Genomic DNA, 57,671 nt, shown 5'->3' with positions numbered 1-57,671 from the left:
CGTACGGCACTGATCGAAGGGCCGCTCACGGGGGTGTGCCGGGCAAACCCGGTGGCCGGGCGGTGTCCGGCCTCGCCATGATGGAGTGATGCCGCAGCTGACCTCGCCCGACGTCCGGTTCCACGCCTCCCTTCTCGACGCGGTGCAGGAGTGCGTCGAGGAGGGCCGGGACCCGGCGGTGCTGCTGGGCCATGAGATCGGGCGGCACGCGACGACGTGGCGCGAGCCGGCGGGATTCGCGGCCTACGTGGACATGCTGCTCGCGGAGACGGAACGGCCCCGCCGGCCGGACTGGGTGCCGATGACGAACCTCTGGTACGTCCAGGACGACACCTTCCTCGGCAGCCTCTCGGTACGGCACCGGCTCGACCCGTACCTGCTCGACTTCGGCGGCCACATCGGATACGCGGTCCGCCCCGGTGCCCGGCGGCGGGGGCACGCCACGGCCATGCTCGGGGCCGCCCTGCCGGTCTGCCGTCAACTGGGCATCGACCGCGCCCTGGTCACGTGCGACACCACCAACACGGCTTCTCGTAAGGTGATCGAGGCCAATGGCGGAGTATTCGAGGACCGGCGCGGCGGAAAGCTGCGGTACTGGATCCGTACGGGGAACTGAGGCGTCTACGTCGTTATGGACCTGGAGAAGCAGTCCGCGCAGCAGGCGCCCTCGCCGGAGGGGTGCCTGACCGTCGCGATTCGCATCCCCGTGCGCATCGTCGTGCTCGTACTGGTCGTGCCCGTGCGGCTGATGTGGGACGCGCTCATGGTGGTCGGGCGGTTCCTGCGGGACAGCGTGCTGCGGCCGCTGTGGCGGGCCCTGGTCGTCTGGCCGTGCGTGGCCCTGTGGCGGTACGCCGTCGTGCCCCTCGCCAAGGCGCTGGGATGGCTCGGCAAGGTACTCCTCGTGATCCCCCTGGTGTGGCTGTACCGCTATGTGCTGACGCCGGTCGGACATGGCACCGTCTGGGTCGCGCGGGGCTTCGCAGCCGGGGTGGGGTGGCTGTACCGCCACGTGCTGACGCCGGTCGGGCACGGCATCGCCTGGGTCGCGCGGGGTATCGGGGCCATGTTGGCGTGGTCCGCGGGGAGCTTCGCAGCCGGGGTGGGGTGGCTGTACGCGCGTGTGCTCGCTCCGGTCGGACACGGCGTCGGCTGGCTCCTCAAGGGTGTCGGCGCCGTGCTCCTCTGGATCTTCACGCCCGTCGGGCGGGCGATCGCCTGGTGCGTCGGAGGGCTCGTGTGGTTGGCGGGCGCGATCGTCAACGGGTTCGGCGTCGCCCTGTACTGGACCGCCCGGATCCTGCTCGTGCTGCCCGCCGTCGCCCTGTGGCGCTGGGTCCTGGCGCCCACCGGACGCGTGCTCGCCGTCATCGGCCGGGAGGTCTGGGACGCGCTCGGGCACGCCTGGCGTATCGCCGGGCACATCTCGCTCGCCGTCGGCCGGTTCCTCGGGACACTCTTCCGGTGGATCTTCGTCGAGCCGGTGCGCTGGGTGTACCTCACGGTGCTGACGCCGGTCGGCCACATGGTCCGTGACCTGGTGCTGCGCCCCGTCGCCGAGGCCGCCCGCAGTGTGGGCCGGATCACCAGGGCCGCGCTCGCCTTCGCCCGCGAGTCCGTCCGCCAGACCCGGGCCGACATCCGGCGGATCCTCTTCGGCGAGACCCGTGAGCGTGAGGCCGTGGCCCGACGGGAACCGTCGGGCGTCGACACACGTACTCTTGGTAGTAGTACGACCGCACTCACGAAGGACTGAGCGACACTGGGCAAGCGACAGCCCGAAGGCCCGCCGCCCGCACCGGCGGTGCAGCGCATCCGACTGCGCTACACCAAGCGCGGCCGCCTCCGGTTCACCAGCCACCGTGACTTCCAGCGCGCCTTCGAGCGAGCACTGCGCCGAGCCGAGGTGCCCATGGCGTACTCGGCGGGGTTCACGCCGCATCCGAAGGTGTCGTACGCCAATGCCGCACCCACCGGCACGGGCAGTGAGGCGGAGTATCTGGAGATCGCGCTCACCAACGCGCGCGACCCGGAGAAGCTCCGGCTCCTCCTCGACGAGTCCATGCCCACCGGGCTCGACATCGTCGACGCGGTCGAGGTCCGGACCTCGGGACTCGCCGACCGGCTCACCGCTTCCGTGTGGGAGCTCAGGCTGGACGGCGTGGACCCGGCAGAGGCCGGGCGCGCGGTCGCCGCGTTCAACGCCGCCGAGGCGGTCGAGGTCCAGCGGACGACCAAGAACGGCCTTCGTACGTTCGATGCCCGACCCGCGGTCGTGCAACTTGAAACACACAGTGAATCTGCTGATAGGCCGAGCGACCAGCCCTGTGCGATACTGCGGCTGGTTGTTCGGCACGTGACGCCTGCCGTTCGACCCGACGACGTTCTGTCCGGTCTCCGCGCCGTGGCCGACCTGGCGCCGCCGGTCCCCGCAGCGGTGACCAGGCTGGCGCAGGGGCTGCTCGATGAAGAGACCGGCACGGTGACCGACCCGCTCGCGCCCGACCGCGAGGCAGTCGAGGCCCTTTCAACGGCCGAACCGACTGCCACCGCGAAGGTGTCGGCGTAAGGAAGGTCCCGCGAAGGACGGGCGTCGTAGCGCAGCCCTTGGACTCGGGAGCCACCTGGGTCGGGCAGCGAACCGACCACAAGACTTTCGCCAGGCCGTACCCAAGAGGGCGTACGGAACCGGCGAGACAGGACACTAGAGAGCTCCCGTGCGGCGCCCGCGCCCCGGACGGCGGCACCGCGCATCGCGCGAGCCGCGGACGTCACCGGCATTCCCGCCGGACCAGGTGCGGCGCCCGGGAGCCTGACGGGAGATATGCCCGCATGCTCGAACCGACCGAACCCATCGAGGGTTCCGAACAGAACAGCCCGAGCGACACCCTGCCGCCGCGTCGTCGGCGCCGGGCCGCGTCCAGGCCGGCGGGACCGCCGGTCGCCGCCGTCACTGACGGCGAGGAGATCGTCGCTCCGGCCATAGCGGCCGCGGAGGCCGAGGACCTCGTCCCGGACGAGGAGGAGAAGCTCGACGAGAACGTCGATAACACCGCCGTGGAGCCTGCCGGGCGTCCGCGTCGGCGTGCCACCCGTCGGTCGTCCGCGCCCGCCGCGTCCGAGACGGCCGAGACCGTGGTGCCGGTGGTTGCCGAGGCATCCGCCGAGACCCTGACGGAGGACAGCGCGTCCGCCGTCGAGGCCGCTGCTCCGCCTCGTGCCCGTCGTCGCGCCACCCGCCGGGTGACCACGCCCGCCGGGGCTCCCGAGGCCGAGGCGCCGGTGACCGCCGAGACGCCTGCCGCGCCCGCGTCCGTCGATGAGGCGCCCGCCGCCGAGACCGCCGTGGAGCCTGCCGCGCCCGCCGCGCGTACCCGTCGCCGTGCCTCCCGGCGTGCTTCGGCACCCGCGGGTGCTCCGGAGACCGCCGAGGTCACCGAGACCGTCGAGCCGGTGGTGGCGGAAGCGCCCGCCGAGACCGTGACCGAGGAGAGCGCGCCCGCCGCAGAGGCGGACGACGCGGCTCCGCGTCGTACCCGTCGGCGTGCCACACGCCGTGTCTCCGCGCCTGCCGACGCTCCCGAGGGCGAGGTCGTCGAGGCCGCGCCGTCCGAGCCGGCCGCCGAGACCGCCGCGCCCGCCGAGGCCCCCGTCGAGGAGGCGGCCCCCCGCCGTGGCCGTCGCCGGGCCGTTCGTCAGGCCGCCACCGGGTTCTCCGAGCCCGCGCGGCAGGCAGGCGGCGCCGAGGACGAGGACGATTCGCCGCGCAGGCCTGCCCGGCCCGCGGTCGCCGTTTTCCAGGCACCCGTCTTCACCGAACCGCAGTTCCAGACCGCACAGCGGGCCGCAGCCGAGGCCGCCGCGGAGGCGGAGGAGACCGAGGAGGACGAGCCCGTCGAGGCCGTCGAGCCGGTCGAGGAGATCGTCGAGGAGCAGACCGGGTCGCGGCGTCGCCGTCGTCGCCGCGGTGCCCCCGACGAGCCCGAGGTGCAGGAGGCCGCCGCCGAGCCCGTCGTCGAAGAGGACGAGACGGACGAGGCCGGCGAGGACTCCGTGGAGGATGACGAGACCGAGGACACCGGGTCGCGCCGTCGCCGCCGTCGCGGTGGCCGTCGCCGCCGCCGGGGCGAGTCCGCCGACGCGTCCGACGACGAGTCGGAGGACTCCGACGAACTCGCTGCCGAGCAGAGCGGGCGCTCCGCCCAGGATGACGACGGCGTCGAGCAGGACGACGAGGACGACGAGGACGCGCGTTCCGACGAGTCCGGCGGCTCCAGTTCCAGCAGCCGTCGCCGCCGTCGCCGCAGGCGTCGGGCCGGGGACTCCTCCTCCGAAGTCGAGACCGCCGACGGTGACCCCGAGCGGACCGTCGTCAAGGTGCGTGAACCGCGTCCCGTGCGCGAGAGGAGCACCGAGCCGTCCGACGAGGTCCAGTCCATCAAGGGCTCGACCCGTCTGGAGGCCAAGAAGCAGCGCCGCAGGGAAGGACGCGAGCAGGGACGCCGGCGCGTTCCGATCATCACCGAGGCCGAGTTCCTGGCCCGCCGTGAGGCCGTAGAGCGAGTGATGGTCGTCCGTCAGAGCGGTGAGCGCACGCAGATCGGCGTTCTCGAGGACGGCGTGCTCGTCGAGCACTACGTCAACAAGGAGCAGTCGACCTCGTACGTCGGCAACGTCTACCTGGGCAAGGTCCAGAACGTGCTGCCGTCGATGGAGGCCGCCTTCATCGACATCGGCAAGGGCCGCAACGCTGTCCTGTACGCCGGTGAGGTCAACTTCGAGGCGCTCGGCATGGCCAACGGGCCGCGCCGCATCGAGTCCGCGCTCAAGTCCGGCCAGCCCGTGCTCGTCCAGGTCACCAAGGACCCGATCGGGCACAAGGGCGCGCGTCTGACCAGCCAGGTCTCCCTGCCGGGCCGCTACCTCGTGTACGTCCCCGAGGGCTCGATGACCGGCATCAGCCGCAAGCTGCCCGACACCGAGCGCGCGCGTCTGAAGACCATCCTCAAGAAGATCGTCCCCGAGGACGCGGGCGTCATCGTGCGCACCGCCGCCGAGGGCGCGAGCGAGGACGAGCTGCGCCGTGACGTCGAGCGGCTCCAGGCGCAGTGGGAGGACATCCAGCGGAAGGCGAAGAGCGGCAACGCCCCGACGCTGCTCTACGGCGAGCCGGACATGACCGTCCGGGTCGTCCGCGACATCTTCAACGAGGACTTCACCAAGGTCATCGTCAGCGGCGACGAGGGCTGGGAGACCATCCACGGATACGTCGCGCACGTCGCGCCCGACCTGTCCGACCGGCTGTCGAAGTGGACCTCCGAGGTCGACGTCTTCGCCACCTACCGGATCGACGAGCAGCTCGCCAAGGCGCTGGACCGCAAGGTCTACCTGCCCAGCGGCGGTTCGCTGGTGATCGACCGGACCGAGGCGATGATCGTCGTCGACGTCAACACCGGCAAGTTCACCGGCCAGGGCGGCAACCTGGAGGAGACGGTCACCAGGAACAACCTGGAGGCGGCCGAGGAGATCGTGCGTCAGCTGCGGCTGCGCGACCTCGGCGGCATCATCGTCATCGACTTCATCGACATGGTCCTGGAGTCCAACCGGGACCTGGTGCTGCGGCGCCTCCTGGAGTGCCTGGGCCGGGACCGGACCAAGCACCAGGTCGCCGAGGTCACCTCGCTGGGCCTGGTGCAGATGACCCGTAAGCGGGTCGGCCAGGGCCTGTTGGAGTCCTTCTCCGAGACCTGCGTCCACTGCAACGGCCGCGGTGTCATCGTGCACATGGAGCAGCCGACCTCCGCCGGTGGCGGCGGCAAGCGCAAGAAGCGCGGGCGTGGCGGCGACGGACACGAGCACACGCACGAGGCCGTGGGCGTCGAGGAGGCGCTGGAGGAGGCCGAGGAGATCGAGTCCGAGGCCGAGGTCGCCGCGGAGGTGGCCGAGCCGATCGCGTACACCCCGCCCGACTTCGCCGCCGACGAGGAGCTGTACAGCAGCGTCGCCGAAGCGGAGGCCGCGGCCACCCGTGGGCGTGGCCGTCGCAGGTCGAGCCGCAGGGCGTCGGCTCCGGCCGGTGCGCCGAGGGGCGCCGGGTCCAGGAGGTCGGGCGGTTTCGAGACGCTGGACGTCCAGGAGAGCCTGGTTTCCGAGAGTGCCGAGGTGCCGACGGCTCAGGCCGTCACCGCCGAGGCGGAGGTCGTACGGTCCGTGCAGCCGGAGACGGCCGCCGAGGTGCAGGCCGAGCCGGTCGCCGCGGAGGATCCGATCGTCGAGGCCGCTGCCGCGAGCGAGCCCGCTGTCGACGAGGCCGCGCCCAAGGGCCGTACGCGTCGCCGGGCCACCCGCAGGGCGTCGGCTCCGGCCGGTTCCCCGACGGGTGCCGAGGCTGCCGTGCTGACCGTCGCCGAGGCGGCTCCCGCCGCGGCGGAGAGCGTCGAGGCGGCTCCGGTGGAGCAGCCGTCGGCCGAGGAGCCCGAGGCGGTCGCCGAGAGCGCCGCCCCGGCCCGTCCGCGTCGCCGTGCCGTCCGCAAGGCCACCGCGGCCACCGCGCCCGAGGAGACGGCCGTCGTGGTCGTGCCCTCGGCGGAGGTCCCGGCCGTCGCGGAGGAGCCCGCCGAGGAGGCGGCTCCGGCCAGGAAGACGGCCCGCAAGACGGCCAAGAAGGCCACGGCGAAGAAGGCCGCGACCACGAAGGCGGTCGCCAAGAAGACGGTCGCCAAGAAGACCGCGGCCAAGAAGACGACCGTGAAGAAGGCGGCGTCGAAGAAGACGGTGGCGGCCGAGCAGCAGCCGCCGCGGTCCGTCTCGACCCCGACAGACGAGGTCTGACAGACGGTCACCGAGTAGATTCGGCCATCCGAAGATCGAAATCCGCCCCCGGTTCGCCGGGGGCGGATTCCGTGATTCTGTGGGTAATACGCCCCTCGCACAGTTGTCGCCAGAGAAGCGGTCATGTGAATGGCCGGTGAATCCCGGTCCTGTCGCCAGGGTTATGATGTGAGCCGAGATTGACGCTTAATTTAGACAAATAGGGATTCCAGTGAAGGCTCTCGTGCTCTCCGGGGGAGCGGGCACCCGCCTCCGCCCGATCACCCACACCTCCGCCAAGCAGTTGGTGCCGGTCGCCAACAAGCCGGTGCTGTTCTACGGCCTCGAGGCGATCGCCGAGGCCGGGATCACCGAGGTCGGCATCGTCGTCGGCGACACCGCGGACGAGATCCGTGAGGCGGTGGGTGACGGCTCCCAGTTCGGGATCGAGGTCACCTACATCCCGCAGGACGCTCCGCTGGGCCTCGCCCACGCCGTCCTGATCTCCCAGGAGTTCCTCGGTGACGAGGACTTCGTCATGTACCTCGGTGACAACTTCATCGTCGGTGGCATCACCGGTCTGGTGGACGAGTTCCGCGCCGAGCGGCCCGAGGCGCAGATCCTGCTGACCCGGGTCCCCAACCCCACCTCCTTCGGTGTCGCCGAACTCGACGGAAACGGCCGGGTGGTGGGCCTGGAGGAGAAGCCGAAGGAGCCCAAGAGCGACCTGGCGCTCGTCGGCGTCTACCTGTTCACCCCGGCCATACACGAGGCGGTCCGCTCCATCGAGCCGTCCTGGCGCGGCGAGCTGGAGATCACCCACGCGATCCAGTGGCTGATCGACGAGAAGCGTGACGTGCGCTCCACGACCATCTCCGGGTACTGGAAGGACACCGGCAACGTCACCGACATGCTGGAGGTCAACCGGTCCGTCCTGGAGACCGTCGATCCGGTGAACGAGGGCACGGTCGACGAGACCAGCGAGATCATCGGCCGGGTCCGTGTCGAGGCCGGCGCCAGCGTCAGCGGCAGCCGTATCGTCGGGCCCGCCATCATCGGTGCCGGCACCGTCGTCAACGACGCGTACATCGGTCCTTTCACGTCCGTGTCCGAGAACTGCCGGATCGAGGACAGCGAAATCGAGTACTCCATCGTGCTGCGCGGCTCGTCCGTGACCGGCGTGCGCCGCGTGGAGGCCTCGCTCATCGGACGTGACGTCGAGGTCACGCCCGCGCCCCGCAACCCCAAGGCACACCGGCTCGTGCTCGGTGATCACAGCAAGGTGCAGATCTCTTCATGACGACTCGGATTCTGGTGACCGGCGGTGCCGGCTTCATCGGCTCGCACTACGTCCGTACCGTGCTCGGCCCCGAGGGCCCCGGTGACGTCGCCGTCACCGTCCTCGACAAGCTGACCTACGCGGGCAACCCGGCCAACCTCGACGAGGTGCGCGAGCACCCGGGGTTCGCCTTCGTGCAGGGCGACATCTGCGACCCCGAGCTGGTCGGCAAGCTGATGGCCGAGCACGACCAGGTCGTCCACTTCGCCGCCGAGTCGCACGTCGACCGTTCCATCGACGGCGGCGCGGAGTTCGTGCGCACCAACGTGGTCGGCACCCACACCCTCATCGACGCGGCCCACCGCGCGGGCATCAAGACCTTCGTGCACATCTCCACCGACGAGGTCTACGGCTCGATCGACGAGGGTTCCTGGCCCGAGACGCACCCGCTGGAGCCCAACTCGCCGTATTCCTCGGCGAAGGCGTCCAGCGACCTGATCGCGCTGTCGTACCACCGCACCCACGGCCTGGACGTCCGCGTCACCCGTTGCTCCAACAACTACGGGCACCACCACTTCCCCGAGAAGGTCATCCCGCTCTTCGTGACCAACCTTCTCGACGGCAAGAAGGTCCCGCTGTACGGCGACGGCGGCAACGTCCGCGACTGGCTGCACATCGACGACCACGTCCAGGGCATCGAGCTCGTGCGCACCAAGGGCCGTGCCGGTGAGGTCTACAACATCGGCGGCGGCACCGAGCTCTCCAACAAGGAGCTCACCGGGCTGCTGCTGACGGCGTGCGGCGCCGACTGGGAGACCAGTGTCGAATACGTCGAGGACCGCAAGGGCCACGACCGCCGGTACTCCGTCGACTGCACGAAGATCCGCGAGGAGCTCGGCTACGAGCCCCGCAAGACCTTCGAGCAGGGCCTCGCGGAGACCGTGCAGTGGTACCGCGACAACCGTGCCTGGTGGGAGCCCCTGAAGGAGCGGGCCGCGCTGTGACCGACAACCGCACCTGGCTGGTCACGGGCGCGGGCGGCATGCTGGGCCAGGACGTCCTGGCCCGGCTGTCCGAGGCGGGGGAGCGGTATGTCGCCCTCGACCGCGCCGCCCTCGACCTCACCGACGCCGACGCCGTGAGCGCGGCGCTTCAGGAGCACCGGCCCGCCGTGGTCGTCAACTGCGCGGCCTGGACCGCCGTCGACGACGCCGAGACCCGTGAGGACGAGGCGCTCGCCATCAACGGCGACGGGCCGCGCCACCTCGCCGAGGCCTGCGCCCGCACCGGCACCGTCCTGCTGCACGTCTCCACGGACTACGTCTTCGCCGGGGACGCCCAGGAGCCGTACGCGGAGGACGCCCCCACCGCGCCCCGCAGCGCCTACGGCCGCACCAAGCTGGCCGGCGAGAAGGCCGTCCTCGCCACCGAGCGCGGATACGTCGTCCGCACCGCCTGGCTCTACGGCGCCGGCGGCCCCAACTTCGTCCGCACGATGATCAAGCTGGAAGGCGTCAAGGACACCCTCGACGTCGTCGACGACCAGCGTGGCCAGCCCACCTGGAGCGCCGATCTCGCGGGCCTGCTGGTCGAGTTGGGCCGCGGCGCCCTGGCCGGCACCGCCCCGGCCGGCGTCTATCACGGCACCAGCTCCGGCGAGACCACCTGGCACGGCTTCACCCAGGAGATCTTCCGCCTGCTCGGCACCGACCCGGACCGGGTCCGCCCCACCACCAGCGAGGCGTTCGTGCGCCCCGCGCCCCGCCCCGCCTACAGCGTCCTCGGTCACGACCGGTTCGCCGAGGCCGGCATCGAGCCGCTGCGCGACTGGCGTACGGCCCTCACCGAGGCCTTCCCGGAGATCCACCGGGTCCATCTGAAGGAGAACACGGCGTGACGGTCAAGGTCAGCGTCGTCATCGCGGTCTACAACCCCGGCAAATACGTCGAGGACTGCATCACGGGCCTGCTGCGGCAGAGCCTGACCCCCGACGAGTTCGAGGTGTTCTTCGTCAACGACGGATCCACCGACGAGACCCCGGCGCGGCTGGACCAGCTCGCCGCCGAGCACCCGCACTTCCACGTCATCCACCAGGAGTCCTCCGGCTGGTCGGGCCGCCCCCGCAACACCGGACTCGCGGCCGCGCAGGGCGAGTACGTCATGTTCGCCGACCACGACGACTGGCTCGGCGACGAGGCCCTTGAGCGGATGTACGAGTACGGCAAGGCCAACGGGGCCGACGTGATCGTGGGCAAGATGGCGGGCATCGGACGCCCCGTCCCGCAGGAGCTGTTCCGCGTCAACCGGCCGCGTGCCACCGTGTCCAACGCGCCGCTGATCGACAGCCTCACCCCGCACAAGATGTTCCGCCGGGACTTCCTGAACGAGCACGAGATCCGCTTCAAGGAGGGTCGCCGCCGGCTCGAGGACCACGTCTTCGTCGTGGAGACCTATCTGCGGGCGAAGAACGTCTCCGTCCTCAGCGACTACCTGTGCTACTACCACATCACCCGTGACGACGGCTCCAACGCCGGCTTCCAGCGCTTCGACCCGGTCGGCTACTTCGGCAACCTCCGCGAGGCCCTCGACGTCGTCGAGTCGCTGACCGAGCCCGGAGCGCTGCGCGACAAGTTGTACAGCCGCTGGCTGCGCAACGAGATGGTCGAGCGGCTGCGCGGCAAGCGGCTGCTCAAGCTCCCCGAGGACTACGCCGAGGAGCTGTACACCGAGATCCGCAAGGTGGTCACCGAGCGCTTCGGACCGGGCGTCGTGGCCCGTCTCGGCCTCACCCAGAAGGTGGTCGCCGGGCTGATCTTCGCCGACCGCTACGACGAGATCCGCGACCTCGCCGAGTGGGAGGCCGGGATCACGCCCACCGGCGAGCTGACCTCACTGGAGTGGCAGGACGGCACCCTGCGCGTCGGATTCGATGCCGAACTCCGGATCGGCGACGAGCCCATGACCTTCCGCCGGGACGGCGAGCGCGCCCTGCTCGGGCTGCCGCTGTCCGGGGCGGCGCTCGACGCGCTGGCCACGCAGGGCATCAAGCTGGACGCCCCGCTGGACAAGAGCGACGTCGACCTGGTGGCCCGGCACCGCGAGGACGCCCGGCAGTTCTATCTGCCCGTCAGGAGCGAGCTGCACGAGGTGCCGGCCACGGACGGTGCCTTCCGTCAGCGGATCTCCGCCCACGCCGAGCTCGACCCGCAGACCGCGGCCTCCGGGGCCCCGCTCGACAAGGGCATCTGGGACCTGCACCTCAGGATCAAGTCCTGCGGCTGGAGCAAGGAGACCCGGCTCGGCGCGGTGCGCGGCGAGGACGTCGAGGCCGGCCGGACCGCCGCGCTCGTCGGCGACGTGCCCCGCCTCGTCCTGCCGTACTGGACCGACGGCCCGGGCAACCTCTCGCTCGACGTCGACCAGCACACCGGCAAGCTGGAGGGCGAGGCGGTGGCCCGGATGGATCCGGCCGCGGCCTCGGTCGACGGCACCACGGTCCGGCTCCCGCTGCCGCTGCACCGCGCGGTGGACGGCGGCGAACCGGTACAGCTGCGCTTCGAGCGCAAGAACGTCGGAAAGTACCCCGCCGACGCCACCGTCGAGCGCGGGGTGCTCACCGCCGAGCTGCCGGTGGAGAAGCTCACCGGTCTGCGCTGGGCGGTCCGCGTCGGCGTGCCGTCCGCGGCCCGCGGTGAGCGGAAGTGGACCCGGCTCCCGGTCGACGTGGTGGTCGCCGCCGACGGCACCGCCAAGGTGATCGACCGGCACACCGCGTCCGACGCGAAGAAGGCCGCCGCCGCTCCCCAGAAGAAGGCGGCCGCGCCGCGCCCGCTGTGGCGCCGGGCCGCCGGGCGGCTCAAGCGTGCACTGACCAACCAGAAGAAGGGCTGAGGCCTCCGCGATGCGACCCCTTTCGATCTCCGGTGCCTGGGTGTTCGAGCCGAAGGTCTTCCCCGACGGCCGGGGCAGCTTCCACGAGTGGTTCAAGGCCCCGGCCTTCGCCGAGGCCGCGGGCCACTCGCTCAGCCTGGCCCAGGCCAACATGTCCGTCTCCAGCCGGGGCACGCTGCGCGGTGTCCACTTCGCCGACGTGCCGCCCGGTCAGGCCAAGTACGTCAAGTGCGTGCGCGGTGCGGTCCTCGACGTGATCGTGGACATCCGGACCGGCTCGCCGACCTTCGGCCAGTGGGAGATCGTCCGGCTGGACGACCATGACCACCACGCGGTCTACCTGTCCGAGGGACTCGGCCACGCCTTCATGGCGCTGACCGACGACGCGACCGTGGTCTACCTCTGCTCGGAGGGGTACGCGCCCGAGCGCGAGCACGGCATCCACCCGCTCGACCCGGAGATCGGCATCGAGTGGCCCGAGGGCATCACCCCGCTGCTGTCCCCCAAGGACGAGCAGGCGCCCACCCTCGCGGAGGCCCGTGAGCAGGGCCTGCTGCCCTCCTACGAGGCCTGCGTGGCGTACCGGGAGAGCCTCGGCTCCCTCGGTTCCTGACCCGTACGTTTGAAGCGAGGCGGGGCCGGTTTGACCCGTTCGGCCGTGGCCCCGTAACCTTGACCGTCGGCGTGTCCACAGTTATTGGACGCGCCTCATCCCCGTAAACCTCTTCCTCTCGGGCTTTCCGGCCGGGAGAGGCCGCTTGTTCTGCCGGGCGGCTGGACTGCGGGGGTGCCGTCCCCGAGCGAGAGAGTGAGACCCGCGTGTACGCCATCGTGCGCAGCGGTGGTCGCCAGCACAAGGTTGCTGTCGGCGACATCGTTGAGGTTGACAAGATTTCCACTGCCAAGGTTGGCGACACGGTCGAGCTCTCGACCCTGCTCGTTGTCGACGGCGAGGCTGTGACCAGCGACCCGTGGGTGCTGGCCGGTATCAAGGTCCAGGCCGAGATCGTGGATCACCACAAGGGCGTCAAGATCGACATCCTTCGTTACAAGAACAAGACCGGCTACCGCCGTCGTCAGGGCCACCGCCAGCAGTACACGGCGATCAAGGTCACTGAGATCCCCGCGGCTGCGAAGTAAGGGACTGAGGAGAGATGGCACACAAGAAGGGCGCATCGTCCACCCGTAACGGTCGTGACTCCAACGCCCAGCGCCTCGGCGTGAAGCGTTTCGGTGGTCAGGTCGTCAACGCGGGTGAGATCCTGGTCCGCCAGCGCGGCACCCACTTCCACCCCGGTTCGGGCGTCGGCCGTGGCGGCGACGACACGCTGTTCGCGCTCAACGCCGGCGCGGTGGAGTTCGGTACCCACCGTGGCCGCAAGGTCGTGAACATCGTTCCGGTCGCCTGATCGGAAACTTTCGCGAGGCGGACCTCACTTCCCTCCCGGGAAGCGGGTCCGCCTTTCGCGTGTTGCTCGAAGAACAGACTCGTAAGTAACTGGAGGCACATCCCATGACCACCTTCGTGGACCGCGTCGAACTGCATGTCGCCGCGGGTAACGGAGGCCACGGCTGTGCCTCCGTCCACCGGGAGAAGTTCAAGCCGCTCGGTGGGCCCGACGGCGGTAACGGCGGCCGGGGCGGGGACGTCATCCTCACCGTCGACCAGTCCGTCACCACGCTGCTCGACTACCACCACTCCCCGCACCGCAAGGCCACCAGCGGCAAGCCCGGTGAGGGCGGCAACCGGTCCGGCAAGGACGGACAGGACCTGGTCCTTCCGGTACCGGACGGCACGGTGATCCTCGACAGGGCGGGCAACGTCCTCGCCGACCTCGTCGGCCAGGGCACCACGTACGTCGCCGCCCAGGGTGGTCGCGGCGGCCTCGGCAACGCGGCGCTGGCCTCCGCCCGCCGCAAGGCGCCCGGGTTCGCGCTGCTCGGTGTGCCGGGAGACCTCCAGAACATCGTCCTGGAGCTCAAGTCGGTCGCCGACGTGGCACTGGTCGGCTTCCCGAGTGCGGGCAAGTCCTCGCTGATCTCGGTGCTGAGCGCGGCCAAGCCGAAGATCGCCGACTACCCCTTCACGACCCTCATCCCGAACCTGGGTGTGGTGACGGCCGGCGAGACCGTCTACACGATCGCCGACGTGCCCGGTCTCATCCCCGGCGCCAGCCAGGGCAAGGGCCTGGGCCTTGAGTTCCTGCGGCACGTCGAGCGCTGCAGCGTCCTCGTGCACGTCCTGGACACCGCCACGCTGGAGTCCGACCGCGACCCGCTCTCCGACCTCGACATGATCGAGGCGGAGCTCAGGGAGTACGGCGGCCTCGACAACCGTCCCCGCGTCGTCGTCCTGAACAAGACCGACGTACCGGACGGCAAGGACCTCGCCGAGATGGTGCGGCCGGACCTGGAGTCCCGGGGTTACCGGGTCTTCGAGACGTCCGCCGTCGCGCACATCGGCCTGAAGGAGCTGTCCTTCGCGCTGGCCGGCCTGGTCGCGAAGTCGAGGGCCGCGAAGCCGAAGGACGAATCGACCCGGATCGTCATCCGGCCCAAGGCCGTGGACGACGCGGGCTTCACCGTCACCCGCGAGGAGGACGGGTTGTTCCGGGTGCGCGGCGAGAAGCCGGAGCGCTGGGTGCGGCAGACCGACTTCAGCAACGACGAGGCCGTCGGTTACCTCGCCGACCGCCTCAACCGCCTCGGTGTGGAAGAGAAGCTGATGAAGGCGGGCGCCCGTTCGGGTGACGGCGTCGCCATCGGCCCCGAGGACAACGCGGTCGTCTTCGACTGGGAGCCGACCGTCATGGCAGGCGCCGAGATGCTCGGCCGGCGTGGCGAGGACCACCGCCTCGAGGAGCCCCGTCCGGCCACCCAGCGCCGCCGGGACAAGCAGGCCGAACGGGACGAGATCACAAAGGAGTTCGACGACTTCGAGCCGTTCTGAGCGAACGGCGGGCGAAGTCCCGGCGCACTGCCGAGAGGCAGCCGGCCGCTGTTCCTGTGAGCCGTACGGGGCGATCCGTACGACTGTCACAGGGCCGCGGCAGGCGCGCGAAACGAAGAGCGTGGCACTCGGGCCTCGCCGTCGCCCTGGCGACCGGCGGGGCCTTCGTGCTGCCCGCCGTCGCGGGAGCCGCCCCCGACGCGAGGGTCGGCGGCAGGGCGAAGGCCGGGTTCGTCGCCGTGCCGTAGCCGATGGGCTCACCGGTGCCGGCTCCCATCGGGTGGTCACGCAGAGCACCACAGGTGCGCCCGGGACCGTTCGGCGGGGCCGTCCATGCGGGTGATGCGAACGGCGACGGATCGGCCGATGCCGTGGGTGCAGGGTCCGTGCGGTCCCGGGCGCAGTACGTCGTGTCACCGGGGGACCGCCGATTCCGGCCACCGTCGTGGCGCCCGGCGGCACGGTGACCTTCGGCCACTCCGTCCCCGGCACCACGGCCGCGAACACCCGTCTGGGCTCGGGCTTCGCCAATCAGAACCCAAAAGATCGTCAGGCGGCGGTGTCCTGAAGGCCGTTGCGCGGGGATCACGTTCATCATGTGGTTCCCGAGTCGCAACGGCTCTTCTGTTGTCTACCTATTTGTCATGCACGCGAACACGCTGGTTCAACGCACGGATCACCCCGGAGCGTGAGCTTTCAGGGTGTCCAAGAGGTCAGCGACGCAAGGGAGTTCGCCCATGTACGGAGCAGCATCACCCGGCCGACGCCGCTTTCTGACCACCGGCGCGGCCGTGCTCGGCGCCGCCGCCTCCGCCCAGCTGTGGCTGCCGGGCAGCGCCAGGGCGGCGGAGACCCCGCTGCCCGACGGCGTGTTCAGCCTCGGTGTGTCCTCCGGCGACCCGCTGCCGGACGGCATCGTGCTGTGGACGCGGCTCGCCCCCGACCCGCTCAACGGCGGCGGCATGCCCGACCGGGCCGTACCGGTCGACTGGGAGCTCGCCGAGGACCAGCGTTTCAGAAAGGTCGTCCGCCGGGGCACCGCGCAGGCCCTGCCCGCATACGGACACAGCGTTCACGTGGATGTACGGGGTCTGCGCGCCGGCCGTGTCTACTGGTACCGCTTCCGCGCCGACGGTCAGCTCTCCCGCACCGGCCGCACCCGCACCGCGCCCGCCCGCAACACCGCCCACGGCACCCTGCGCGTCGCGCTCGCCTCCTGCCAGAACTGGCAGAACGGCTACTTCACGCCGTACGCCGACATGCTGGACCAGGACCCCGACGTCGTGCTGTTCGTCGGCGACTACATCTACGAGTCGGCGCCGTCGTCGGCCGGCCCGCGCCGCCACGAGGGCACGGGGGAGCCGTACACCCTCGTGCAGTACCGCAACCGGTACGCCCAGTACCGCACCGACCCGGACCTCGCCGAGATCCACGCGAACACGCCCTGGGTGGTCACCTTCGACGACCACGAGGTCGACAACGACTGGGCCGGCGAGATCCCCCAGGACCCCGCCAAGCAGCCGCACGACGCGTTCGTGGCCCGGATCACCGCGGCCTTCCAGGCGTACTACGAGCACATGCCGGTCCGTGCCACCGCCGTCCCGAACGGCCCGCACATCCAGATGTACCGGCGCCTGGAGTTCGGCCGTCTGGTGCGGCTGAACGTGCTCGACACCCGGCAGTTCCGCAGCGACCAGGTGACCGACCAGGCGGCCGCCCAGGACCCCTCGCTCACCATGCTCGGCGCCGAGCAGAAGCGGTGGCTCCTGGACGGGCTGCGGGACTCCCCGGCCCGCTGGAACCTCATCGCCTCGCAGATCATGATGGCCGAGACCGACATCCTGCCCGGCGACGGCAAGCTCTGGTACTACGACGCCTGGGACGGCTACCAGGTCGAACGCAACGCCCTCCTGCAGGACTTCCGGCGCGTGCGCAACCCGGTCGTGCTCTCCGGCGACCGCCACCTCACGATGATCAGCGACCTCAGGGAGGACTACGCCGACCCGTCCTCCCGGGTGGTCGGCGCCGAGTTCGTCGGCACCTCCATCTCCAGCAACGGCGACCAGGACCAGGCCGCCTTCCACGCGCAGTGGGACCCGCTGCAGGCCGACAACCCGCACTGGAAGTTCATCGACGCCCACCGCGGCTACCACCTCTTCGACATCGACCGGCACGGCATCGACGCGCAGGTCCGGGGCGTGGACACGGTGGTCCGGCCGCAGGCGACGTCCAGCACGCTGGCGCGGCTGCGGGTGGACGCGGGCAAGCCCGGAGTCCGTTTGGTGTGAGTACGTTGCCTGAGAGGTGCGTGGTCCTCAGCACAGTCCCACGCACCTCTCAGGCAACACTCAGGTAGTTCTCTTACCGTCCTCTGACTATGGAGACGGACTGTACGAGAGACGACCTTCCGGTGAACGGAACGACCGCTCCGCTGCCCGCGGGCACGCGTCTGCTGCACATCGGCCCCCACAAGACCGGCACGACCTCCGTCCAGGGCGCGCTCTTCGCCGCCAAGGACCTGCTGCCCGAGCACGGCGTCGTGTTCCCGGCGCACAGCAGACACCCCATGGAGGCCGCCCTGGCCGCGTGCGCGAGGCCCGCGATGATGGGCGACACCGCGCCCACCGGCAAACACTGGACGCGGCTGCTGGAACAGGTCGAGGCCACGGGCGGGAAGACCTCGGTCATCAGCAGCGAGTTCTTCGCCGACGCCGAGGACGACGCCACCATCGCCCGGATCGTCGAGCAGCTGGGCAGAGAACGCGTGCACATCCTGGTCACGCTGCGGCCGCTCGCGAGGATCATGCCCTCGCAGTGGCAGCAGTACGTGCAGAACGGCCTGCGCATGGGCTACGAGGACTGGCTCACCCACATGCTGAGGAAGGCGCCGTACGAGCAGCCCAACCCCAGCTTCTGGCGCCGGCACCGGCACGACCGGCTCGTCGGGCGCTGGGTCCGCGCGGTCGGCCCCGGGCGGATCACCGTCGTCGTGGTCGACGACCGCGACCGGGACGGTCTGATGCGCACCTTCGAACAGCTCCTCGGGCTGCCCGAGAATCTCCTCCAGCCCGTTCCGGACGCCACGAATCGCTCTCTTACCCTTGCCGAGACCGAAATGCTGCGGAATCTTAACAAGGAATTCCGTGGCAATGGACTGCCGGACGAGTTGTATTCCAAGCTCGTCCGCAACGGCGCGGTCATGCATATGAAGAACACGTGCAACCCCTCGCCCGAGGACGTGAAGATACTCACTCCTCAGTGGGCCGCGGAAGCCGCTGCCGGGATCGGCGCCGAGATGGCCGGGCGCATCGGCGACATGGGCGTGCGGATCGTCGGTGATCCCGCTCTCCTGGCCGCCGTACCGGAGGCGCCCGTCCTGGACGGGATCCCCGCCCCGCGGATCTCGCCCGAGGTGGCGGCCCAGGCGCTGTACGGGGCCCTCGCCGCGGCGGCCGACTCGCCGGTGCGGCACACGTCGCCCGCCAAGGCGCGCACGGTGCACCAGACCTCGTCCAGGGAACTGATGCGGGTACTCGGACACCGGTGCCTGAAGAAGCTGCGGCGCCGCTGAAGTCTTACCCGGCCGCCGTTACCGGCAGTGCGAGATGAATGACAGGTAGCGCGTAGATATGCAGCGAACGGCGGTCGCCTTGCACTGCGGTAACCGCAAGTGGGACCATTTCACCGTTCCCTGTCGCCCCGAGGTAGGTCTTCTGTGTCCCAGCACATCGCCAAGCCCCGTACCACCGCAGTGATCCTGGCCGGTGGTACCGGTCAGCGCGTGGGTCTCTCGATCCCCAAGCAGCTGCTGAAGATCGCCGGCAAGGCAGTCATCGAGCACACTCTGACCACCTTTGAGAACGCCGACTCGATCGACGACATCATCGTCCTGATGGCCCCGGGATACGTTCCGGACATAGAGAAGATCGTGGCCAAGGCCGGTTTCCGCAAGGTCAAGAAGATCATCGAGGGCGGTGCCACCCGCAACGAGACCACCGAGCGCGCCATCGCGGCCCTCGGTGAGGGCCTGGCCGAGGGCGAGGACCGCAACGTCCTGTTCCACGACGCCGTACGCCCCCTGCTCTCGCGGCGCGTCATCGACGACTGCGTGGTCGCGCTGGAGCGCTTCCAGGCGGTCGACGTCGCCATCCCGTCCGCGGACACCATCATCGTCACGCGCACCCACGGCGGCGACGGCGAGTTCATCACCGAGATCCCGGACCGCTCCCGGCTGCGCCGCGGCCAGACCCCGCAGGCCTTCAAGCTGTCCACCATCAAGCGCGCCTACGACGTCGCCGCCGGTGACCCCAACTTCCAGGCCACGGACGACTGTTCGGTCGTGCTCAAGTACCTGCCGGACGTGCCGATCCACGTCGTCGCGGGCGACGAGTACAACATGAAGGTCACCCAGCCCGTCGACGTGTTCATCGCCGACAAGCTGTTCCAGCTCGCTTCCACGGCGGCGCCGGAGCAGGTCGACGAGGCGGCCTACCGCGAGCTGCTGACCGGCAAGACGGTCGTCGTCTTCGGCGGTTCGTACGGCATCGGCAAGGACATCGCCGAACTCGCCAAGTCCTTCGGCTCGACGGTGTACGCCCTCGGCCGCTCCACCACCGGCACCCACGTGGAGAACCCGGAGGAGGTCGACGACGCGCTGTCCAAGGCGTACGGCGAGACCGGGCGCATCGACTACGTCGTCAACACCGCGGGCGTGCTGCGCATCGGCAAGCTCGCCGAGACCGACAACGCCACCATCGAGGAGGCACTGAAGGTCAACTACCTGGCCCCGGTGCAGATCGCCCGCTCCTCCTACAAGTACCTGGTGGAGACCAAGGGCCAGCTGCTGCTGTACACCTCCAGCAGCTACACCCGCGGCCGAGCCGAGTACAGCCTGTACTCCTCGACGAAGGCGGCGATGGTCAACCTGACGCAGGCCCTGTCCGACGAATGGGCGGGTGAAGGCATCCGGGTGAACTGCATCAACCCCGAGCGCACCGCCACGCCCATGCGCACCAAGGCCTTCGGCCAGGAGCCCGCGGGCAGCCTGCTGTCCTCCGAGGCGGTGGCCCGCACCTCGCTCGACGTGCTGCTCTCCGAGCTGACCGGGCACGTCATCGACGTGCGCCAGCAGGACCCGACGGCCTCCGCGGGCCAGGCCACCGGATTCGAGGCCGCGCTGGCCAGTGTCCTGGACCGTCAGGACGGCGTGGCATAATCGGGCACAAATAGTCTTCTGCAAATTCAGGCCTCTGTGGCTGCCCGTTCCTGGTGCATTCACAGGGGCCTGAAGCCTTAAGCGTCACTAATTCGTCAACAACCGGCATCCCTCCCAGAGCAGGTTTTCAGTGATAAGCACCGCTATTCGCGTCGCCCGGGTGGGCAGCGCGGCCGAGCTTGCTGCGGCGGTCCTCATGATGGCGGGCTTCCCCGCCATAATGGTGGCCGCGCTCATCCCGAGCGTTCCCGCCTTCGCGGTCGCGACCGCCGTGACCTACCTCGCGGACCACTATCTGCACCGCAAGGGCAGCTATCTGGTCAACCGCCTCAGCAAGGTGCGCGCCGGTCTGTCGATCCGCTTCCTGATCAGACAGCTCCTGCTGATCCTGCTGCTGGCCCGCATGAACCTCTCGGACGGTCTGATCTTCTACGGGGCGACCGCCTGCTTCATCGCGTTCTACGGCCTGCAGGCCCCGCACGGCGCACTGGTCACCCTGATCCGCAACCGCCGCCGGCTGCCGGTGGCCACCCGCAACGTCGACCTGGCCTCCCGCGTCCGCATCCCGGACGCCCCGCCGCTGGGGCTGCTCAACCGCTCCGCCGAGAAGATGCTCCACCTCGACCTCGCGGCCGTGGTCGGCATACTCCTCGCCGCCCAGCTGGACGCGCCGATGCCCGCCTTCCTCGGCATCGGCGTGACGATTGCGCTCGGCTCCCTGTACGTCGTCGCGCTGATGCCGTACGTGCGCGGCAAGAAGGTCCCGCCGAACGCCGACAAGGTCCTCGCCAAGGTCGACGAGTGGCTGCGCGACTACCGGCCGGAGACGGTGCTGTACTTCTCCGGCTCCAAGGAGTCCGCCTACCAGGTCAACATGTGGCTGGAGACCATGGAGCAGCTGGACTCCAGGCCGCTGATCATCCTGCGTGAGCGCGTCATACTGCAGGGTCTCGCGCCCACCACGGTCCCCGTCATCTGCGTGCCCGGAGGGGTGCACCTGATGAACATGGACCTGTCCACGGTGCGGGTCGCGCTGTACGCGGCGAACGTCGGCAAGAACATCCACCTGCTGCGCGTCCCCACCATGAAGCACGTCTTCATCGGCCACGGCGACAGCGACAAGCTGGCGAGCGTCAACCCGTTCAGCAAGGCGTACGACGAGGTGTGGGTGGCCGGCCGTGCGGGCCGCGACCGCTACGCCATCGCCGACGTCGGCGTCCGCGACGAGGACATCGTCGAGGTCGGCCGCCCGCAGCTGGCGCCGATCCAGGTCCTGGCAGGGGTGCCCGAGGGCCGTATGCCCACGGTCCTGTACGCGCCCACCTGGGAGGGCTGGGACGGCGACCCGGGCAACACCTCGCTCATGCTGGCCGGCGAGAGCATCGTGCGGAAGCTGCTGAAGGCCGACCCTCCGGTGCGGGTCCTCTACAAGCCGCATCCCTTCACCGGCACGGTCCTCGCCAAGGCCGGCGCCGCGCACCAGAAGATCACCGAGCTGATCGAGAAGGCGGCGGCCGAGCGTGCCGCCGACGCCCGTCACCAGGCCGACGCGACCATCCTGGCCGCGGCCAAGGCCGACCTCGCCCGCATCGAGGCCCGGCTCGCGGTCCTGGTCGGTGGCGGCTCGGACAAGGGCGACGAGGCCGAGGCCAGCCGTGACGGCGTGGTCGACGTGGCCAGGTACGAGGAGATCGCCCGCCTGCGCGGCGAGTGGAACGTCGCCTACTGGCGTTCCTTCCCGGTGTGGGAGCACCGGGTGATCTCCGGCTCCGAGCCGCGCCTGTACGACTGCTTCAACGTCGCCGACGCGATGGTCTCCGACATCTCCAGCGTGGTCTCCGACTTCATCGCGAGCGGCAAGCCGTACGCGGTCACGGACTCCGCCGAGCTGGGCGTGGAGGAGTTCAAGCGACAGAACACCGCGGTGCGGGCCGCCACGGTCCTGTCCAACAGCGCGGCCGAACTGGGCGAGCTCCTGGACGCGGTCCGCGTCCAGGCGGCCGACCCGCTGGCCGAGGACCGGGTGGAGCTCAAGCAGTACCTGCTCGGGCCGGACGAGCCGACCTCCCTCGAGCAGTTCAACACCGCGGTGGCGAACCTGGCGATCAAGGCCGAGGCACGCAACGTCGGCCAGGAGTCACGGGCGGCCGCCGGAGCGGCGGAGACCGTGGTCTGACCAGCACTTCGTAAAGAAAGGGTCCGGTTTTCGGCGCTGATTACCGAAAACCGGGCTCTTTTGCGTATATCCCGGTGCCGGAAGCAATCACCGTGACTGGGGGAACCGTGTCCCTTGCGCAGCCTGACGTGACCGTCGTCATCGGGGCCTACGAAGCGATGCCCTACCTGGTCGACTGCCTGGCCTCCGTCGAGGCACAGACCCTCGACCCCGCCCGCATCGAGGTCATCGCCGTCGACGACGGCTCACCGGACGACACCGGGGAGTACCTGGAGGAGTTCGCGGCACGGACACACCTGGACGTCATGGTGGTCCGGCAGGACAACTCCGGCGGCCCCAGCGGCCCGCGCAACGTCGGCCTGGGCAAGGCCACCGGGCGGTACGTCTTCTTCCTCGACGCCGACGACCGGCTCGCCCCGGAGGCGCTGGAGCGGATGGTCGCGATGGGCGACCGCAACGGCACGGACGTCGTCCTCGGCCGGGTCGAGGGCGTCAACCGCAAACCGCCGACGTCGATGTGGGGCCGGACGCTGGAGCGTACCGACGTCTTCTCCTCCAACATCAAGTTCACGCTGAGCGCGCAGAAGCTGTTCCGTCGCGCGTTCCTCGAACAGCACAGCATGCGTTTCGACGAGTCCCTGTGGACCGGCGAGGACGCGCTGTTCACCATGGAGGCCTATCTGCGGGCCGACGGCGTCTCCGTGATCGCCGACCACACCTGCTACTACCTGGTGGGCCGCGAGGACGGCAAGCACGTCACCAGGACCGGCAGCCACACCCTGCGCTTCGACTCCGCGCGGGCCCTGATGAACCTGATCGCCGACATGGTCCCCGCGGGCGCGAGACGCGACGCGCTCATGGTCCGCCCCTTCCTCGTCACCCTGCTCCCGCAGTTCGGCCCGAAGTTCCTGAAGGACAGCGAGGCGGTCCGCCAGGAGAAGCTGGCGTTGGCGAAACCCCTGGTCGACGCCTACTGGACCGGCGAGGTCGCGCACCGCCTCCGCGTGCATGAACGCCTGCGGCTCCAGCTGGTTGCCTCGGGCCGCCCGGATCTCCTGGTGGCGGTCCTGGAGTTCATGAGGACGAAGAAGATCCCGGAGCCGGTGCTCGCGAAGGGGGGCCGCCGCGTCTACCTCGCCTATCCGTACTTCCGCGACGCGTCGGTGGGCCTTCCGGACACGTGGTACCTCGCGGAACCGCGAGAGGCCCGCGAGGTACCGGGCTTCCGCGAGGTCGGGGTCGACCAGCTGGTGCGGCGTGCGGTCCGAAAGGCGCGCAGGGTGCTGGCACACCGGTAGACACTCATCGCGGCAAGGTGAACGTCCCGGAGACGGACACGGTCGCCTCGTCCCTGCGCTGCCCGGGAAGCCGGCGCCCCCGGGCCGCCGCGCACAACGCCTGAACGGCCCTGTCGAACCGTTCCTGCGAAGACGGTTCGTCCGGACCCAGCAACCGCCGCTTCAGCCCGGCCCGCGCTGCCGCGAACGCGTCCCGCTCGGGGTGCCGCACCGCGTCCAGCAGCGCGGGCACCCCCGCCGCGTCCGGCGTCAGCACGGTCGCCGCACCCGCCGTGGGGAAGGCCGCGCGGAACGCGCTCTCGCTCAGCCCGCTGGTGTTCGCGACCGCGTACGGCTTCCCGCTCACCAGGAAGTCGCTGACCACGCTCGACACATCGCTGATCAGCAGGTCGGCCCGGTTGAAGCAGGCGTACAGCGTCGGCCGGGCGGCGGTCACGACCTGGTGCTCCCCCTCGGGGAGCGAGGCCCAGTACGCACGCTCCCAGGCCGCGGTGGCTCGGGTCACCGCTTGGGCGCGGCCCCGCTCGGGCGTGGACTGGAGCAGCATCCGCTCGACCGAGTCCGCTGCGGCCCGGAAAGACGCGGTGGTGAGCCGGTCCAACTCCCGGGTCCTGCAGGTGAGTTCACCGTCGTCGGCGGGCTGTTCCACTGTCCGCTCCCGGTTCGCCGCCCGCACCAGCTCACGGATCCGCCGATCCGCCGCGCCGGCCCGGGCGTCCACCGATCCGGTCAGCGGATGCGGCTTGTACAGCAGCCGCACCCCGGGATCCGCCAGCAGTGCCCGCACGAGGTTCTCCCCGGCCTCGACCACCGAGGTGTTGCCCGGGTTGCCGTCCCAGCCCTCCCAGGTCGGCGCGTACAGCACGGTCAGGTACGTGCCCGTCGGCGGCCCCGAGTGCGGCCGTACGGCGTCCAGCTGCGGGCGGCCGATCTCCACCACGTCCTTGTCCTCGACGCCGACCTCGGCCGCCGCGTACCGCTCGCGTGCCGCGGGACCGGCCACCCACACCTCGTCGTAGGCCTTCGCGTACGGGTTGCAGGAGGACAGCTTGTCGCTCTCGCCGTGGTTGACGAAGGTGTGCTTGATCGTCGGGATCCGCAGGACCTGCGAGGTCTTGCCGGAGTTCGACGGGTGGATGAGGACCTGGAGCGTGGACTGCTCCAGGCGCAGCAGCGTGGACACCTTCGGCAGGCAGACGACGGGGACGTCGGTCGCAGCGATCCGCTGCATCATGAACCGCTCGCGCAGCACGATGACCGGCCTGCCTTCGAGCTCCGCGAGCGGCTCCAGCCACATGTTGGCCTGGTAGGCGGAGGACGCCCCGCCGGAGAAGTAGAGGCCCACGGTCGGCCGGTACTCCGCGAGCCACGCCTCGAACCAGTCCAGCACCTCCTGCTCACCCGCCGGCCGACGGCTCGGCAGCAGCCGTACGAGCAGGTCGTACAGGCCGATGAGGGCGAGCCCGAGGGACATGGCGATGCCGAAGGCCGCACACCCGGGCTCACCGGTGGCCGCGGTGACCAGCAGCCCCGTCGTGGCGGGCAGGCCGTGGACCAGCAGACGGGGCCCTGGGCGGCGCAGCAGGGCGGGCGGGGCCGGGGTCAGACGCAGCGCGGAGGCGTCGATGTTCCGGGTGAGCACCGGCAGGGTGCGGGTGCGGTGGACCAGGACGGAGGCTGACTGGATCGCGCAGTGCAACGCGTAGAAGGCGAGCAGACCGGCGACCAGCAGGGTGTACGCCGTCTCCTCGGCCTCCGGGGCGAGCCGCAGCAGGCCGACGACCAGCAGCAGATCGCGCAGGACGTGCCGCACGGTGATGTCCGCGTGCGTCTTGGCGAACAGCGACACCATGCCGCGCTGCCACCGGTGCAGGACGCCCTCGGCGGCCAGGGAGGCGGCTGTCGCGGCGAGCAGCAACGGGACGTGCGGACGCAGGGCGGCGACGGCCTGGGCGACGACGGCGGCTGCCAGGACGGCGGCGACGAGGGCTCTCGTCGCGGTCTGCCGGCCCGGCAGCCCCAGCGCGGACCGGAGGCGGGGGAGGGGTGTGCGCACTGAGGTCACTCCAAGGTCGTCGCGAGACGGACGCCTTGGTTAACGCGTGCCGACCTTCGGACGACACGCGCGTGTCGTCTGCCTGCCGTGACGGTGAGGTGCCGTGCGGCAGGCAGCGCGCGGGGTCACACGAGCGGGGTCGCGAGGTCCTCGGCCCGTTCCGCGTCCGAGCGGTCGGCCAGCTCGTTGACGGCGGCGTTGAAGCGCTTCATGGAGGAGGGGTGGTCCGGGCCGAGGACGTACTCCTTGAGAACACGGCGCTGCGGGGCCATCGGGTCGTGACGGGGTTCACGGACCGAACGCAGGATCTCCGGCAGCCGGGCGCAGGCGCGGTCGAGCAGATACGCGCCGCCCGCGGTCGTGTAGGCGGCCCGGAACTCCTCGTCGGGCAGGTCCTCGGCGTTGGTCAGGACGTACGGCTTGAGGCTCGCCACGAAGTCGGCGACCACCGAGGAGACGTCACTGATGAGCAGGTCCGCCTGGTTGAAGCACTCGTACAGGGTGGGGAGCTGGTCGAGGATCACGTGGTGGCGAGCGGTGCTCCGGCTCTCCCAGAAGATCCGGTGCCACTCGTCCCGCAGCTCCTGCGACTCGGCCGCGCCGTCCCGGTCGGGGACCCGCGCGTCCCTCAACTGCTGGGCGTCGTCGCCCTCGTGGCGTCCGGACAACTCGTCGAGGCGGGCCCGTATCTCCTGGAGCCGGGGTCTCGCGCTCTCCGCGGCCTTGTCGTCGCCGGCTCTCAGCAGCTCCCTGATGGCCCGGTCCGCGACGGCCGCCTCGGAGGAGCGCTTGCCGGTGAGGGGGTGCGGCTTGTAGATGATCCGGACGTTCTCCGCGAGGAGCCCCTCGATCAGGGGTACGCCCATCGGGATCAGCGAGGTGTGGCAGTCGTCGTCGCTCCAGCCCTCCCAGGTGGGGGCGTACAGGACGACGGGCGCCGGGCCCGGGACGTGGTCGGTGTGCAGCCGGACCGGCGCCAGCTGCGGGCGGCCCACCTCGACGATGGCCTCGTCGCTGATGGCGTGCCGCACCCGCTGGTAGCGGTCCCGGCCGGCCTTCCCGGCCACCCAGATCTCGTCGTACACCTTGCTGACGCGGTTGCTGCTGGCGAGCTTGTCGCTGTCGCCGTGGCCGATGAAGACGTGCTTGGCCTCGGCGACGCGCAGCATGTGGACGTTCTTGCCGGCGTTGCCGGGATAGAGGACGACCCGGACGCCGGACAGCTCCAGCTCGGCCAGGTCGTCCGCCTTGGGCACGCAGACCACGGGTATCCGGGTGCGGCCGAGGAAGCGGAACGAGGCCCGCTCGCGCAGGACGATCACCGGGCGCCGGTCGAGCTGTTCCAGCGTCTCGATCCACATGTTGACCTGGTACATGAAGTCGCGGGAGACCGCCGCGAAGCTGAAGTACAGCGCCACCTCGGGCCGGTACCCGGCGAGTTGGCGGTTGACCTCGCCGATCACCGCGTCCCGGCCGGGCATCCGGCGGACCGCGCGGAACCGTCCCAGCAGTGCGGTGAGGGCGGCCAGCGAGGCGACCGTCGTCAGCGCGTACCCCACGTAGGCCGAATACCAGGTTCCGGTTGCCAGCGCGGTGAGAAGGCCCGCGTGGGCCGGAAGATCGAGGTGGAGCAGCTTGCGCAGGAATCGCCGGTAGAGATAGGCGGGCGGCCGTTCCGGGACCTCGATCCCGCTCATGTCGAGATTGCGCACGATCACCGGGAGCACGCGTCTCCTGCGGATTGCGTGATGCACCGCGGAATACATCGTCACCAGCAGGAAATGGGCGCTGAGGGCGGCGAGCCCGGTGACCAGCACCGCGTCCGGCGCGTCCATCCGGTCGGCCAGGGCCAGCAGCATCACCGTGCGCACGGCGAACCGCATGGTGCGGCTGAGCTGTAGTGCCGCCAGGCGGCGGACGAACCCCGGGGCCTTCGCGTGCAGTGCCTCGTCCGCCAGATAGGTCACGGCCCACGCCGCCGTGAAGCCCCACAACGACGGCAGCAGTGCCAGAACGGGGAGCGCCGCGAAACCGGCAGCGAAAAGGATCACCAGGAGAAGCTCGCTTTTCCCGGGAACGCGAAGGACGGCACGCAGCCGACGGATGTTCATGGCCGGTTCGACACGGGCGGAAGGTGAATGGTTGTACATCCGGATGTCGGAAAGAATTCACTTTCGATTAATGGGAGGGTGTACTTCCGCTTTTCTCGGAAGAGGAACCGGCTCGGCCCCGAAAGGCGTCCGATACCGGGTCCGGGGACTGGACGGATGCGCGTCACCACGTCCCCTTCGCGTACATTGCGGGCGAGGTACCCGAAGTGGCGCGAGGGGACAGGACACAAGGTGGCAGGGGCAAGGCAGGCCGTGGGCGAGGCCCGCAGGATCGTCGTCAAGGTGGGCTCCTCCTCGCTGACCACCGCCTCCGGCGGCCTCGACGCCGACCGGGTCGACGCCCTCGTCGACGTCCTCGCGAAGTGCCGTAGCGGCGGCGAGCGCGAGGTCGTGCTCGTCTCCTCCGGTGCCATCGCCGCCGGACTCGCCCCGCTCGGGCTGCGCCGCCGCCCCCGTGACCTCGCCCGCCAGCAGGCCGCCGCCAGCGTCGGCCAGGGCCTCCTCGTCGCCCGCTACACCGCCTCCTTCGCCCGCTACGGCGTCCGCGTCGGCCAAGTACTGCTGACCAGCGACGACATGAGCCGCCGCGCCCACCACCGCAACGCCTCCCGCACCCTCGACAAGCTCCTCGCGATGGGCGCCCTCCCGATCGTCAACGAGAACGACACCGTCGCCACCGACGAGATCCGTTTCGGCGACAACGACCGGCTCGCGGCACTGGTCGCGCATCTCGTCCACGCCGACCTGCTGGTCCTGCTCTCCGACATCGACGGCGTCTACGACGGCGACCCGAGCAGGCCGGGCACCTCGCGGATAGCGGAGGTGCGGGGACCGGCCGACCTGGCGAGCGTCGAGATCGGCAGCGCCGGCAAGGCGGGCGTCGGCACCGGCGGCATGGTCACCAAGGTCGAGGCCGCCCGGATCGCGGCCGCCGCCGGCATCCCCGTGGTGCTGACCAGCACGATCCACGCGTCGGACGCACTGTCCGGCGGCGACACCGGAACCTACTTCCACCCCGCCCGCAAGCGCTCCGCGGACCGGCTGCTGTGGCTCCAGCACGCGTCCACCCCGCAGGGCTCCCTGACCCTGGACGACGGGGCGGTGAAGGCGGTCGTCGACCGCCGCACGTCCCTGCTGCCGGCCGGGATCGCCTCCGTCGAGGGCGAGTTCGTCGCGGGTGACCCCGTCGAACTGCGGGACGGCACAGGGCACGCGGTGGCCCGCGGACTCGTGAACTTCGACGCCAAGGAGATCCCGCGGCTGATCGGCCGCTCCACCCGGGAACTGGCGCGGGAACTGGGGCCCGCGTACGAGCGGGAGGTCGTCCACCGGGACGATCTCGTGATCCTGCACCCCTGACAGCCACCTGACGGACACCGGCCGCCTGGCGGCTGCCGGCGCCACAGGCGCCCCGCGTGCCCCGGGTGCCCGAAAACGGGGTGAACGCCCTGCCAAGAGCGTCGCCCTGAGGTGGACGTTCCGCAAAACCGCCCCACGAGCTCTTGCGGCCTGCTCAACTTTGTCTCAGGGACACATTCCGTAGACCCGTGGGGTCGATCTGTGCGTAAAGGAGGCCGTCGTGAGACGAGTGCGCCCTGGGGCGGCCGCGTCCCGCGACGGTGCGGCCGCTTCCCGCGGCAGGTCCGGCGGTGCCGTCGCGCGGGCGGCCGGCGAGGAGCGGACGCTGACGAGCGTCGCCGCCGGGGACAGCTTCCAGCATGAGGAACCCGCGGATCTGCCCCGGCTGTGGCACGTCACGCTCAGCGTCTCCGGCGAGGAGGCTCCGCTCAAGGAGCTCCGGCGCGCCCTCGAACAGCTCGCCCACGACCACCCCTTCCTGCTGACCAGCCGCTACGCCAACGACCACGCGGAGATCCGGTACTGGGAAGAGGCCCGCGACCTGCACGACGCGGCCGCCGTCGCCCTGCGCCTGTGGGGCGAGCACCGCCAGACCGCGGGCCTGCCGCCGTGGGAGATCGTCGGCCTGGAGGTCATCGACCGCCAGACCTACCACCAGCGGATCGCGGAAGGCTACGGTCCGCCGCCCGCGTCGCCGGTCGGAGTCCACCCCTTCTGAGGGCGGCCCTCCGGCGGCTGCCCACCGGTGCCCCTTCGACCCCGTCTCGCGCTGTGAAACATCTGCTGGACGGCCCCGCGCGGCGCACTACCCTTCCGGTATGACCTCGCTCTCGCCGTACGACTCCATGACTCCGGTCACCCAGGCCGCCTACCGGGCCAAGGCCGCCGCCGCCGACCTCGCCCCGCTGCCGAGGGCCGAGAAGGACGACGCGCTGCTCGCCATCGCGGACGCGCTGGAGGTCCGTACGAGCGAGATCGTCGAGGCCAACGCCAAGGACATCGCCAAGGCCCGCGAGGCCGGCACCAGTGAGACCGTCATCGACCGGCTCACCCTCACCCCGGAGCGGGTGCGCGCGATCGCCTCCGACGTCCGGGACGTCGTGGCACTGCCCGACCCCGTCGGCGAGGTCGTCCGCGGCTCGACCCTGCCCAACGGCATCGACCTGCGCCAGGTCCGCGTCCCGCTCGGTGTCGTCGGGATCATCTACGAGGCCCGCCCGAACGTCACGGTCGACGCCGCCGCCCTGTGCCTGAAGTCCGGCAACGCCGTCCTGCTGCGCGGCTCGGCCTCCGCGTACGAGTCGAACGCCGCCCTCGTGCGGGTCCTGCGCGACGCCGTGGGCGGGGCCGGGCTGCCCGCCGACGCCATCCAGCTCGTGCCCGGGGAGAACCGCGAGAGCGTGCGCGAGCTGATGCGCGCCCGCGGCCTGGTCGACGTGCTGATCCCGCGCGGCGGCGCCTCGCTGATCCAGACCGTCGTGACCGAGTCGATCGTCCCCGTCATCGAGACCGGTACCGGCAACTGCCACGTCTACGTCGACGCCCACGCCGACCTCGACATGGCGATCGACATCCTGATCAACTCCAAGGCCCAGCGCCCCAGCGTCTGCAACGCCGCCGAGACCCTCCTCGTCCACCAGGACATCGCCCCCGAGTTCCTGCCCCGCGCCCTGGACGCCCTCGCGGAGGCCGGGGTGACCGTCCACGCCGACCCGCGGGTGCTGGCGTACGCGAAGGACACCAAGGCGACCGTCGTCGAGGCCACGCTCGAGGACTGGGACACCGAGTACCTCTCCTACGACATCGCCGCCGCCGTCGTCGACTCGCTCGACAAGGCCGTCGAACACATCCGGCTGTGGACCTCCGGCCACACCGAGGCCATCGTCACCACCTCCCAGCAGGCCGCCCGCCGCTTCACCCAGCTGGTCGACTCCACGACCGTCGCGGTCAACGCCTCCACCCGCTTCACCGACGGCGGGCAGTTCGGCTTCGGCGCGGAGATCGGCATCTCCACCCAGAAGCTGCACGCCCGCGGCCCGATGGGCCTGCCGGAGCTGACCAGCACGAAGTACATCGTCACCGGCGACGGGCACATCCGCCGCTGAGCCGGCCTGCCGGGTACGCACGAGCTGCGTCTCACAGGGCGGATGAATTTCCATACCGTCTGCCCAAAATGACCCCCCAGGTCTACTCTGGATCCGTGCCGGAGGACGTGGGGGGCACGCCGTCCCCTGACGGCTGGGAGCCCGACGACGACCACGACCGCGGGGTGTCGGACGAAGAGTTCGCCTCCGTGGTCTTCGACGAGGCCTTCGTACAGGCGGCCGTGGTGCACGAGCCGACCGCCGTCGAGCGCCTCCTGGCCGCGGCCCAGGCCAGAGCGGAAGCCTCCGAGGCCGAGGCCCGCCGCGCCCGCCCCAGAGGCGAGCGGTACAAGGACGGCTACGGACCCGGCGCTTTCGGCCATGATCCCGAGCTCGACGACCTGAACGACACCGAGATCCTCGAAGGCCGCTACGGCGCCCCGGGGACGTACGGCAAACAGGTCCGCTGGCACCGCCCCGTCGCCTGGATGCTCGCCCTGGTCATGGGCATCGGCATGGTCGCGCTGGCCTTCACCGCGGTCTACCGGGGCTCCTCCTCCGGCAGCCGCGACCGGGTTCCGCCGCCCGCCTCGACCGGCCTGGAACAGGCGAGCACGGTGACCCCCTCGGCGTCCGCCGACTACTCCCAGCCAGCCGTCTCGGCGGTTCCGCGGACTCCCTGAGCACGTCCCGGGCACTCCCTGGGCCGACCTCTGACGTTCCTGGTGAGAACCTGTCAGAACTTGTCGCACAGCAGGGCGTTTACCTGAGCTCCCCGAGACCTACTCTGAAGATATGGGAGGGCCAGGAGACCCGCCTGAGGGGACACCCGAGGGCGGCCCCGGAGGTGGCGAGGAAGAGTACCGATCCGTCGTCTTCGACGAGTCGTTCGTCCGCGCTGCCCGTCTCCAGGAGTACTCCGCGCACGAGCGCATCGCCGACCACGCGCCCGCCGTGCGCCGCCGCCCGCCGCTGCGCCGGGGACTGTCCCGGCAGGCGCTCATTCTGGTCCTGCTGATCGCCCTCGCCTTCGGCACCGCGATCTACATGGGCGTACGGAACCCCTACCAGACCTCCGCGGTCCAGCAGCCCGTCGAGCCGCTGCGGATGACCGTCATCCCGCTGGCCCCCGAGGGCAGCGTCCCGGGCCACCCCGACGCCGAGTACCTGTACGCGCACAGCCCCGCCGCGCAGTTCCGTATCGGCGCCGAGGGCATCCCGCTGCCGGTCTCCCGCCGCACCGAGCACTTCTCCGACAGCCAGGTCGTGAGCGCGCTGACCACGGCCAAGGACTACATCGTGCGGTCCTCGCTCGACCCGGACGTCCTCGCCGGTGACCAGGTCCGCGGAGTGCGGGTCCTCCTCGACACGGACCAACTCGACCAGTTCGACCAGAGTTTCGCCCACCCGACGGCGGACGGGCGGCACGCGCCGACCGGGTGGCTGGTCCGCTTCGACCCCGCCGAGGCACACCTGGCCGACGACAGGATCCGGGTGCAGGGCAGTCTCCAGGCCGCCGAGACCGACTCGTCGACACTGGAGGTCACCGCGGACCACACCTTCGTCTACGCGCTGCGATCGACCGTCGGCGCGGATGCCGAGGTCTCGCTGTTCACCGTCCGGCGCGAGCTGCACTTCCGGTTCGACCGGGACGACCTGCGGATGCACACGGCCCAGTTGGTCGTCTCCTACGTCCAGGCCGGGCCGCTGTCGTGCGCGGAGGACTCCACGAACCGGTTGCACCCCCTGCTGGCCGGCCAGAGCGCGAAGGCGGGCGGACCGGCCGGCACGGATCCGTTCGCGACGGGCAGTGCGACGGCGCTCTGCGGATCCCTGGCCACCAGCGCACAGCCGAAGGTGTGACCGGGCCGGGCCACCGGTCGGTTCGTCGGGTACGAGCGGGTGGAGGGTGGCGCCGGATGGCGGGTGCGCACCAGTGACGGGTGGGGGCGGCGGGTTCGGGCAGGTGGTGGCCCGGGGCCGGTCACGCCCCGTGGCGGAGCCGCACATCGATGCGCTCGTGCCGATGGGTAGGGCCGGCGCCGGGTCGCGATGGGAACGGTGCGGTCCGGGGCCGGTCATGCCCCGTGGCGGAGCCGCACATCGATACGCTCTCGCGTCGGTACGGCCCCGCGCCCCCAGGACGCGTCAGTCGTCCTCGTCGTTTCGCGGTGGGTCCGTCGGCGGCTGGTCCTGCCCGTTCCGAGGCGTGTCCGCCGGTGGGGCGTCCGGCCCCGGAGCGGAGTTCGAGAAGCCGCCGAAGCCCCGACGAACCCGGCCGCCCAGGTCACCCGCTCCGCCCGCGATGTCGCTGACCAGCTTCATCAGAGGGTCCTTGGAGCTCTTGACGTTCGTCGCGTAACTGGCCGCCGACTCCCGGAAGGAGTCTGAGACCGAGGTGTTCTTGTCCTCGGTACGGCGCGGGTAGTGGCCGTCCATGATCCGCTGGTAGTCGCGGGACTCGGCCCACTTCTTCAGCTCGGCCGCCCGGATGGTGGTGAAGGGGTGGGTGCGCGGCAGGATGTTCAGGATCTTCAGGACCGAGTCGCGCAGGTCACCGCCGGCCTCGTACTCCTCGGCCTGCTTGAGGAACGCGTCCACGTTCATCTCGTGCAGATGGTGGCCGCCGGCGAGCTTCATCAGGCCGCGCATCGAGGCCCGCAGGTCCTGGCCGACCAGCAGGCCCGCCCGGTCCGCCGACAGCTCCGACTTGCGGAACCACTCACGCAGCGCGGTCACGATCGCCATGATCGCGATGTTCCCCAGCGGGATCCACGCCACCTTGAGAGCGAGGCCGGTCAGGAACAGCAGGATGGTCCGGTAGACCGAGTGGCCGGACAGGGCGTGCCCCACCTCGTGTCCGACGACCGCCCGCATCTCCTCCTCGTCGAGCAGGTCGACCAGGCCCGTGGTGACGACGATGATCGGTTCGTCCAGGCCGATACACATCGCGTTCGGCTGCGGGTCCTGGTTGACGTACATCGGCGGGACCTTCTCCAGATCCAGGATGTAACACGCGTCCCGCAGCATGTCGTTGAGATACGCGAACTGCTGGTCGGAGACGCGCACCGAGTCGGACAGGAACAGCAGCCGCAGGCTCCGCTCGGGGAGCAGACCGCTGAGTGCCTTGAACACCGTGTCGAAACCGCTCAGCTTGCGCAGCGCCACCAGGGCGGAGCGGTCGGCGGGATGCTCGTACGCACGCGAGGAGATTTCCGGGAATCGTTTGCGCTGCCTGCTGGGCACGTTCTCGTGTCCGTTGTTCTGTTGGCCGTCGTCGGACATGTCTTCCCCCATGTGCGTCTTTGGCTGTGCCTCTTCGGCCTCTGTGATCCTTTGCGGACCCTTGTGCGGTCCTTTGCGCCCCCGAAGCAGACCCCAGCCTAGGCGGAGATAGCGTGGACGGGCAGTACAGCGAAGGAGTCCACGTCATGGAGCACACCCGGGCCGCCTGGCTCACCGAGGCCGCGAGCGCCGCCGAGCAGCAAGGGTCCGGAAATCTGCTCCGGGTCGTACTGGTCGTGATGTTTGTGGGTTGTGCGTTCACCGCGTGGTTCCTGCTGCGGGGGTACAAGCGGAAGGACGACTGAGGGAGAGCGAAGGTTCCCCGCAGTCCCCGAACGCCTTGCCACCCCCAACGGTGGAGTCGGCGTGATCCTCGCCTCAGTGCCCGCTTACCATGGGCCGACATCTTTATCCCGCCACCGGATAGGTCCTGCCGAAGATGAGCATCCACAGCACCGCTGCCCAGTTGGTCACCCTCGCTGCCGAGGGCGAGGAGCACGGCGGCAACCACGAGAGCCTCAGCCCGCTGGTGACCGGCGGTGGCGCGTTCATCCTGCTGCTGCTTCTGCTGTGGATCACCACCCGTTTCAACCGCGACCGCTGAGGCGCCGGGTGCTCAAAGCAGGGCACTCCGGGCCACCGTCGGACGGTGCCCTCAGGCCGGGCCGGTAGGGTCTGCACGCATGGGAGAGCAGGACATGCCTACCGGCCAGGGCAACGGCCCGTCGAGCCCGGGCAAGCGCCGACTCGGTGTCATGGGCGGAACGTTCGACCCGATCCACCACGGGCACCTCGTGGCGGCCAGCGAGGTCGCCGCGCAGTTCCACCTCGACGAGGTCGTGTTCGTACCGACCGGCCAGCCCTGGCAGAAGACCCACCGCGCGGTCTCGCCGGCCGAGGACCGCTATCTGATGACGGTCATCGCGACCGCGGAGAACCCGCAGTTCTCGGTCAGCCGGATCGACATCGACCGTGGCGGCGCGACCTACACCACGGACACGCTGCGCGACCTGAAGGCCCTGAACCCCGAAACCGATCTCTTCTTCATCACGGGCGCCGACGCCCTCGGCCAGATCCTCACCTGGCGGGACGTGGAAGAGCTGTTCTCCCTCGCGCACTTCATCGGAGTCACCCGGCCGGGGCACACCCTGGCCGACCCCGGACTGCCCGAGGGCGGCGTCTCGCTCGTCGAGGTCCCCGCCCTGGCGATCTCCTCCACCGACTGCCGGGTGAGAGTCGCCAAGGGCGACCCCGTCTGGTATCTGGTGCCGGACGGAGTCGTGCGTTACATCGACAAGCGCGAGCTGTACCGCGACGAGTGAGCCGAGAGGGGCACCGGTGAACGACCGATACGACGCGGGCTACGGCGACGACCAGGAGAACCAGTACGTACTCGTCGGTTACGACGACTACGGCAGGCCGGTCTACCAGCAGGCACCGCCACAGCAGGCCCCCCAGCAGCAGTACGACCCCTACGCACAGCAGGGCTACGGCTACGATCCGTACGCCACGGGCACCCAGAATCCCGTCCCGACGTACGACCCCTACGGCACCGGGCAGCAGGCACCCGTGCCGCCCTATGACCCGTACGCCAACGGGGCCCAGCAGGGCGGCGGTTCGGCGCCGGCCCACGACCCCTACGGCCGGGCCGCAGCGAGCGGCCAGCAGCCCCGCGTCGCCGAGCAGACCACCTACATCCCGCAGCAGGGCACCCGCGGCGAGGGCACGCAGCCGACCACACAGGCCGGCCAGGGGTATGCCGGGGACACCCAGGCCGGCCAGGGTTTCCGTCCCGTGGCCGAGGAGGACCGTCCCGGCGCGGACGGTCCCGGTGCGGAACCTGCCGACGGCGACGAACGGCAGTACCACACCGCGCAGTTCGCGTTCATCGAGGAGCCCGACGGTGACTCCGAGGACGTCATCGACTGGCTCAACTTCACCGAGAACCGCACCGAGCGCCGAGAAGAGGCCAAGCGCCGCGCCCGCAGCCGGCTCGTCGCCCTGGTCGTCGTCCTCGCCCTGGTCGCGGCGGGCGGCGTCGGCTACCTCTGGCACGCCGGAAAGCTGCCCGGCCTCTCGACGCCGGACTCCAAGCGGGGAACCACGATCGCCGCGAGCGCCCAGAACCGCGACGTGATCGTCGTCCATCTGCACAACACCGCGAAGGGCGGCACCTCCACGGCGCTGCTCGTCGACAACACCACCACCAAGCAGGGCACGACGGTCCTGATCCCCAACGCCCTCACCCTGACGGCCGACGACGGTTCGACGACCACCCTCGCCAAGTCGGTCGACGACGACGGCTCCTCCGGGACCCTCGACTCCCTCAACACCGTCCTGGGCACCGATATCCAGGGCACCTGGCGGCTCGACACCCCCTATCTCCAGAACCTGGTCGACCTCGTCGGCAACATCGACGTCGACACCGACACCGCCGTGCCCGACCCGGCCGCCAAGAAGAAGGGCGAGGCACCCCTGGTGAACAAGGGGAAGAGCCAGACCCTCAGCGGCAAGATGGCCGTCGCCTACGCCACCTACCGCGCCTCAGGCGAGGCCCAGAACGCCCAGCTGGAGCGCTTCGGCCAGGTCATGCAGAGCGTGCTGCGCAAACTGTCCTCCGACCCGAAGGCCGCGACCACCACCGTGCAGACGCTGGCTCAGATCCTCGACCCGCCTCTGACCGACAGCGACCTCGGCGCTTTCCTCGCCAAGCTCGCCGACCTCGCCAAGGGCGGCGACTACAAGACCGCGCTGCTGCCCGTCCAGCAGGACGGCACCCTGAGCGCCGAGGCCAGTGCCAGCGTGGTCAAGGACGTCCTCGGCGGCAAGGCGAAGAGCCCCGACAAGGACGCGGCCGTGAGCGTCTCCGTCCAGAACGCCACCGGCGCCAAGGACAACACCGAGAAGGCCCGCGTCATCCTCCTCAACGGCGGCTTCACCTTCGTCGACGGCGGAACGCCCGCCGCCACCCGCGTCACGTCCCAGGTCGTCTACGCCGACGCCTCGGACAAGGCGAACGCCACCGAGGTCGCCAAGACCCTCGGCCTGTCCACCAGTACCGTCAAGAAGGGCACGATCGCGTCGAGCGCGAACGTATCCGTGATCCTCGGCCAGGACTACAAGCCGGACTCCTCGACGTAGGCCCGGCTCCCGGGCCGCCGACGGCCCCCCGCGTGATCTCCACGATCACGTGGGGGGCCGTCGTAGGTCCGTGAGACCCTTGACGTCAATCGACCGCCGACCGAAAGCCTTGTAGTGACCGCCACTGACCGTTCTCTCGAGCTCGTCCGCACCGCCGCGCAGGCGGCCGCCGACAAGCTTGCCCACGATGTGATCGCCTACGACGTCAGCGACGTCCTCTCGATCACCGACGCCTTCCTGCTGGCGTCCGCACCCAACGACCGTCAGGTCAAGTCCATCGTCGACGAGATCGAGGAGCGGCTCCAGAAGGAGCTCGGCGTCAAGCCGGTGCGCCGCGAGGGCGACCGCGAGGCCCGCTGGGTCCTGCTCGACTACGTCGACATCGTCGTCCACGTCCAGCACAGCGAGGAGCGGGTCTTCTACGCCCTGGAGCGGCTGTGGAAGGACTGCCCCCAGCTGGAGCTGCCGGCCGACGCCAAGGCGACCCGCGGCAAGGCCGCGGAGCACGCCGCGCTCCGGACCGAGGAGGACGACGACGCGTTCGGGGAGCCGCGGTGACCGCTCCCACAGGCCGCAAAGGCCGGGGCCGCCGCGTCATCCTGTGGCGGCACGGCCAGACCTCCTGGAACGTGGAACGCCGCTTCCAGGGCACCACCGACGTCGAGCTCACCGAGATCGGCGTCGGTCAGGCCCGCCGCGCCGCCCGGCTGCTGGCCTCCCTCGAGCCTGACGCGATCGTCGCCTCCGACCTCCAGCGGGCCGCGAACACGGCCGCCGAGCTCGCCGAGCTCACCGGCCTGGACGTGACCCACGACGAGGGCCTGCGCGAGACCTACGCGGGCGTCTGGCAGGGGCTGACGCACGAGGAGATCATCGCCCGGCACGGCGAGGAGTACGCCGCGTGGAAGCGCGGCGAGCCGGTGCGCCGTGGCGGTGGCGAACTGGAGACAGAGGTCGCCGACCGCGCCGCGCCCGTCGTTCTCCGGTACGCCGAGAAGCTCCCCGACGACGGCACCCTCGTCGTGGTCAGCCATGGCGGCACGATCCGCACCACCATCGGACGGCTGCTCGGTCTGGAGTCCCGCCACTGGGAGAGCCTCGGTGGCCTCTCCAACTGCTGCTGGTCCGTCCTCGGCGAGGGCGCCCGCGGCTGGCGCCTTCTGGAGCACAACGCCGGCACCCTGCCGGAGCCGGTGCTCGGCGACGACGACTGAGCGGCGGAACCGGCGTCCACCAGGACCCGGACCCGGATTTCACTTTCCGGCAGGTCGCAGGCTAAAGTTCTTCTTGTTCGCCCCCGCCGAGCGGGAAGAACACGCGGGGCTATAGCTCAGTTGGTAGAGCGCCTGCATGGCATGCAGGAGGTCAGGAGTTCAATTCTCCTTAGCTCCACAGATCGACACTCTGTTGAGTTGTCAAAGATCGGTTATGAGGATCCCGTCTTCTTCAGGAGGCGGGATTTTCTGTGTGTTCCCGCAGCCGTGCGGCTTTCTCTCGTGTCTCCTCGTCCTCCGGTGTGTAGACCACGATCCGGCACTCCGGCATCCCGTCGATCGACAGCGACTGCGACGTCATCCGCAGCTCGCCGACGGCGTTGTGACGGAACGTCTTGACCCGGGGCCCCGGCTGGACCACTTCTCCGCTCGCCCACAGCTCGGCGAAGTACGGGCTGGCCGCCGCCAGCGCGCCTATGAAGCCCTCCCAGGCCGGCTCGCCCACATGTCTGCCGTACGAGGACCGCAAGGTCGCCACCATGACGGGCAGTTCGCGCTCCCGGTACATCACCGGACAGGCTTCCTCGGACACCGTGAACAGCGTCCACAGCGCGTTCGGCACCCTGATGTCGACGATCTCCGGGATCAGGAACAGGTCGCGGTAGCCCGGGTTGGTGGCCAGGATGTCGTAGCGCGAGCTGTAGACGACCGCGGGGAGCGGGGCGAGTGCGTCGATGATGCCCTGCACCTCCGGGCCGGTCGACCGCCTCAGTCCCTGCGGGTCGTGGGCGAACGGCACCTGTGCCAGGCGGTACAGATGCTCCCGCTCCGGCGCGTCGAGCCGTAGCGTGCGGGCCACGGCGTCCAGGACCTGGGCGGACGCGTTGATCGGCCGTCCCTGCTCCAGCCAGGTGTACCAGGTCACGCCGACGCCGGAGAGCTGGGCGACCTCCTCCCGGCGCAGCCCCGGGGTGCGCCGCCTGAGGCCTGGCGGCATGCCCACGTCGGCCGGGGTCACCCGGGCACGCCTGCCGCGCAGGAACGAGGCCAGCTCGGGCCGCCGTCGCTGTGTCGTCGCCACTTTCCTGTCCCCCATCGTCATGCTCCCCTCGACACGACCATCCTCGGTGCCGGGACCGTCGCCTGCCAGGTGCTGGCAGTACCCGTATCAGCGGGCTCTCGGCACCCGTACCGAAGTGACCTCAGGCTCGATGCCATGACGACAACACCCCGGACGGGACCGGGTTCCGCACCCGTTTCCTCACCTGCCAAAAGTGAAGCACCCGCCACTGACAATCGGCCCCGGCCGCTGCTCGTCCTCGTCCTCGCCGCCCAGTTCATGGCCCTGCTCGACGTGTTCATCGTGAATGTCGCGGCACCCACCATCGGCACGGAACTGCACGCCTCGGGCGCCGAACTCCAACTGGTCGTCGCCGGATACGCCATCACGTACTCGGTGCTGCTGATCACCGGCGCCCGGCTCGGCGAACGGTTCGGTCACGGCCGGGTCCACCTCATCGGGCTCGCCCTGTTCACGGCGGCCTCGCTCGCCTGCGGACTCGCGCAGGGCTCCACCGAACTGATCGTCTTCCGGCTGGTGCAGGGTGTCGGTTCGGCGGTGATGATCCCGCAGGTGCTCAGCCTGATCCAGCGCAACTTCACCGGTGAGGCCCGGATGAAGGCGCTCGGCGTGTACGCGGCGGTCCTCGCGGTCGGGGCCGCCGCAGGGCAGGTCATCGGCGGAGTCCTGGTCAGCGCAGACCTGTTCGGCACAAGCTGGCGGCCGGTGTTCCTCGTGAACGTGCCGGTGGGCCTCGTCCTGCTGGCCGTCGGCAGCCGGCTCCTGCTGCCCGGGGACCGTGCGACGCCCAGGGACCGGGCGCGCGGTCTCGACCTCCCCGGCCTGGTGCTGCTGGGCGCGGCCGTGTCGCTGTGCACGGTGCCGCTGGTGCTCGGTCAGGAGGAGGGCTGGCCGTCGTGGTCCTGGCTGTCCATGTCCGCCGCCGCACTCCTCTTCACGGTCTTCTGCGTCTACGAGTCGCGGCTGGCCCGGCGAGGAGGCGCCCCGCTGATCGCACCGGGCGTGCTGCGTCATCCCGGGATGGGCCTCGCCGTCTTCCGGATCATGGCGGTCATGGCCGTCAACGGCGGCTTCCTCTTCGTTCTCACCCTGTACGTGCAGGGCGGCCTCGGCTTCAGCGCCCTGCGGGCCGGGCTCTCCTTCGCGCCCACCGCTGTGATCTTCGGCATGGTCGGGCTCACCTGGCGCACCTGGCCGGCCTCCTGGCAGCGTCTGTTGACGCCCGCCGGGTTCGCGATCACCGCGCTGGCCGTACTGGGCGTGGGCCTGGCCCTGAAGGACGGCGGTACGGGAGGCGTGGCGCTGTACGCCGCGTACGCCGGAGTGGGCGTGGGGCTCGCGCTCGCGTTCAGTCCCACACTCACCCGGGCCCTCGCCACAGTGCCGCCCGTCCACGCGGCGGACGCCAGCGGACTGCTCGCCACGGTCACCCAGCTCGGCCAGTTGATCGGTGTCGCGGGTTTCGGAACACTCTTCTTGAACCGACTTGAGTCACTGGGGCCCTCTGGGGCGTATACCTCTGCGGAGGCGCTTTTGGCGTGCATGTTCGCGCTGGCCGGGACCGCTGTGGTGGGTGCCGTGTCCGGACTGGTACTCAGGCGTCGCTGACCGTATTGGTCCGGCCGTGGCAGAATCAAACGGCCGGAAGGGGGCGCGGCCCGACGGGAGGGAGTAGTGATGCCTGCGAGCATCCTCGTGGAGGGCGGCCACCTCTGCGAAGAGGCGTCGTCGAGGGACACGACGGTGCGCCTCATCTGCCCTTCTTGCGGTTCCGTGCACGTCGCCCAGGTACTCGGTGACAACGGCGGAATTTCCTACGTGTGCACGGCCTGCGGCCACAGCTGGAGCTGATCGATGGGTGCACACAGGCGAAAGTGCGACTGGTGCGGCAGCGGGACGCCGATCGTACGCGACATGGAGCCGGTCAATCCCGACTATCAGTACTGGTGCGAGGAGTGCGCGCGGGCGCTGATCATAAAAGGCGACCCCATCGAGACGTACCGCGAACTGGAGGGTGAGCCGATCTACGGCCGCCTCCTCGAAGAACACTGCACGCTCAAACGGTTCTACTCGTTCGTCACTGCTTGAGGCCCGTCGCCGAGGCGGGCCGCAAGGTCTCGAAGGCCTTGGGGCCTCGGGGAAACGATTTGGTGTTCCACCCGGGGGACCGTGTAATGTTGGCGTCGCCGCCGGGGCAACTCGGCGGTTGGCGACACGGGGCTATAGCTCAGTTGGTAGAGCACCTGCATGGCATGCAGGGGGTCAGGAGTTCGAATCTCCTTAGCTCCACAAAAAATCCCGCCGGATCATCTCGATCCGGCGGGATTCCTGTTTTTCCAGGGGCAGTTGTTCCGCACGGACTGTTCCGCACCGGACTGTTTCGCACCACGCCGAGGGGGCCACCCGAAATCGGGTGGCCCCCTCGGCGTGGTCGGCTCAGCGGCCCAGTGCGCGACGCCCGCGGCCCTGGGAGAGGACCGGCAGGTTGCGGGCGGGAGTCTTGTCGCGCGCCGTCTCCTCCTCCAAGCGCAGGGCGAGGGCGGGGCAGCGACGCACCGCGCGTAGAGCCTTGGCCTCGGCATAGCGCGGTACTTGTGCCTGGGCGACGGTCGGGAAGCCGTCGGCGCCGAGTTCGAAGACCTCGGGGAGGATGTCGGCGCACAGTCCGTGGCCCCGGCACAGCGTCCAGTCGACGTAGATCTTCTGACGGCTGGGACCGGTCTCCTCGGCCTCGCTGCCGCCCGCGATGCCCGTGGGCATCTTGCCGCCCTCGAAGAGCGGCAGAACGCCCTCCACGGGCCGCCCGCAGCCGTTGCCGAGGACATGGGCGGCCAAGTCGTCCGTGAACGCCTTGATGGTCGACTCCAGGAACATCGCGGAGCCGTCCGGGTGCGAGCACGCACCGCGCCGTTTCACGTTCTTGGCGACCTGCTTGAGTGCTTCGAGAGCGGCCGGTCCGCCGCCGTTGAGGATGTCCTCCAGGCCGCGTGCGGCCGCCGGCAGACCGAGATAGCAGGGGCCGCACTGGCCCGCGCTCTCCTCGGCCAGCCACTGCGCCACGCGCAGTGACTCGCCCAGCGGGCAGGTTTCCTGAGTGATCGGCAGGATCGCGCCGGCGCCGAGTGCGCCGCCCACGGCGTCCAGGGAGTTGCGGGAGACGACCGCCTCGTTGACCGTCGCCGCGTCGATCCACTTGCCGTGGTAACCGCCCGTCAGCACGCCCTGTGGAACCGGCGGGGCGCCGGCCAGCTGGAGGACGTAGCGCAGCGGTACGCCGGTGGGGACCTCGAGCACCATGGGCCGCGCGACGGCTCCGGAGACCGTGAGCATGACGGTGCCCGGCTCGTCGTACAGACCGGTGTTGCCGTAGCGCTCCGGGCCGATGCGCGCGGCGATCGCCAACTGCGCGAAGGTCTCGGCGTTGGACAGAAGAGTGGGGGCGCCGCCTACGCCGTTCTGTGAGGCGCTGACCTTGCGGCCGGGCGGGATGGCCGGGCCGCCGTCGATCGAACGGATCAGCGAGGCTGCCGCTCCGGTGACCATACGGACGGGATTGCGCTGCACGCGTGCGCGTAGAGCCGATCTGCGGCCGTTGCTGAGGCCGCGCTCAGCGAGGGCAGCCTCCATGGAGCGCTGTGTGGACTCCCTGGTGACCCCCACCACGAGCGTGCGGGCACCCAGCGCTTCGGCGGCCAGCAGGGCGCCGTCCAGGATGAGGTGCGGGGCACGGTTGATGAGCACCGTGTCCTTGCGGCAGGCCGGTTCGTCCTCGCTGCCGTTGACGACGACGACCGGCCGGACGCCGCGCTTGATCGCCGCCTCGGCGACCGAGCGCAGCTTCTTGTGGAAGGGGAAGCCGGCACCGCCGCGCCCCTTGAGGTTGATGGCTTCGGACAGCTTCGCGAGCTGCTCTCCGCCCATGGGTTCGAGTGGCCCATGCACCTTCAGGTGCATGGGCAGGTCAAGACGTTCGACAAGGTCGAAGCCCGACGTGAGTTGGGGAAGTCCGACCACGCGGACTTCTGGTACGTCGGGCAGGGCCTCGTTCACCTATAGCCTCCGGAAGGCGTGTTCCAAGGTTCGCCCGATCCCGGCGAGTCGAAGTCGTACGACTGACCGGGCGCTGGATCTGTGGCGGGACCGCTGTTGTACGTGTCATTCGAGTTGTACGTGCCGTAAAGGTTGTTTGACTCACCGGTGTCGCGCACGTCACCCGAGAGATAGCTGGCCGTGCCCGAATTGCTGTTATAAGTCGGGATGTTGTAGCCCGTGTCCTGGAGCGGGTCGTAGGCGGAGGGGGGTGCTTCGCCGACCGGCGGCGGGGACGGGATCGGCCAGCTGCCGGACGTGCTGCCGCCGCCGTCCATGCGGGGAATGAACTCCGTGGCCGCCTGCATGTCCATCGGCATGTCCATGCGTGCGGTCTGGCCGGTCTCGTAGGGCTGCTGCGCGCCCGTGTTGGGTGTCACGGCGCGGTAGGCGGCCGCGAATCCGTTCGCCGCGGGTTCGGGGGCTTCGTAGACGGGCGTGGCGCCGGTCTGCTGTGTCAGGCCCTCGTAGCCGGGCAGGGAGGACTCGGACCGCCGGGCGCCGGACTCGGCCGAACGACGTCCCTCACGGCCCGGCGCGGCGGTCTCCGCGGCCCTCCTGGCGCGGCTGGCCTCCAGCTCCTCACGGCCCGGCCGCTCCTCGGCGCCGAGGAGCATGGCGATCCGGTCGGTGACCTTGCGCTTGAACGGGCGTGGTGCCGCGCGCAGGGCGAGGGCAGCGATGACACCGAGCAGGCAGGCCACGTACATGTACGTGAAGATCGGGGCCTTCACCGTGCGCCCCGCGTACAGGCCGTGGACCAGTGCGGCGCACCAGGCCGGGTAGGCCAGCATGTGCATCGCCCGCCATCGCGCCGCGACCGGTGCGGGGGAGGCGAACCGGTTGCGCAGTGCGCCGGTGATGCCGACGAAGATCATGAGCTGGCCGGCCAGGGTGCCGAGGCCGATGAGCCCTCCACTGCTGGAGAAGCCGAGCCCGAACGGGATGAACGCCGCGATCCACGTCGTGTGATCGAGGCTGAGCTTGATTCCGATGTGCAGCATGAGGAACGCGATCGAGCCCACGGCGGTGATCCGGTGGATACCCTGCGTGACGATTCGCTGCCGGGTGTTGAGGATCAACCGGTCCTGTGCGACGAGGCCCCAGATCACGGAGCAGGTGAGGAGGACCAGCGTCAGCACGCCCGCCCCGAAGTTGAGGAAGTCCTGCAGCCAGACACCTCCGTAGATCACGACCAGGGGGATGGCCAGCAGAAAGACGGCCGTCGCCACCCCGTAGGTCGACCGGCCGGCCTTGGGGGGCGTGCTGTAACTACTGCGAGCGTTCATGGGGGCAACTCCGAGCGGTTCGGGAAGGCGGTCCCGCTGCCGCACTCTAAGTGGCGCCATACCGGCGGGTACGACGTTTGAGTTATTGCGTTGTTATCAAACGACTATGGGGCTGCTGCGATGCCCCTTAGTAGCTGTTACGCGAAGTAACTTTTGATCTTTGTTCAGTTCCTGTCGGGTGGGACGGTGCTCTCGACTGCGGCGGCGAGTGCGGCACCCGGTGCCACAGAGGCATACGTAAGTTCGTCGCGGCTTGCTCAACGGCTGCGGTACTCTGACGCCATGCGTGCCGTACGCCTTCTGCTTAGTGAGCCGCGCTGATCAGTCCCGACCACCGGTGAAGACGTGGTCGGAATCGGCGCGGCGTCCCCTCCTGTGCGAGGGGATTTTTCGTTTCCGGACGACACAGCCGCTGGCAGAGACGATCGATGGAGCTTTGAGGACCATGAGCGAGACGAACCCCGCTGCCCCCGCCGAGGTGGCCGCGCCGCACCGCTACACGGCCGCCGTCGCGGCCGAGATCGAGGCACGCTGGCAGGACGTCTGGGACGCCGACGGCACCTATGCGGCGCCCAACCCCAAGGGTGACCTGGCGGGCGACCCCGAGCTGGTCGCCAAGCCCAAGAAGTTCATCATGGACATGTTCCCGTATCCCTCGGGCGCGGGACTGCACGTCGGCCACCCGCTGGGCTACATCGCCACCGACGTCTCCGCCCGCTTCCACCGGATGACCGGCCACAACGTTCTGCACACCCTGGGCTTCGACGCCTTCGGCCTGCCCGCCGAGCAGCACGCCGTACAGACCGGCGAGCACCCGCGGGTCACCACCGAGGCCGCCATCACCAACATGAAGTCCCAGCTGCGCCGGCTGGGCCTGGGCCACGACAAGCGCCGGTCGTTCGCCACGATCGACCCGGAGTACTACAAGTGGACCCAGTGGATCTTCCTGCAGATCTTCAACTCCTGGTACGACGACGAGGCGAACAAGGCCCGCCCGATCTCCGAGCTGGTCGCCCGGTTCGAGTCCGGTGAGCGCGCCGTACCGGGCCACACGCGCGCGTGGCAGGAACTGAGCGCCATCGAGCAGGCCGACGTCCTGAGCGGGTTCCGCCTGGCGTACGCCTCCGACTCACCGGTCAACTGGTGTCCCGGCCTGGGCACCGTGCTGGCCAACGAGGAGGTCACCTCCGACGGCCGCAGCGAGCGCGGCAACTTCCCCGTGTTCAAGGCCAAGCTGCGCCAGTGGAACATGCGGATCACCGCGTACGCCGACCGCCTGCTGGACGACCTGAACGAGCTGGACTGGCCCGAGGCCATCAAGCTGCAGCAGCGTAACTGGATCGGCCGCTCCGAGGGCGCCCGCGTCGACTTCCCCGTCGACGGGGAGGCGATCACGGTCTTCACCACGCGCCAGGACACCCTGTTCGGCGCGACCTACATGGTGCTGGCCCCCGAGCACCCGCTGGTCGACAAGTTCACCCCGGCCGCCTGGCCCGAGGGCACGCACGACGTGTGGGCCGGCGGTCACGCCACCCCGGCCGAGGCCGTCGCCGCCTACCGCGCGCAGGCCGCCTCCAAGTCGGACGTCGAGCGCCAGGCCGAGGCCAAGGACAAGACCGGCGTCTTCACCGGCGCGTTCGCGACCAACCCGGTCAACGGCGAGCAGATCCCCGTCTTCATCGCCGACTACGTGCTGATGGGCTACGGCACCGGCGCGATCATGGCCGTACCAGCCCACGACACGCGTGACTTCGCCTTCGCGCGTGCCTTCGAGCTGCCGGTCCGCTGTGTGGTCGAGCCGAGCGACGACCGGGGCACGGACGCCTCGACGTGGGACGACGCCTTCGCCTCGTACGACGCGAAGATCGTGAACTCGCACGGCGAGGACATCTCGCTGGACGGCCTGGGCGTCGCCGACGCCAAGGCGCACATCACCGAGTGGCTGGCCCGCAAGGGCATCGGCGAGGGCACCGTCAACTTCCGCCTGCGCGACTGGCTGTTCAGCCGCCAGCGCTACTGGGGCGAGCCCTTCCCGATCGTCTACGACGAGGACGGCGTCGCCCACTCGCTGCCCGAGTCGATGCTGCCGCTGGAGCTGCCCGAGGTCGAGGACTACTCGCCCCGCACCTTCGACCCGGACGACGCGGACACCTCCCCGGAGACCCCGCTGTCCCGCAACGAGGACTGGGTCGACGTCACCCTGGACCTGGGTGACGGACGCGGTCCCCGCCGGTACCGCCGTGAGACCAACACCATGCCCAACTGGGCCGGTTCCTGCTGGTACGAGCTGCGCTACCTGGACCCGCACAACAGCGAGCAGCTGGTCGACCCGGAGATCGAGCAGTACTGGATGGGCCCGCGCGCGGGGCAGCCGCACGGCGGTGTCGACCTGTACGTCGGCGGCGCCGAGCACGCCGTGCTGCACCTGCTGTACGCGCGCTTCTGGTCGAAGGTGCTGTTCGACCTGGGGCACATCTCCTCGCCCGAGCCGTTCCACAAGCTGTACAACCAGGGCATGATCCAGGCCTTCGTCTACCGCGACAGCCGTGGCTTCCCGGTGGCTGCCGCCGAGATCGAGGAGCGCGACGGGCAGTTCTTTCACGCGGGCGAGCCGGTCAAGCGCGAGCTGGGCAAGATGGGCAAGTCCCTGAAGAACGCCGTCACCCCCGAGGCGATCTGCGAGGAGTACGGCGCCGACACCCTGCGCCTGTACGAGATGGCGATGGGCCCCCTGGACGTCTCGCGGCCGTGGGACACGCGCGCGGTGGTGGGCCAGTACCGGCTGCTGCAGCGGCTGTGGCGCAACGTCGTCGACGAGGCCACGGGCGAGGTGACCGTCACCGACGCCGAGCCCGACGAGACCACGCTGCGTGCCCTGCACAAGGCGATCGACGGGGTGCGCCAGGACCTGGAGGGCCTGCGCTTCAACACCGCCATCGCCAAGGTCACCGAGCTGAACAACCACCTGACCAAGGCCGGCGCCGCGATTCCGCGCCCGGTCGCCGAGTCGCTGGTGCTGCTGATCGCGCCGCTGGCCCCGCACATCGCCGAGGAACTGTGGCGCAAGCTGGGCCACACCGACTCGGTCGTCCACCAGGACTTCCCGGTCGCCGACCCGCAGTACGTCGTCGACGAGACCGTGACCTGCGTGGTCCAGGTCAAGGGCAAGGTCAAGGCCCGCCTGGAGGTCTCCCCGGCCATCTCCGACGACGAGCTGGAGAAGGTCGCGCTGGCCGACGAGAAGGTCGTGGCGGCGCTGGACGGGGCAGACATCCGCAAGGTGATCGTGCGGGCGCCGAAGCTGGTGAACATCGTTCCGGCGTAACGCCCCCTAGGGGGCGCGTGCGGGCAGGTTCGGGGTTCTTGTGGAACTCCGGGCCTGCCCGTCGCGTTTACCTTTGAAGAGCGGCGAGTGCCGCGTCGGGGCGGAGGAGGAGTTTCGTGGAAGCAGTGATCGCAATCGTGGCCCTGCTTTTCGTGCTCTTCGTGGCGCTCGGCGCGTACGCGACGGTGAAGGTGGTCGGCGCCGCCAAGCGCGGTGTGGACCGCACCATCACCCAGGCGCGGCGCACGGTCGAGGACCACACCCTGCGCGCCAAGTCCTTCGCCCAGCTCGGCCCGGCGGGCGAACTGGCCCAGCTGCGGCTGAAGCTGCGCACCTCGATGCGGGCCACACAGGAAGCGCTGGATGCGGGCGCGGCCGAGGACGAGTCCCTCAAAGAGTCCCTCGGCCTCTTCCAGCGGCTCAGCGCCCACGGCCACGAACTGGACGGTGAACTCAAGCGTCTGGAGTCCGAGCCCGACCGCGCGACGCTCGCCGGACGCCTGCCGGGCCTGCGGGAACGTACGGAGCGGATCACTGGGTCGGCGGACTCCCTGCGCTGGGCGGCACGCGACCGGGCCCGCCGGTTCGCCGACGGCGACCTGGACATGCTGAGCGCGCAGATCGACGTCGAGTCCGGCGCCCTGCGGCACTGGACGAAGACCGAGCCCACCGCGACGCCGCCCCCGTGGCCGGAGACCCCCGTCGCCGACGGCAGCGCCGAGCAGCAGACCTGGCCGCAGACGCCCCGCTCCCGCGCCGCCGAGGAACCGACACGGTCCGCGATCACCCCACCGGGCCCGCGCCCGGCCTACCCCTGGCAGAAGAAACCCCGTCCCGAGAGCACGACTTGATCCAGACGCGGCGGCCCAGGGTGACAGGGGCCGGACTGCCGCCCGGACGCTACGGCAGGTAACCTCCAGCTCATGTCCCGCCATGTCGCGATCGTCACGGATTCAACGGCCTACCTGCCGCAGGGGACGATGGAGCGGCACGGCATCACAGCGGTTCCCCTGACCGTGGTCCTCGGCGACCGCGCGCTGGAAGAGGGCACCGAGATCACGGCCCGTTCACTGGCCCAGGCGCTCCAGAAGCGGCGCCCCGTCACCACCTCGCGACCCAGCCCCCAGCTCTTCGCGGAGCATTACCGCAAGGTCGCCGAGTCCGGCGCCACGGCCATCGTGTCACTGCACCTGTCCGCCGAGCTCTCCGGCACCTACGACGCAGCGGTCATGGCCGCGCGCGAGGCGCCGATCCCGGTGCGCGTGGTCGACACCGGCATGATCGCGATGGCCCTCGGATTCTGCGCGCTCGCCGCCGCCGAGGCCGCGGAGTCGGGCGGCACGGTCGACGAGGCGGTCACGGCAGCGGAGAAGCGGGCCGCGGGCACCTCCGCCTACTTCTACGTCGACACCCTCGACTATCTGCGCCGCGGCGGCCGGATCGGGGCCGCGCAGGCCCTTCTCGGTTCCGCTCTCGCTGTGAAACCCCTGCTGAAGCTTGACGGCGGTCGTATCGAGCCACTGGAGAAGGTCCGGACGGCGTCGAGGGCCATCGCCCGTCTGGAGGAGATCGCGGCCGACCGGGCGGGCAGTGCGCCGGTCGACATCGCGGTGCATCATCTGGCGGCCCCTGACCGGGCGGCGGCGCTCGCGGACCGTCTGAGAGCGCGGGTGACGGGACTCGCCGACCTGCATGTGAGCGAGGTCGGGGCGGTGATCGGGGCGCACACGGGACCCGGGCTGCTGGGGGTCGTGGTCTCACCCCGGTGACGGAGTGAGGCGGCACGGAGTGTGTGAGTCACCCGTGCGAGTGGTGGAGTTTTCCACAACCGGTGGGTAATCCCCGGGAATTGACCAAGATCATCGCGAGTTCGGCGATGTGCCCGATCCTCGGCGCATGGCACTTCGATCACGTACAACGACGGCGACCAGCGGGCCGGGACGCGGCCCTCACTCCGACGGGCGCTCACGCCGCCGCCCGCCCGCCGCCCGAAGCCGGGCACGACAGAGGCATGACGCCTCGGCCGACGAACTCGGGCGGCGTGCGGAGGTGCTCTTCGCCGATCGCGCGGGGAAGGGGCCGCCGCCGGGTGAGGGTGGGCGGGGCATGGCCGACGGCGGGGCGGGTGCAGGATCGGAGGCCGTCCGGACCTCAGGTCCCTCCTGGGCTCTGGACGCGGTTGGTTCCGTGGCGGGGGCTCGGCGGGAGAGGGGAGCCGTCGCAGAGGACTCGTGGGCGCCTGGTCCCGCCGAAGAGACCTGGAGGGAGGCTGGAAGTTCCGCGGAGGAGGCATGGCGGGAGGCTGGTTCTTCGGGAGAGGGCCGGCGTGATGCCGGCTCGGGGAAGACCGCCTCGCGGGACGACGGGGCGGGGGACGTCGACTGGCGACCCCCAGATCCCGGGCGCGGGGCGTGGCGGGAGCGGGCCGGGTTCGCTCTGCGGGAGCGGATGCCCGTGTGGCTGCAGGCGCGGTGCGGACTGGAGCGGCGGAACGTGGTCGCGCTCTCGGTGCTGCTGGTCGTGGCCGCGGTGTTTGCCGTACAGCACTTCTGGACCGGTCGCACGCAGGACGTCCAGGCACCTGAAGTGGTGCGTGCGGGGGCTCCGTTCGGGGAGGGCGGGACGAACGGCGACAGGGGGAGCGGGCCGCGCGGGGAGGCCGAGCCTGCGGCCTCGGGTGGGGTCTCGAGCACGGCGGGGACGGCCGGAGCCGTGATCGTCGTGGACGTCAGCGGCAAGGTCCGTGAGCCCGGGGTGCATCGGCTGCCGACCGGGTCCAGGGTCGCCGATGCTCTCAAAGCGGCTGGTGGGGTGCGGCCGGGCACGAACACCGACGCCCTCAACCGTGCGCGGTTCCTCGTGGACGGCGAGCAGGTCGTCGTAGGCGGCCCGGCCGCCGCACCCGCGCCTGGCGTCGGTGGTCCTGTGACCGGCGGTGGCCCGGTCGGTGCGGCGGCGGCCCCCGTCTCCTTGAACACCGCCACTGTGGAGCAGCTCGACACCCTGCCCGGGGTCGGACCCGTGCTCGCCCGGCACATCCTCGACTACCGCACCCAGCACGGCGGTTTCCGCTCGGTCGACGAACTGCGCGAAGTCAACGGCATCGGCGACCGTCGCTTCGCCGACCTCCGGAATCTCGTACGGCCATGAGGTACGACCCGGAGGTGCTGCGAGGGGATGAGGACGAGGGACTGAGGGAGACCGGTGCCGACGGCCGTGCACGGTCGGCTGTGCACGCCGGTTCCGGGAAGCGGCTCGGGGATGCCAACCCCCGGCAGGAAGGGCCCACGGATCTGCGGCTCGTACCGGCGGCATTGGCGGCCTGGGCGACAGCCGCGGTGGTCCTGGACATCCCGCCGGGCTGGGGCGTGGGCCTGGTGGTCGGGTGTCTCGTCGTCGCCTGCATGTTGTTGTCCGGGCTGCGGCTTGGGATGCGGGGGTTCGGTGGGGCGGGCCGGATCCCGGTCGCCGCCGTGCTGCTCTGCGTCGCCGCGGCCGCGGTGTCCGCCGGGCTGCACGGAGCCGATCTGCGGCGGGGGCCGGTGCCCGCGCTGGCCCGGCAGTACGCCACCGTGACCGCCGAGGTCGAGGTGACCGCCGACCCCCGGCTCACCCGGCCCCGGATCACGGGCGACCACGCGGCTCCGACCGCCGTGGTCATCGGAGCGGACGTCCGGCGGGTGGAGACCGTGGACGGGAGAGCGGAGACCACGCGCACGCCGGTGCTGTTGATCATTGACGCGGGTGCGGGAAGGGGCTCGGGTCGAGAGGTGGTGGGCGCCGGTCGCCCTGGTGCCGGTGAGGTGACGTCCGGCTCGCCGGCCGCGGTGGACGATCCGCCGCGCTCACCCTGGCTCGCGCTGCTGCCGTCCACGCGGGTGCGGGTCACCGCGAGGGTCGCGCCGCCGTTGGTCGGGGGCGGTCGTGTCGCGGCCGTGTTGAGGGTGCGGGATCGGGCGGGACCCGACGTCGTGGGAGAGGCGTCGAGGGCGCAGCGGTTCGCGGGGCGGTTGCGGGCGGGGTTGCGGGAGGCCACCGAGGGGCTGCCTGGAGATGCCCGGGCGTTGTTGCCGGGACTGGTCGTGGGGGACACCGCGCGCATCACGCCGGAGTTGGACGAGGCCTTCAAGGAGACCGACCTCGCGCACACGCTCGCCGTCTCCGGGAGCAACCTCACGATTCTGCTCGCCCTGCTCATCGGGCCGCCCGGACTCGCCCAACTCGTCGAGCGACGGGGACTGGCGCCTCGCCTCGGGGTGTCACTGCGGACGACCGCGCTGCTCGGCGGGGGGCTCACGCTGGCATTCGTCGTCGTCTGCCGACCGGACCCGAGTGTGCTGCGGGCCGCGGCCTGCGGGGCCGTCGCATTGCTCGCCCTCGCGACCGGCCGCCGCAGATCGATGATCCCGGCGCTGGCGACGGCCGTACTGCTCCTGGTGCTGTACGACCCGTGGCTGGCCCGAAGTTACGGCTTCCTGCTCTCCGTCCTGGCCACCGGAGCCCTGCTCACGCTCGCGCCGCGCTGGAGCCTGGCGTTGCGCCGGCGCCGGGTGCCGCCGCGACTGGCGGAGGCGTTGGGCGCAGCGGCCGCAGCGCAGGCCTTGTGCGCGCCGGTGGTCGCCGTGCTGTCGGCGCGGGTGAGCCTTGTCGCGGTGCCGTGCAATCTGCTCGTGGAGCTCGCGGTCGCACCGGCCACGGTGCTGGGCTTCGCGGCGCTGGCGACGGCACCCCTCGCGATGCCGGCGGCCAAGGGGCTTGCCTGGTGCGCGAGTTGGCCCGCCGGATGGATCGCGGATGTCGCCCGCACCGGGGCATCGCTGCCCGGCGGCGGAGTGGACTGGCCGGGCAGTTGGGCGGGGGCGGGGCTGCTCGCTCTTGTCACGGTGCTCGTGGTGCTCCTCGGGCGACGGCTGCTGAGACATCCCTGGTGGTGTGCGGTCTGCGCGGTGCTGTTCGTGCTGGCGGTCGTGCAGCCGCCACCGCTGACCAGGGTGGTCACGGGCTGGCCGCCACCGGGCTGGCGGCTTGCGATGTGCGACGTGGGCCAGGGCGACGCGACGGTGCTGGCGGCGGGCGAGGGCACGGGTGTGGTCGTGGACGCCGGGCCCGATCCCGCGCTCGTCGACGACTGTCTGCGCACGCTCGGTATCACCAAGGTGCCACTCGTGGTGCTGACCCACTTTCACGCCGACCATGTGGCCGGATTGCCAGGGGTGCTGCGAGGGCGGTCGGTGGGGGCGATCGAGACGACGGGGTTCGAGGAGCCGGTGGACCAGGCCGCGTTCGTACGGCGGGAGGCGGCGGCCCGGCACATTCCGGTGACGCGTGCCGTGGTCGGGGAGGAACGGCGTACGGGGGCGTTGACCTGGGAGGTGCTGTGGCCGCCGGCGGGCCCGGAGCCGGTGGTGGCGGACGGGCCGAACGACGCCAGTGTCGCGATGCTCGTCCACTCGGCCGGGTTGCGCTTCCTCCTGCTCGGGGACCTCGAACCCCCGTCCCAGCAGGCGCTGTTGAGGTCACCTGCGGGTGCACGGCTGGCCGGGGTGGATGTGCTCAAGGTCGCTCACCATGGTTCGGCCTACCAGGACCCGGAGCTGATACGCCGGGTCGCCCCGCGGCTGGCGCTCATTTCCGTGGGGGCCGACAACTCGTACGGGCATCCGGCTGCCAGTACGGTCGCCGCGCTGCGGGCCGGGGGTGCTGTGGTGCTTCGGACGGACCGGGACGGGGCGCTGGCGGTCGCCGGGACGGGTAGCGGCGGAGAGGGGGCAGGTGGAGGTGTCGGGGGCGGTGCTGGAGGTGGTGTGAGCGGTGGGGAGCTGTGGGTGGCGCGAGACTGAAGGCATGAATCCCACACAGGTAGACGCATATCTCCGCCGCCTGGGAGCCCGGCAACCGGTGGGGCCCACCGTGGAGGTCCTGCGCGAGTTGCATCTGCGGCATCTGCAGACCGTGCCCTTCGAGAACCTGTCGGTCCACCTTGGTGAGGAGATCGTGCTGGAGGAGAAGCGGCTGGTGGACAAGGTGGTGGACGCCGGGAGAGGAGGGTTCTGCTACGAACTGAACGGGGCGTTCGGGGCGTTGCTGGCGGCGCTCGGCTTCGGCGTCACGCTGCTCGCGGGCCGGGTGTACGGGGACGAGGGGCGGCTCGGGATCCCGTACGACCATCTCGCGCTGCGGGTGCGGACGGTGGACGGGGGCGAGTGGCTGGCCGATGTCGGGTTCGGGGCGCACAGCCACTACCCGTTGGCGTTCGGGGTGCGGGGCGGGCAGGAGGACCCCGGAGGCACCTTCCTGATCGACGAGGCGGGGCCGGATGCGGCGGGGGTGTGCAGCGGGGACAGCGCGGTGGAGAAAGGCGGGGGTGACACCGGGGACGCGGATGTCCTCTTGGGCGGCAGGCGCCAGTACCGGCTGGAGATGAGGCCTCGGGTGCTCAGTGACTTCGTGGCCGGAGCTTGGTGGCACAGCACCTCGCCGGCCTCTCACTTCACGCAGTCACTGGTGTGTTCGAGGGTGACGGAGGACGGCGGGCGGATCACGCTCAGCGGTCGCGTTCTCAAGGTGACGGCGCCCGACGGGACGCGGGAGGAACGGGAGTTGGGGACGGACGAGGAGGTGCTGGAGGTGTACTGGGAGAGGTTCGGTATCCGGCTCGGCCGTGTGCCGACTGTGCGGGGCCTTGACCTGGACGGCTGATGCGGCCCATGGGGCGCGGGCCGGTACGCGGCCTGCGGTCTGCGGTTCGGGGCTTGCAGTATGCGGCCTGCGGCCTGCGGTCTGCGCAAGCGGTTGGCGATGTGGTGGCGCGGACCGCTCGGTGACGGGATGGGCGGGGGGTGGTAGGGCTGTCGGCGCCGACCTGGAAAATGGTGCTGTGAGCGATGTGAGACATGTGCTGGTGCTGCCCGACCGGGATGCTGCGGAGGAGGTCGTCGAGGCTCTCGGGGAGCGGTTCGCGGTGACCGAGGAGCCGCAGGTCGTCCGGGACGCGTTGGCGGGGGAGGACGATGCGGAGGACGCGCAGTGGCTTGTGGTGCTCCGGGACGAGGCAGGCCGGCTCGATCCCGGCGAGCTGAACGAGTTCGTGGGGGAGTGGGACGGGTGGCGGGAGGAGCCGTAGGGCTGTGCCGGGTCGCCGGTCCGGTGGGAGTGGGATGGGGGCGGGGAGGGCCGTAGGGCTGTGCTCGGTCGGGTTGGTGCCGGGTCCGCGGTGCGGCGGGTTCGGCGGGGAGTGGGAGGGGTGGCAGGCAGGGTCGTAGGGCCGCCGGGTGCGGTGGTGGACAGAACAACGGGAAGACAACCCGGCAGGGCGTCCGTCAGTGGCTCGGGCACGATCACCGGAACGTGAGTACCAGCAGCAATGTCAGTGGCCCGTGGGATGCTTGTCGCGATGGCCAAGAACACTGCGAATGACGACCCTCTCGCTCCTGTGACCCTTGCTGTGGGGCAGGAGGAGCTTCTGCTCGACCGGGCTGTGCGGGAGGTGGTGGCCGCTGCGCGGGCCGCTGACGCTGATACGGATGTGCGGGATCTGGCCCCGGAGCAGTTGCAGCCTGGGACGCTTGCCGAGTTGACCAGCCCGTCGTTGTTCGCGGAGCGCAAGGTCGTGGTCGTGCGTAACGCGCAGGATCTGTCGGCCGACACGATCAAGGACGTGAAGGCGTATCTCGGGGCGCCCGCCGAGGAGATCACTCTCGTGCTGCTGCATGCGGGTGGAGCGAAGGGCAAGGGACTGCTCGACGCCGCGCGGAAGGTGGGGGCGCGGGAGGTCGCCTGTCCGAAGATGACCAAGCCGGCGGATCGGCTGGCCTTCGTGCGGCAGGAGTTCCGGGGGACCGGGCGGTCGGCCACGCCCGAGGCGTGTCAGGCGCTCGTCGACGCGATCGGGAGTGATCTGCGGGAACTGGCGTCCGCAGTGACGCAGTTGGTCGCCGATGTCGAGGGGACGATCGACGAGGCCGTAGTGGGGCGGTACTACACGGGGCGGGCCGAGGCCTCCAGCTTCACCGTCGCCGACCGGGCCGTGGAGGGGCGGGCCGCGGAGGCGCTGGAGGCGTTGCGGTGGTCGTTGTCGACGGGGGTCGCACCTGTCCTGATCACCAGTGCGCTGGCGCAGGGGGTGCGGGCGATCGGGAAGTTGTCGTCCGCTCGGGGCGGGCGGCCGGCTGATCTCGCGCGTGAGCTGGGGATGCCGCCGTGGAAGATCGACCGGGTGCGGCAGCAGATGCGGGGCTGGACCCCGGACGGGGTCTCGGCTGCGCTGCGCGCTGTGGCTGAGGCGGATGCCGGGGTGAAGGGCGGGGGGGACGACCCTGAGTACGCCCTGGAGAAGGCGGTCGTCGCGATCGCGCGGGCGGCGCGGTCCCGGGGGCGTGGATAGCCGGGCGGCGGCGTTCGGGCTGTTGGAGCAGGTGAGGGCTGGGCGGGGGTGGGCTTCGCTCGGCTGCGTTCGCGGTGCGTTTGGTTGAGGGCCGTCGCGTCATCGGGGGTGCCAGGTGTTGCCGTAGCGGGGCTGCGGTGTGGGTTGTGGCCGAGCGCGCAGTTTCCCGCGTCCCGTCCGTCGCGCGTGGCACTGTGCCCGGCGCCGGCCTCGGAGACCTGACACCTCTCCTCCCAGACCTCTCAAGCCTCCCAAGGTGTCCCCTCGGCTGCTCGGGAGGAGAATCGGACGGGGCAGCCGAACATCGCCGGACAAGGAGAGGTGGCGGTCGTCATGGCTGAGCATCCGCATGCAGCGCTCGTTCGTAAGGGGTACGAGGCGTTCACGCGTGGAGACCTGGACACCCTGCGCGGGTTGATCGCGAAGGACGCCACGCATCACGTGCCCGGTAGTCACCCACTCTCGGGGGACTACAAGGGGCAGGACGCGATCATCGACATGTATCAGAGGCTCGCGGTGGAGACCGACGGGTCGATGCGTCTGGAGAGGCTCACGATCGCCGTCGACGGGCGGGGTCACGCCGTCGGGATGTGCCGGGTCAGGGCAGAGAGGAAGGGCCGGCGCCTGGACGACAC

47 protein-coding genes and 2 tRNA genes (1 of these 49 cut by a window edge) are annotated in these 57,671 nt (G+C 70.4%); 43 read left to right on the top strand and 6 right to left on the bottom strand.

From position 1 onward, the window contains the following. Positions 1-88 precede the first annotated feature (88 nt). The 18 genes from OHT57_RS18215 to OHT57_RS18130 all read left to right on the top strand — a co-directional run bounded on the left by OHT57_RS18215 (position 89) and on the right by OHT57_RS18130 (position 23,619). On the top strand, positions 89-616 hold the full coding sequence (locus tag OHT57_RS18215; RefSeq protein WP_328747480.1) for a GNAT family N-acetyltransferase: 528 nt from the start codon (positions 89-91) through the stop codon (positions 614-616). Between the two features lie 15 nt (positions 617-631). After that, the gene (locus tag OHT57_RS18210) at positions 632-1,756 is read left to right on the top strand and encodes a hypothetical protein (RefSeq protein WP_328747479.1); all 1,125 of its coding nucleotides are present in this window, start codon (positions 632-634) and stop codon (positions 1,754-1,756) included. Between the two features lie 48 nt (positions 1,757-1,804). Next, entirely contained in the window at positions 1,805-2,569 is a 765-nt protein-coding gene (locus OHT57_RS18205; RefSeq protein WP_328747478.1) for a TIGR03936 family radical SAM-associated protein, read from the top strand. 263 nt (positions 2,570-2,832) lie between these two features. After that, on the top strand, positions 2,833-6,831 hold the full coding sequence (locus OHT57_RS18200; RefSeq protein ID WP_328747477.1) for an Rne/Rng family ribonuclease: 3,999 nt from the start codon (positions 2,833-2,835) through the stop codon (positions 6,829-6,831). Positions 6,832-7,042: 211 nt separating this feature from the next. Then, positions 7,043-8,110, top strand: coding sequence for a glucose-1-phosphate thymidylyltransferase (locus OHT57_RS18195; RefSeq protein ID WP_328747476.1), 1,068 nt, complete (start codon positions 7,043-7,045; stop codon positions 8,108-8,110). Further along, the gene (rfbB, locus tag OHT57_RS18190) at positions 8,107-9,093 is read left to right on the top strand and encodes a dTDP-glucose 4,6-dehydratase (protein WP_328747475.1); all 987 of its coding nucleotides are present in this window, start codon (positions 8,107-8,109) and stop codon (positions 9,091-9,093) included. The genes OHT57_RS18195 and rfbB overlap by 4 nt, the downstream gene beginning before the upstream one ends. Continuing rightward, positions 9,090-9,986, top strand: a complete 897-nt coding sequence (gene rfbD / locus OHT57_RS18185; RefSeq protein ID WP_328747474.1) for a dTDP-4-dehydrorhamnose reductase — start codon at positions 9,090-9,092, stop codon at positions 9,984-9,986. The genes rfbB and rfbD overlap by 4 nt, the downstream gene beginning before the upstream one ends. After that, complete coding sequence (locus OHT57_RS18180) at positions 9,983-11,980, top strand: glycosyltransferase family 2 protein (protein WP_328747473.1); 1,998 nt, start codon at positions 9,983-9,985, stop codon at positions 11,978-11,980. Before rfbD ends, OHT57_RS18180 begins: the two co-directional genes overlap by 4 nt. Positions 11,981-11,990: 10 nt before the next feature. Continuing rightward, a complete protein-coding gene (rfbC, locus tag OHT57_RS18175; protein WP_328747472.1) occupies positions 11,991-12,593 on the top strand; it encodes a dTDP-4-dehydrorhamnose 3,5-epimerase in 603 nt (200 codons plus the stop codon). Between the two features lie 206 nt (positions 12,594-12,799). Further along, complete coding sequence (gene rplU / locus OHT57_RS18170) at positions 12,800-13,120, top strand: 50S ribosomal protein L21 (RefSeq protein WP_081221565.1); 321 nt, start codon at positions 12,800-12,802, stop codon at positions 13,118-13,120. Between the two features lie 14 nt (positions 13,121-13,134). After that, a complete protein-coding gene (rpmA, locus tag OHT57_RS18165; RefSeq protein ID WP_019063244.1) occupies positions 13,135-13,389 on the top strand; it encodes a 50S ribosomal protein L27 in 255 nt (84 codons plus the stop codon). Between the two features lie 104 nt (positions 13,390-13,493). Continuing rightward, on the top strand, positions 13,494-14,930 hold the full coding sequence (gene obgE, locus OHT57_RS18160) for a GTPase ObgE (protein ID WP_328747471.1): 1,437 nt from the start codon (positions 13,494-13,496) through the stop codon (positions 14,928-14,930). 56 nt (positions 14,931-14,986) lie between these two features. Further along, positions 14,987-15,178, top strand: a complete 192-nt coding sequence (locus OHT57_RS18155; protein WP_328747470.1) for a hypothetical protein — start codon at positions 14,987-14,989, stop codon at positions 15,176-15,178. A gap of 489 nt (positions 15,179-15,667) precedes the next feature. Next, positions 15,668-17,218: an alkaline phosphatase D family protein gene (locus OHT57_RS18150; RefSeq protein WP_328747469.1), complete on the top strand. Its 1,551-nt coding sequence runs from the start codon at positions 15,668-15,670 to the stop codon at positions 17,216-17,218. 89 nt (positions 17,219-17,307) lie between these two features. Continuing rightward, positions 17,308-18,501 carry a hypothetical protein gene (locus tag OHT57_RS18145; RefSeq protein WP_328747468.1) on the top strand — a complete coding sequence of 398 codons (1,194 nt, stop codon included), beginning with the start codon at positions 17,308-17,310 and terminating at the stop codon, positions 18,499-18,501. 144 nt (positions 18,502-18,645) lie between these two features. Next, complete coding sequence (locus tag OHT57_RS18140; protein ID WP_328747467.1) at positions 18,646-20,145, top strand: bifunctional cytidylyltransferase/SDR family oxidoreductase; 1,500 nt, start codon at positions 18,646-18,648, stop codon at positions 20,143-20,145. A gap of 130 nt (positions 20,146-20,275) precedes the next feature. Then, the gene (locus OHT57_RS18135) at positions 20,276-22,321 is read left to right on the top strand and encodes a hypothetical protein (protein WP_328747466.1); all 2,046 of its coding nucleotides are present in this window, start codon (positions 20,276-20,278) and stop codon (positions 22,319-22,321) included. 107 nt (positions 22,322-22,428) lie between these two features. After that, the gene (locus OHT57_RS18130; RefSeq protein WP_328753235.1) at positions 22,429-23,619 is read left to right on the top strand and encodes a glycosyltransferase family 2 protein; all 1,191 of its coding nucleotides are present in this window, start codon (positions 22,429-22,431) and stop codon (positions 23,617-23,619) included. A 4-nt stretch (positions 23,620-23,623) separates the two neighbouring features. Here the strand turns inward: OHT57_RS18130 and OHT57_RS18125 are convergent, their stop codons facing one another. Both OHT57_RS18125 and OHT57_RS18120 read right to left on the bottom strand, forming a co-directional pair. After that, positions 23,624-25,642 (bottom strand): hypothetical protein, encoded by a 2,019-nt coding sequence (locus tag OHT57_RS18125; protein WP_328753234.1) that lies wholly within the window; start codon positions 25,640-25,642, stop codon positions 23,624-23,626. 158 nt (positions 25,643-25,800) lie between these two features. After that, the gene (locus tag OHT57_RS18120) at positions 25,801-27,726 is read right to left on the bottom strand and encodes a hypothetical protein (protein WP_328747465.1); all 1,926 of its coding nucleotides are present in this window, start codon (positions 27,724-27,726) and stop codon (positions 25,801-25,803) included. Between the two features lie 312 nt (positions 27,727-28,038). Between OHT57_RS18120 and proB the strand changes: the two genes are divergently transcribed. The 5 genes from proB to OHT57_RS18095 all read left to right on the top strand — a co-directional run bounded on the left by proB (position 28,039) and on the right by OHT57_RS18095 (position 33,092). Beyond that, the gene (proB, locus tag OHT57_RS18115) at positions 28,039-29,145 is read left to right on the top strand and encodes a glutamate 5-kinase (protein WP_328753232.1); all 1,107 of its coding nucleotides are present in this window, start codon (positions 28,039-28,041) and stop codon (positions 29,143-29,145) included. A gap of 229 nt (positions 29,146-29,374) precedes the next feature. Next, positions 29,375-29,863, top strand: a complete 489-nt coding sequence (locus OHT57_RS18110; protein ID WP_328753231.1) for a hypothetical protein — start codon at positions 29,375-29,377, stop codon at positions 29,861-29,863. Between the two features lie 100 nt (positions 29,864-29,963). Further along, on the top strand, positions 29,964-31,250 hold the full coding sequence (locus tag OHT57_RS18105; protein WP_328747464.1) for a glutamate-5-semialdehyde dehydrogenase: 1,287 nt from the start codon (positions 29,964-29,966) through the stop codon (positions 31,248-31,250). A gap of 95 nt (positions 31,251-31,345) precedes the next feature. Beyond that, positions 31,346-31,912, top strand: a complete 567-nt coding sequence (locus OHT57_RS18100; protein WP_443053462.1) for an SCO2584 family spore wall biosynthesis protein — start codon at positions 31,346-31,348, stop codon at positions 31,910-31,912. A 112-nt stretch (positions 31,913-32,024) separates the two neighbouring features. Next, positions 32,025-33,092 (top strand): SCO2583 family membrane protein, encoded by a 1,068-nt coding sequence (locus OHT57_RS18095; protein WP_328747462.1) that lies wholly within the window; start codon positions 32,025-32,027, stop codon positions 33,090-33,092. A 285-nt stretch (positions 33,093-33,377) separates the two neighbouring features. Here OHT57_RS18095 and OHT57_RS18090 read toward each other — a convergent pair whose 3' ends face one another. Further along, positions 33,378-34,514 (bottom strand): M48 family metallopeptidase, encoded by a 1,137-nt coding sequence (locus OHT57_RS18090; RefSeq protein WP_328747461.1) that lies wholly within the window; start codon positions 34,512-34,514, stop codon positions 33,378-33,380. Between the two features lie 146 nt (positions 34,515-34,660). On the opposite strand from OHT57_RS18090, the gene OHT57_RS18085 reads away from it, so the two are divergent. The 7 genes from OHT57_RS18085 to OHT57_RS18055 all read left to right on the top strand — a co-directional run bounded on the left by OHT57_RS18085 (position 34,661) and on the right by OHT57_RS18055 (position 39,047). Then, on the top strand, positions 34,661-34,819 hold the full coding sequence (locus OHT57_RS18085) for a hypothetical protein (RefSeq protein ID WP_328747460.1): 159 nt from the start codon (positions 34,661-34,663) through the stop codon (positions 34,817-34,819). Between the two features lie 134 nt (positions 34,820-34,953). Next, positions 34,954-35,118: a hypothetical protein gene (locus OHT57_RS18080; RefSeq protein ID WP_328747459.1), complete on the top strand. Its 165-nt coding sequence runs from the start codon at positions 34,954-34,956 to the stop codon at positions 35,116-35,118. A gap of 79 nt (positions 35,119-35,197) precedes the next feature. Then, positions 35,198-35,836, top strand: coding sequence for a nicotinate-nucleotide adenylyltransferase (gene nadD, locus OHT57_RS18075; protein WP_328747458.1), 639 nt, complete (start codon positions 35,198-35,200; stop codon positions 35,834-35,836). A gap of 16 nt (positions 35,837-35,852) precedes the next feature. After that, positions 35,853-37,655, top strand: a complete 1,803-nt coding sequence (locus OHT57_RS18070; RefSeq protein ID WP_328747457.1) for an LCP family protein — start codon at positions 35,853-35,855, stop codon at positions 37,653-37,655. A 114-nt stretch (positions 37,656-37,769) separates the two neighbouring features. Next, complete coding sequence (gene rsfS, locus OHT57_RS18065; RefSeq protein WP_328747456.1) at positions 37,770-38,213, top strand: ribosome silencing factor; 444 nt, start codon at positions 37,770-37,772, stop codon at positions 38,211-38,213. Continuing rightward, entirely contained in the window at positions 38,210-38,869 is a 660-nt protein-coding gene (locus OHT57_RS18060) for a histidine phosphatase family protein (protein ID WP_328747455.1), read from the top strand. Before rsfS ends, OHT57_RS18060 begins: the two co-directional genes overlap by 4 nt. 105 nt (positions 38,870-38,974) lie before the next feature. Continuing rightward, positions 38,975-39,047, top strand: a tRNA-Ala gene (locus tag OHT57_RS18055). Between the two features lie 54 nt (positions 39,048-39,101). On the opposite strand, the gene OHT57_RS18050 is transcribed toward OHT57_RS18055, so the two are convergent. Next, positions 39,102-39,965: a helix-turn-helix transcriptional regulator gene (locus tag OHT57_RS18050; RefSeq protein WP_328747454.1), complete on the bottom strand. Its 864-nt coding sequence runs from the start codon at positions 39,963-39,965 to the stop codon at positions 39,102-39,104. A 120-nt stretch (positions 39,966-40,085) separates the two neighbouring features. On the opposite strand from OHT57_RS18050, the gene OHT57_RS18045 reads away from it, so the two are divergent. From OHT57_RS18045 to OHT57_RS18030, 4 genes are all read left to right on the top strand, one after another. Beyond that, positions 40,086-41,558, top strand: coding sequence for an MFS transporter (locus OHT57_RS18045; RefSeq protein WP_328747453.1), 1,473 nt, complete (start codon positions 40,086-40,088; stop codon positions 41,556-41,558). A 69-nt stretch (positions 41,559-41,627) separates the two neighbouring features. Beyond that, positions 41,628-41,801, top strand: coding sequence for a hypothetical protein (locus OHT57_RS18040; RefSeq protein WP_328747451.1), 174 nt, complete (start codon positions 41,628-41,630; stop codon positions 41,799-41,801). A gap of 3 nt (positions 41,802-41,804) precedes the next feature. After that, the gene (locus tag OHT57_RS18035; RefSeq protein ID WP_003976229.1) at positions 41,805-42,038 is read left to right on the top strand and encodes a hypothetical protein; all 234 of its coding nucleotides are present in this window, start codon (positions 41,805-41,807) and stop codon (positions 42,036-42,038) included. 128 nt (positions 42,039-42,166) lie between these two features. After that, positions 42,167-42,239 (top strand) — tRNA-Ala (locus tag OHT57_RS18030). A gap of 147 nt (positions 42,240-42,386) precedes the next feature. On the opposite strand, the gene OHT57_RS18025 is transcribed toward OHT57_RS18030, so the two are convergent. Next, positions 42,387-44,000, bottom strand: a complete 1,614-nt coding sequence (locus OHT57_RS18025; RefSeq protein WP_328747450.1) for an NADH-ubiquinone oxidoreductase-F iron-sulfur binding region domain-containing protein — start codon at positions 43,998-44,000, stop codon at positions 42,387-42,389. Next, entirely contained in the window at positions 43,997-45,328 is a 1,332-nt protein-coding gene (locus tag OHT57_RS18020; RefSeq protein WP_328747449.1) for a cytochrome b/b6 domain-containing protein, read from the bottom strand. Before OHT57_RS18020 ends, OHT57_RS18025 begins: the two co-directional genes overlap by 4 nt. A gap of 445 nt (positions 45,329-45,773) precedes the next feature. Here OHT57_RS18020 and leuS point away from each other — a divergent pair, with 445 nt between their 5' ends. The 9 genes from leuS to OHT57_RS17975 all read left to right on the top strand — a co-directional run. After that, on the top strand, positions 45,774-48,653 hold the full coding sequence (gene leuS / locus OHT57_RS18015) for a leucine--tRNA ligase (RefSeq protein WP_328747447.1): 2,880 nt from the start codon (positions 45,774-45,776) through the stop codon (positions 48,651-48,653). Between the two features lie 116 nt (positions 48,654-48,769). Next, the gene (locus OHT57_RS18010) at positions 48,770-49,504 is read left to right on the top strand and encodes a hypothetical protein (RefSeq protein WP_328747446.1); all 735 of its coding nucleotides are present in this window, start codon (positions 48,770-48,772) and stop codon (positions 49,502-49,504) included. A 72-nt stretch (positions 49,505-49,576) separates the two neighbouring features. Continuing rightward, entirely contained in the window at positions 49,577-50,422 is an 846-nt protein-coding gene (locus tag OHT57_RS18005) for a DegV family protein (protein WP_328747445.1), read from the top strand. A gap of 337 nt (positions 50,423-50,759) precedes the next feature. Beyond that, entirely contained in the window at positions 50,760-51,803 is a 1,044-nt protein-coding gene (locus OHT57_RS18000; RefSeq protein WP_443053461.1) for a helix-hairpin-helix domain-containing protein, read from the top strand. Then, positions 51,800-54,493 (top strand): ComEC/Rec2 family competence protein, encoded by a 2,694-nt coding sequence (locus OHT57_RS17995; protein WP_443053460.1) that lies wholly within the window; start codon positions 51,800-51,802, stop codon positions 54,491-54,493. The genes OHT57_RS18000 and OHT57_RS17995 overlap by 4 nt, the downstream gene beginning before the upstream one ends. Positions 54,494-54,497: 4 nt before the next feature. After that, positions 54,498-55,352, top strand: a complete 855-nt coding sequence (locus OHT57_RS17990; RefSeq protein WP_328747443.1) for an arylamine N-acetyltransferase family protein — start codon at positions 54,498-54,500, stop codon at positions 55,350-55,352. Between the two features lie 178 nt (positions 55,353-55,530). After that, positions 55,531-55,776, top strand: a complete 246-nt coding sequence (locus OHT57_RS17985; RefSeq protein WP_328747442.1) for a hypothetical protein — start codon at positions 55,531-55,533, stop codon at positions 55,774-55,776. A 270-nt stretch (positions 55,777-56,046) separates the two neighbouring features. After that, a complete protein-coding gene (gene holA / locus OHT57_RS17980; RefSeq protein WP_328747441.1) occupies positions 56,047-57,036 on the top strand; it encodes a DNA polymerase III subunit delta in 990 nt (329 codons plus the stop codon). 333 nt (positions 57,037-57,369) lie between these two features. Further along, positions 57,370-57,671, top strand: partial view of a nuclear transport factor 2 family protein gene (locus tag OHT57_RS17975; protein ID WP_328747440.1) — the 5' portion only. 97 nt of this gene lie beyond the right edge of the window; only the first 302 of its 399 coding nucleotides appear in the window; it begins with the start codon at positions 57,370-57,372; its stop codon lies off the right edge, out of view.

The organism is Streptomyces sp. NBC_00285 (assembly GCF_036174265.1).
Lineage (GTDB): Bacteria > Actinomycetota > Actinomycetes > Streptomycetales > Streptomycetaceae > Streptomyces.
Note: the sequence above shows the minus strand (reverse complement) of the source record. Positions and strands in the feature narration are given on the sequence as shown.

Excerpts from the sequence above, each read along its gene's own strand:
- rfbC (WP_328747472.1), top strand. The coding sequence starts at position 11,991 with ATGCGACCCCTTTCGATCTCCGGTGCCTGGGTGTTCGAGCCGAAGGTC.
- OHT57_RS18200 (WP_328747477.1), top strand. The coding sequence starts at position 2,833 with ATGCTCGAACCGACCGAACCCATCGAGGGTTCCGAACAGAACAGCCCG.
- rpmA (WP_019063244.1), top strand. The coding sequence starts at position 13,135 with ATGGCACACAAGAAGGGCGCATCGTCCACCCGTAACGGTCGTGACTCC.
- OHT57_RS18080 (WP_328747459.1), top strand. The coding sequence starts at position 34,954 with ATGAGCATCCACAGCACCGCTGCCCAGTTGGTCACCCTCGCTGCCGAG.
- OHT57_RS18210 (WP_328747479.1), top strand. The coding sequence starts at position 632 with ATGGACCTGGAGAAGCAGTCCGCGCAGCAGGCGCCCTCGCCGGAGGGG.
- rfbB (WP_328747475.1), top strand. The coding sequence starts at position 8,107 with ATGACGACTCGGATTCTGGTGACCGGCGGTGCCGGCTTCATCGGCTCG.
- OHT57_RS17990 (WP_328747443.1), top strand. The coding sequence starts at position 54,498 with ATGAATCCCACACAGGTAGACGCATATCTCCGCCGCCTGGGAGCCCGG.
- OHT57_RS18150 (WP_328747469.1), top strand. The coding sequence starts at position 15,668 with ATGTACGGAGCAGCATCACCCGGCCGACGCCGCTTTCTGACCACCGGC.
- OHT57_RS18045 (WP_328747453.1), top strand. The coding sequence starts at position 40,086 with ATGACGACAACACCCCGGACGGGACCGGGTTCCGCACCCGTTTCCTCA.
- OHT57_RS18050 (WP_328747454.1), bottom strand. The coding sequence starts at position 39,965 with ATGGGGGACAGGAAAGTGGCGACGACACAGCGACGGCGGCCCGAGCTG.
- OHT57_RS18105 (WP_328747464.1), top strand. The coding sequence starts at position 29,964 with ATGACCTCGCTCTCGCCGTACGACTCCATGACTCCGGTCACCCAGGCC.
- OHT57_RS18020 (WP_328747449.1), bottom strand. The coding sequence starts at position 45,328 with ATGAACGCTCGCAGTAGTTACAGCACGCCCCCCAAGGCCGGCCGGTCG.
- obgE (WP_328747471.1), top strand. The coding sequence starts at position 13,494 with ATGACCACCTTCGTGGACCGCGTCGAACTGCATGTCGCCGCGGGTAAC.
- OHT57_RS18005 (WP_328747445.1), top strand. The coding sequence starts at position 49,577 with ATGTCCCGCCATGTCGCGATCGTCACGGATTCAACGGCCTACCTGCCG.
- OHT57_RS17995 (WP_443053460.1), top strand. The coding sequence starts at position 51,800 with ATGAGGTACGACCCGGAGGTGCTGCGAGGGGATGAGGACGAGGGACTG.
- OHT57_RS18095 (WP_328747462.1), top strand. The coding sequence starts at position 32,025 with ATGGGAGGGCCAGGAGACCCGCCTGAGGGGACACCCGAGGGCGGCCCC.
- OHT57_RS18090 (WP_328747461.1), bottom strand. The coding sequence starts at position 34,514 with ATGTCCGACGACGGCCAACAGAACAACGGACACGAGAACGTGCCCAGC.
- OHT57_RS18215 (WP_328747480.1), top strand. The coding sequence starts at position 89 with ATGCCGCAGCTGACCTCGCCCGACGTCCGGTTCCACGCCTCCCTTCTC.
- leuS (WP_328747447.1), top strand. The coding sequence starts at position 45,774 with ATGAGCGAGACGAACCCCGCTGCCCCCGCCGAGGTGGCCGCGCCGCAC.
- OHT57_RS18145 (WP_328747468.1), top strand. The coding sequence starts at position 17,308 with ATGGAGACGGACTGTACGAGAGACGACCTTCCGGTGAACGGAACGACC.
- OHT57_RS18000 (WP_443053461.1), top strand. The coding sequence starts at position 50,760 with ATGGCCGACGGCGGGGCGGGTGCAGGATCGGAGGCCGTCCGGACCTCA.
- holA (WP_328747441.1), top strand. The coding sequence starts at position 56,047 with ATGGCCAAGAACACTGCGAATGACGACCCTCTCGCTCCTGTGACCCTT.
- OHT57_RS18035 (WP_003976229.1), top strand. The coding sequence starts at position 41,805 with ATGGGTGCACACAGGCGAAAGTGCGACTGGTGCGGCAGCGGGACGCCG.
- OHT57_RS18040 (WP_328747451.1), top strand. The coding sequence starts at position 41,628 with ATGCCTGCGAGCATCCTCGTGGAGGGCGGCCACCTCTGCGAAGAGGCG.
- nadD (WP_328747458.1), top strand. The coding sequence starts at position 35,198 with ATGGGAGAGCAGGACATGCCTACCGGCCAGGGCAACGGCCCGTCGAGC.
- OHT57_RS18085 (WP_328747460.1), top strand. The coding sequence starts at position 34,661 with ATGGAGCACACCCGGGCCGCCTGGCTCACCGAGGCCGCGAGCGCCGCC.